Origin of the sequence: Sphingobacterium alkalisoli, from assembly GCF_005049105.1 — a bacterium.
Lineage (GTDB): Bacteria > Bacteroidota > Bacteroidia > Sphingobacteriales > Sphingobacteriaceae > Sphingobacterium > Sphingobacterium alkalisoli.
Genome location: NZ_SUKA01000004.1, coordinates 461,371 through 519,041, shown reverse-complemented (window position 1 = coordinate 519,041; position 57,671 = coordinate 461,371). Strand labels below are relative to the sequence as shown.

General features: G+C 41.3%; 53 protein-coding genes and 1 tRNA gene (1 of these 54 running past the window's edge). 20 read left to right on the top strand and 34 right to left on the bottom strand.

Annotated elements, in window-relative coordinates; translation table 11 throughout:
- The 5 genes from FAZ19_RS15305 to FAZ19_RS15285 form a co-directional block, all read right to left on the bottom strand.
- Positions 1-722: the 5' portion of a hypothetical protein gene (locus FAZ19_RS15305; RefSeq protein WP_136821617.1), read on the bottom strand. It extends 172 nt beyond the left edge of the window; only the first 722 of its 894 coding nucleotides appear in the window; the start codon lies at positions 720-722; the stop codon falls past the left edge of the window.
- 19 nt (positions 723-741) lie between these two features.
- Positions 742-1,464, bottom strand: coding sequence for a hypothetical protein (locus FAZ19_RS15300; RefSeq protein ID WP_136821616.1), 723 nt, complete (start codon positions 1,462-1,464; stop codon positions 742-744).
- A gap of 1 nt (position 1,465) precedes the next feature.
- Positions 1,466-1,936: a lipocalin-like domain-containing protein gene (locus FAZ19_RS15295; protein ID WP_136821615.1), complete on the bottom strand. Its 471-nt coding sequence runs from the start codon at positions 1,934-1,936 to the stop codon at positions 1,466-1,468.
- Between the two features lie 54 nt (positions 1,937-1,990).
- Complete coding sequence (locus tag FAZ19_RS15290) at positions 1,991-2,572, bottom strand: hypothetical protein (RefSeq protein ID WP_136821614.1); 582 nt, start codon at positions 2,570-2,572, stop codon at positions 1,991-1,993.
- Between the two features lie 113 nt (positions 2,573-2,685).
- The gene (locus tag FAZ19_RS15285; protein ID WP_136821613.1) at positions 2,686-4,080 is read right to left on the bottom strand and encodes an OmpA family protein; all 1,395 of its coding nucleotides are present in this window, start codon (positions 4,078-4,080) and stop codon (positions 2,686-2,688) included.
- 120 nt (positions 4,081-4,200) lie between these two features.
- Between FAZ19_RS15285 and FAZ19_RS15280 the strand changes: the two genes are divergently transcribed.
- Positions 4,201-7,356, top strand: a complete 3,156-nt coding sequence (locus tag FAZ19_RS15280) for a CHAT domain-containing protein (protein ID WP_136821612.1) — start codon at positions 4,201-4,203, stop codon at positions 7,354-7,356.
- Here FAZ19_RS15280 and FAZ19_RS15275 read toward each other — a convergent pair.
- The 7 genes from FAZ19_RS15275 to FAZ19_RS15245 all read right to left on the bottom strand — a co-directional run bounded on the left by FAZ19_RS15275 (position 7,353) and on the right by FAZ19_RS15245 (position 13,488).
- Positions 7,353-8,108 (bottom strand): CDC27 family protein, encoded by a 756-nt coding sequence (locus FAZ19_RS15275; protein ID WP_136821611.1) that lies wholly within the window; start codon positions 8,106-8,108, stop codon positions 7,353-7,355. The genes FAZ19_RS15280 and FAZ19_RS15275 overlap by 4 nt on opposite strands.
- Positions 8,098-8,676: an RNA polymerase sigma factor gene (locus FAZ19_RS15270; protein WP_136821610.1), complete on the bottom strand. Its 579-nt coding sequence runs from the start codon at positions 8,674-8,676 to the stop codon at positions 8,098-8,100. The genes FAZ19_RS15275 and FAZ19_RS15270 overlap by 11 nt, the downstream gene beginning before the upstream one ends.
- 232 nt (positions 8,677-8,908) lie before the next feature.
- Positions 8,909-9,505 (bottom strand): DinB family protein, encoded by a 597-nt coding sequence (locus FAZ19_RS15265; RefSeq protein ID WP_136821609.1) that lies wholly within the window; start codon positions 9,503-9,505, stop codon positions 8,909-8,911.
- A 57-nt stretch (positions 9,506-9,562) separates the two neighbouring features.
- A complete protein-coding gene (locus tag FAZ19_RS15260) occupies positions 9,563-10,099 on the bottom strand; it encodes a Crp/Fnr family transcriptional regulator (protein ID WP_136821608.1) in 537 nt (178 codons plus the stop codon).
- Positions 10,100-10,444: 345 nt separating this feature from the next.
- Positions 10,445-11,362: a phosphate/phosphite/phosphonate ABC transporter substrate-binding protein gene (locus FAZ19_RS15255; RefSeq protein WP_136821607.1), complete on the bottom strand. Its 918-nt coding sequence runs from the start codon at positions 11,360-11,362 to the stop codon at positions 10,445-10,447.
- Positions 11,349-11,981: a hypothetical protein gene (locus FAZ19_RS15250; protein WP_136821606.1), complete on the bottom strand. Its 633-nt coding sequence runs from the start codon at positions 11,979-11,981 to the stop codon at positions 11,349-11,351. The genes FAZ19_RS15255 and FAZ19_RS15250 overlap by 14 nt, the downstream gene beginning before the upstream one ends.
- A 181-nt stretch (positions 11,982-12,162) precedes the next feature.
- Positions 12,163-13,488: an OmpA family protein gene (locus FAZ19_RS15245; protein WP_136821605.1), complete on the bottom strand. Its 1,326-nt coding sequence runs from the start codon at positions 13,486-13,488 to the stop codon at positions 12,163-12,165.
- Positions 13,489-13,910: 422 nt separating this feature from the next.
- Between FAZ19_RS15245 and FAZ19_RS15240 the strand changes: the two genes are divergently transcribed.
- Complete coding sequence (locus tag FAZ19_RS15240; protein WP_136821604.1) at positions 13,911-15,029, top strand: hypothetical protein; 1,119 nt, start codon at positions 13,911-13,913, stop codon at positions 15,027-15,029.
- 67 nt (positions 15,030-15,096) lie between these two features.
- On the opposite strand, the gene FAZ19_RS15235 is transcribed toward FAZ19_RS15240, so the two are convergent.
- The gene (locus FAZ19_RS15235; protein ID WP_136821603.1) at positions 15,097-15,786 is read right to left on the bottom strand and encodes a LytR/AlgR family response regulator transcription factor; all 690 of its coding nucleotides are present in this window, start codon (positions 15,784-15,786) and stop codon (positions 15,097-15,099) included.
- 412 nt (positions 15,787-16,198) lie between these two features.
- Between FAZ19_RS15235 and FAZ19_RS15230 the strand changes: the two genes are divergently transcribed.
- The 3 genes from FAZ19_RS15230 to FAZ19_RS15220 all read left to right on the top strand — a co-directional run bounded on the left by FAZ19_RS15230 (position 16,199) and on the right by FAZ19_RS15220 (position 19,247).
- Positions 16,199-16,528 (top strand): hypothetical protein, encoded by a 330-nt coding sequence (locus tag FAZ19_RS15230; protein ID WP_169305666.1) that lies wholly within the window; start codon positions 16,199-16,201, stop codon positions 16,526-16,528.
- Between the two features lie 72 nt (positions 16,529-16,600).
- Entirely contained in the window at positions 16,601-18,541 is a 1,941-nt protein-coding gene (locus FAZ19_RS15225; protein ID WP_136821601.1) for a tetratricopeptide repeat-containing sensor histidine kinase, read from the top strand.
- A gap of 76 nt (positions 18,542-18,617) precedes the next feature.
- Positions 18,618-19,247: a response regulator gene (locus tag FAZ19_RS15220; protein ID WP_136821600.1), complete on the top strand. Its 630-nt coding sequence runs from the start codon at positions 18,618-18,620 to the stop codon at positions 19,245-19,247.
- A gap of 70 nt (positions 19,248-19,317) precedes the next feature.
- Here FAZ19_RS15220 and FAZ19_RS15215 read toward each other — a convergent pair whose 3' ends face one another.
- From FAZ19_RS15215 to FAZ19_RS15200, 3 genes are all read right to left on the bottom strand, one after another.
- Positions 19,318-19,716: a nuclear transport factor 2 family protein gene (locus FAZ19_RS15215; RefSeq protein ID WP_136821599.1), complete on the bottom strand. Its 399-nt coding sequence runs from the start codon at positions 19,714-19,716 to the stop codon at positions 19,318-19,320.
- Positions 19,717-19,735: 19 nt separating this feature from the next.
- Positions 19,736-20,866, bottom strand: coding sequence for a hypothetical protein (locus FAZ19_RS15210; RefSeq protein ID WP_136821598.1), 1,131 nt, complete (start codon positions 20,864-20,866; stop codon positions 19,736-19,738).
- 301 nt (positions 20,867-21,167) lie between these two features.
- The gene (locus tag FAZ19_RS15200) at positions 21,168-21,683 is read right to left on the bottom strand and encodes a hypothetical protein (RefSeq protein ID WP_136821597.1); all 516 of its coding nucleotides are present in this window, start codon (positions 21,681-21,683) and stop codon (positions 21,168-21,170) included.
- A 239-nt stretch (positions 21,684-21,922) separates the two neighbouring features.
- On the opposite strand from FAZ19_RS15200, the gene FAZ19_RS15195 reads away from it, so the two are divergent.
- Positions 21,923-22,624: a carboxypeptidase-like regulatory domain-containing protein gene (locus FAZ19_RS15195; RefSeq protein WP_136821596.1), complete on the top strand. Its 702-nt coding sequence runs from the start codon at positions 21,923-21,925 to the stop codon at positions 22,622-22,624.
- 207 nt (positions 22,625-22,831) lie between these two features.
- Complete coding sequence (locus tag FAZ19_RS15190; protein ID WP_169305665.1) at positions 22,832-25,261, top strand: TonB-dependent receptor; 2,430 nt, start codon at positions 22,832-22,834, stop codon at positions 25,259-25,261.
- A 284-nt stretch (positions 25,262-25,545) separates the two neighbouring features.
- On the opposite strand, the gene FAZ19_RS15185 is transcribed toward FAZ19_RS15190, so the two are convergent.
- From FAZ19_RS15185 to FAZ19_RS15160, 6 genes are all read right to left on the bottom strand, one after another.
- Positions 25,546-25,617: transfer RNA gene (locus FAZ19_RS15185), tRNA-Glu, on the bottom strand.
- Between the two features lie 63 nt (positions 25,618-25,680).
- The gene (gene ytxJ, locus FAZ19_RS15180) at positions 25,681-26,007 is read right to left on the bottom strand and encodes a bacillithiol system redox-active protein YtxJ (protein WP_136821594.1); all 327 of its coding nucleotides are present in this window, start codon (positions 26,005-26,007) and stop codon (positions 25,681-25,683) included.
- A gap of 12 nt (positions 26,008-26,019) precedes the next feature.
- Entirely contained in the window at positions 26,020-26,757 is a 738-nt protein-coding gene (locus FAZ19_RS15175) for a hypothetical protein (RefSeq protein WP_136821593.1), read from the bottom strand.
- Positions 26,758-26,964: 207 nt separating this feature from the next.
- On the bottom strand, positions 26,965-27,453 hold the full coding sequence (ribH, locus tag FAZ19_RS15170; protein ID WP_136821592.1) for a 6,7-dimethyl-8-ribityllumazine synthase: 489 nt from the start codon (positions 27,451-27,453) through the stop codon (positions 26,965-26,967).
- Between the two features lie 63 nt (positions 27,454-27,516).
- A complete protein-coding gene (locus tag FAZ19_RS15165; protein ID WP_136821591.1) occupies positions 27,517-28,173 on the bottom strand; it encodes a tetratricopeptide repeat protein in 657 nt (218 codons plus the stop codon).
- A 97-nt stretch (positions 28,174-28,270) separates the two neighbouring features.
- Positions 28,271-30,184, bottom strand: coding sequence for a polysaccharide biosynthesis protein (locus FAZ19_RS15160; protein WP_136821590.1), 1,914 nt, complete (start codon positions 30,182-30,184; stop codon positions 28,271-28,273).
- A 294-nt stretch (positions 30,185-30,478) separates the two neighbouring features.
- On the opposite strand from FAZ19_RS15160, the gene FAZ19_RS15155 reads away from it, so the two are divergent.
- Both FAZ19_RS15155 and FAZ19_RS15150 read left to right on the top strand, forming a co-directional pair.
- Complete coding sequence (locus FAZ19_RS15155; protein ID WP_136821589.1) at positions 30,479-31,690, top strand: alanine dehydrogenase; 1,212 nt, start codon at positions 30,479-30,481, stop codon at positions 31,688-31,690.
- Between the two features lie 80 nt (positions 31,691-31,770).
- On the top strand, positions 31,771-32,781 hold the full coding sequence (locus FAZ19_RS15150) for an alpha/beta hydrolase (RefSeq protein ID WP_229707563.1): 1,011 nt from the start codon (positions 31,771-31,773) through the stop codon (positions 32,779-32,781).
- Here FAZ19_RS15150 and FAZ19_RS15145 read toward each other — a convergent pair.
- The 6 genes from FAZ19_RS15145 to porX all read right to left on the bottom strand — a co-directional run bounded on the left by FAZ19_RS15145 (position 32,771) and on the right by porX (position 38,150).
- Positions 32,771-33,814: an ABC transporter ATP-binding protein gene (locus tag FAZ19_RS15145; RefSeq protein ID WP_136821588.1), complete on the bottom strand. Its 1,044-nt coding sequence runs from the start codon at positions 33,812-33,814 to the stop codon at positions 32,771-32,773. The genes FAZ19_RS15150 and FAZ19_RS15145 overlap by 11 nt on opposite strands.
- A gap of 135 nt (positions 33,815-33,949) precedes the next feature.
- On the bottom strand, positions 33,950-34,753 hold the full coding sequence (locus FAZ19_RS15140; protein ID WP_136821587.1) for an outer membrane beta-barrel protein: 804 nt from the start codon (positions 34,751-34,753) through the stop codon (positions 33,950-33,952).
- Position 34,754: 1 nt separating this feature from the next.
- The gene (locus tag FAZ19_RS15135; RefSeq protein ID WP_136821586.1) at positions 34,755-35,558 is read right to left on the bottom strand and encodes a hypothetical protein; all 804 of its coding nucleotides are present in this window, start codon (positions 35,556-35,558) and stop codon (positions 34,755-34,757) included.
- Between the two features lies 1 nt (position 35,559).
- Positions 35,560-36,057, bottom strand: coding sequence for an RNA polymerase sigma factor (locus FAZ19_RS15130; RefSeq protein WP_262709348.1), 498 nt, complete (start codon positions 36,055-36,057; stop codon positions 35,560-35,562).
- A 109-nt stretch (positions 36,058-36,166) separates the two neighbouring features.
- On the bottom strand, positions 36,167-36,583 hold the full coding sequence (tsaE, locus tag FAZ19_RS15125) for a tRNA (adenosine(37)-N6)-threonylcarbamoyltransferase complex ATPase subunit type 1 TsaE (protein WP_136821584.1): 417 nt from the start codon (positions 36,581-36,583) through the stop codon (positions 36,167-36,169).
- 13 nt (positions 36,584-36,596) lie between these two features.
- Positions 36,597-38,150: a T9SS response regulator signal transducer PorX gene (porX, locus tag FAZ19_RS15120; RefSeq protein ID WP_136821583.1), complete on the bottom strand. Its 1,554-nt coding sequence runs from the start codon at positions 38,148-38,150 to the stop codon at positions 36,597-36,599.
- Positions 38,151-38,393: 243 nt separating this feature from the next.
- Here porX and FAZ19_RS15115 point away from each other — a divergent pair, with 243 nt between their 5' ends.
- From FAZ19_RS15115 to FAZ19_RS15085, 7 genes are all read left to right on the top strand, one after another.
- On the top strand, positions 38,394-39,665 hold the full coding sequence (locus FAZ19_RS15115; protein ID WP_136821582.1) for an HD domain-containing protein: 1,272 nt from the start codon (positions 38,394-38,396) through the stop codon (positions 39,663-39,665).
- A 23-nt stretch (positions 39,666-39,688) separates the two neighbouring features.
- Positions 39,689-40,717, top strand: a complete 1,029-nt coding sequence (gene lpxD, locus FAZ19_RS15110) for a UDP-3-O-(3-hydroxymyristoyl)glucosamine N-acyltransferase (protein ID WP_136821581.1) — start codon at positions 39,689-39,691, stop codon at positions 40,715-40,717.
- Between the two features lie 30 nt (positions 40,718-40,747).
- Positions 40,748-42,139: a bifunctional UDP-3-O-[3-hydroxymyristoyl] N-acetylglucosamine deacetylase/3-hydroxyacyl-ACP dehydratase gene (locus FAZ19_RS15105; RefSeq protein WP_188876144.1), complete on the top strand. Its 1,392-nt coding sequence runs from the start codon at positions 40,748-40,750 to the stop codon at positions 42,137-42,139.
- Between the two features lie 9 nt (positions 42,140-42,148).
- On the top strand, positions 42,149-42,943 hold the full coding sequence (gene lpxA, locus FAZ19_RS15100) for an acyl-ACP--UDP-N-acetylglucosamine O-acyltransferase (protein ID WP_136821579.1): 795 nt from the start codon (positions 42,149-42,151) through the stop codon (positions 42,941-42,943).
- Between the two features lie 16 nt (positions 42,944-42,959).
- Positions 42,960-43,580: an ABC transporter ATP-binding protein gene (locus FAZ19_RS15095; RefSeq protein WP_136821578.1), complete on the top strand. Its 621-nt coding sequence runs from the start codon at positions 42,960-42,962 to the stop codon at positions 43,578-43,580.
- A 74-nt stretch (positions 43,581-43,654) separates the two neighbouring features.
- Positions 43,655-44,215: an elongation factor P gene (gene efp, locus FAZ19_RS15090; protein ID WP_136821577.1), complete on the top strand. Its 561-nt coding sequence runs from the start codon at positions 43,655-43,657 to the stop codon at positions 44,213-44,215.
- Between the two features lie 79 nt (positions 44,216-44,294).
- A complete protein-coding gene (locus FAZ19_RS15085) occupies positions 44,295-44,867 on the top strand; it encodes a 5-formyltetrahydrofolate cyclo-ligase (protein ID WP_136821576.1) in 573 nt (190 codons plus the stop codon).
- Between the two features lie 39 nt (positions 44,868-44,906).
- On the opposite strand, the gene FAZ19_RS15080 is transcribed toward FAZ19_RS15085, so the two are convergent.
- Positions 44,907-46,202 carry an HAD-IB family phosphatase gene (locus FAZ19_RS15080; protein ID WP_136821575.1) on the bottom strand — a complete coding sequence of 432 codons (1,296 nt, stop codon included), beginning with the start codon at positions 46,200-46,202 and terminating at the stop codon, positions 44,907-44,909.
- Positions 46,203-46,375: 173 nt separating this feature from the next.
- Positions 46,376-47,350, bottom strand: coding sequence for an NAD-dependent epimerase/dehydratase family protein (locus FAZ19_RS15075; protein ID WP_136821574.1), 975 nt, complete (start codon positions 47,348-47,350; stop codon positions 46,376-46,378).
- A 114-nt stretch (positions 47,351-47,464) separates the two neighbouring features.
- Between FAZ19_RS15075 and FAZ19_RS15070 the strand changes: the two genes are divergently transcribed.
- Both FAZ19_RS15070 and rmuC read left to right on the top strand, forming a co-directional pair.
- Entirely contained in the window at positions 47,465-48,652 is a 1,188-nt protein-coding gene (locus FAZ19_RS15070; protein WP_136821679.1) for a formimidoylglutamase, read from the top strand.
- A 113-nt stretch (positions 48,653-48,765) separates the two neighbouring features.
- Positions 48,766-50,085, top strand: coding sequence for a DNA recombination protein RmuC (gene rmuC / locus FAZ19_RS15065; RefSeq protein ID WP_136821573.1), 1,320 nt, complete (start codon positions 48,766-48,768; stop codon positions 50,083-50,085).
- A gap of 2 nt (positions 50,086-50,087) precedes the next feature.
- Here rmuC and ggt read toward each other — a convergent pair whose 3' ends face one another.
- On the bottom strand, positions 50,088-51,776 hold the full coding sequence (gene ggt, locus FAZ19_RS15060; RefSeq protein WP_136821572.1) for a gamma-glutamyltransferase: 1,689 nt from the start codon (positions 51,774-51,776) through the stop codon (positions 50,088-50,090).
- Between the two features lie 69 nt (positions 51,777-51,845).
- Here ggt and FAZ19_RS15055 point away from each other — a divergent pair, with 69 nt between their 5' ends.
- Entirely contained in the window at positions 51,846-52,604 is a 759-nt protein-coding gene (locus tag FAZ19_RS15055) for an endonuclease/exonuclease/phosphatase family protein (RefSeq protein ID WP_136821571.1), read from the top strand.
- Here FAZ19_RS15055 and FAZ19_RS15050 read toward each other — a convergent pair whose 3' ends face one another.
- The 3 genes from FAZ19_RS15050 to FAZ19_RS15040 form a co-directional block, all read right to left on the bottom strand.
- Entirely contained in the window at positions 52,605-52,931 is a 327-nt protein-coding gene (locus tag FAZ19_RS15050; protein ID WP_136821570.1) for a nucleotide pyrophosphohydrolase, read from the bottom strand. It abuts the gene before it with no gap.
- A gap of 92 nt (positions 52,932-53,023) precedes the next feature.
- A complete protein-coding gene (gene dtd, locus FAZ19_RS15045) occupies positions 53,024-53,482 on the bottom strand; it encodes a D-aminoacyl-tRNA deacylase (RefSeq protein ID WP_136821569.1) in 459 nt (152 codons plus the stop codon).
- Positions 53,483-53,574: 92 nt separating this feature from the next.
- Complete coding sequence (locus tag FAZ19_RS15040) at positions 53,575-56,028, bottom strand: TonB-dependent receptor (RefSeq protein WP_136821568.1); 2,454 nt, start codon at positions 56,026-56,028, stop codon at positions 53,575-53,577.
- Positions 56,029-56,351: 323 nt separating this feature from the next.
- Here FAZ19_RS15040 and FAZ19_RS15035 point away from each other — a divergent pair, with 323 nt between their 5' ends.
- On the top strand, positions 56,352-57,521 hold the full coding sequence (locus FAZ19_RS15035; RefSeq protein WP_136821567.1) for an amidohydrolase family protein: 1,170 nt from the start codon (positions 56,352-56,354) through the stop codon (positions 57,519-57,521).
- Positions 57,522-57,671: the final 150 nt, after the last annotated feature.

Sequence of the window (57,671 nt, the reverse complement as noted above, 5' to 3'; positions counted from 1 at the left end):
TCTTCATCTACGCTTCCTTCAAACAGTCTACCGCCTGTTCCCAAGCCATAACGTTCGCCAACTATGAAAGCAGTTACCTTGGATTTGCTTTTGTCAGCGGTGTTGGGAAAGTCCTTTATTTCCACATACAGATCGCGCGGTACACCCTTGATATCCATCAAGCCCTTGATACGGTAATAGCCTGCAATTTTTCGAGCTTCTTTTTTGATAAGTTGATCTCCGATGCTATTGGTCGACCGTTTCCCCATTGTTACGGTTTCTCTTTTTTCCGTTGGGCTGGATGAGGAGGATCCATTAGCTGGTAAAGCTTTTAGATTACTGTGTTCTTCCATGGTATGGATCAAATAGGCACTGTTGCTACCTGCTTTAAAGTACCTGAAAGCGAGATGTTGTATACGTTGATCTTTAATGATATTGAATTTCTCTTCTCCGGTTGTCCCTTGGATCCAGGTAATTGTTCCGCTAGCAATACCGTTGTTAACAGATCCTGCTAAGGTTCCTTTTTTGTTCGGATTTTCGCTGACAACCGTACCGGTGATCCTATTCTGTGTTTTACGGATATAGAATATCGTGGTTTCCGGGCTTGCAGATGACGAATTAGGTTGTGCTTTATATGTGCCGTCAAAAGCATTGAAGGTTCGATCTGTCTGCGCTGTTGATCCCGTTGTCCATCCCAAGGACAGGACCAGGATAAGGCTCGGTAATATTTTTTTTGTTTTCATGTTTTTATAATTTATATTTTTAATTAGTATCCTTCTTTTCTGTGTCAGGATACCCTGCTGTGTCAAAATGATATACCGTAGCGGTGTGTCCGTTAAATATTGCCGTTTGATATGGATTGTTTTTTACATCGGTAACCAGTTGCTTCTTTGTCAGGATGTTGATGTAGTCCAATGAAAAGGGTAGGTGCATATCGCCCTCCAAGCGATTGAAACCGTAGATTTGATAGGTATTAATATCAAAATCCTCGGTCACATAGACGGTTTCTTTCTCGCCCGATTTCAGATAATCGATGTCGATAGCTGATGAGCTAATCGGTTCATCATGTTGAAATTCCTGATGCCGAATGATGGTGTCTTGGGTGCGGGTATTCAATCGGTAAAAATCATGATGGGCACTTTTCTCGTTCTCGGCTACTTCGGGTATATGCTGACGGATGGTGTGCTTTTGGCCGTTTTCATCAATAAGATAACCGATGTAACTGCCATTTGGATAGGAAATCACTGCTTGCAACATATCGTCATTTGGAATGTAGAGAATCTCACGGGTATCGGGATTGTAGCAGAGCCACACGAATCGGATTTCGTCCTCCTGATCGGTGTATTGATAGATAAACGCCTCTGGAAAATAGTGATTGCGCTCGCCCCGAGACGGAAAGGCATTGGGGGCCTGCGCATACAGGCTACCCCAGTTGCCCAACAATCCGATGGATACAAACAACAAACGTATGAAAACAGTCTCCATCTTAGTTTATTCGCTGATAGATCGTACCTTTATGTGTCGGGGTGACGCGGATGATTAACCTTGTCTCGTTGACCTCAAAAGTCATATCGGTAAGATCACCTCCTCCGGTTCCCTCCTCTGGCTTGACCACCCAGTGAAAGGAGAGGTTTTTTCCTTCTATTTTGTAGGTGACGTCATTCCTCAGATGGTAAAAATATTCGGCACAATTTCCGGCATGATGCTGATACTGGAACCAGTGCATCTTTTTATCTGCGAAAAATTCCAGAATATTCTTTTTATCGCAGTCGTCAGCGACATCTTCTCCATTTAGATCATATCCTTGAACAAGTTTCCATTTGCCTACAATCAGCTCTTCTTGTGTTTTTTCCTTTTTTTCTTCTTCGTTTTCGGGTTCTTTATTGTTTTTTTTGCATGCTGATAAGCCGGAGCAAAGTATCAGCAGAAGAAGTAAGGGGTAGTATATTGTTTTCATGTTTTTTATTGTTAAATAGATTTATAAATAATCGTGTTTATACGGGTTCTTTGGTTAATCTTCCCAACCCAACAGCCCCTTGGCCTCCGTATAGCTCATTCCCTTCAATGCTTTCGTATCTATTTTATTCCCACTCAAGCCCTTGGCGACTTGTACTTGCCGTCCGGCAGGTATCAGCACATAACGGAATTCAAAAGTTGTTGGATCGTCATAGAAGGTGTTTGTCCTGGTGCGGTCGTTGGTATATACCTGCATAATAATATCGTTGGGAGAGTCTATAGGATAAGGAAACCATCTCACATTAGTTTTGTCAACAGCACCGCCCAAATGAGGTAAGGGATAAATGTAGTTTTCTGCTTTCATATACATTATCATCGTCCCCCCGCTTTCTAAAAATGCTGTAAATGAAGTTGCTCCGACCTCGCTCAACATTTCCTGTGGAACGGTATATGCAGTATGTTTGAAGTCTGATGCAACGGTAGTCCAGCGCTTTCCGGAAAACCAATTGGATGCGATGACATTTGCCGTTCCGGAAGGCCCTTGCTCTCCGTTTTGACCGTCCTGACCTGGAGATCCATCTTTTCCACAGCCGGCCACCAATGTCAAAATGGATAATAGTATGATTACTTTTTTCATCTTATTACTGTTTTAAAATATTTCTGCTTACTCTTCATGTTTTAGTTTAATATAGATTACTTCGTTGATTTTTGCGTCGTTCGGCCTCGCAAACCTGTAGTTTGGCGAGGCACTCACTTGAGTATAAATTCTACCCGTCTGTTCTGCGCCTTGCCTGATGGGGTAGCATTGTCTGCTACGGGAGTACTTTCTCCCTTTCCTTCAGTTTTGATGGTGTTGCTTACGTCAAATTCTTGCGTTAAGGCTTGGCGCACTGCATCGGCCCGTTTTTCGGACAATTGTTGGTTCAGCGCATCGCTGCCGTCACTATCGGTATGTCCGATGATGGTCACGGATTTGGCTGGTTCGGATTTGAGGGCATCGGCTATTTCTTTTAATATCCCGTAGGATTCGGATTTGAGCTGTGCCGAGCTACTATTGAACGTAATGGCCGAAGTTGTAAATGTACCGGAGGTTAACAGCTTGTTTCGGGTGTCGGGCTTCCCTACGGCATAGCGGATATTGCTGATGTAATAGTTGTCATTTTCGGTGTAATTATTGACAAAAAAGCGGGCACTCGTAAGCTTCACATCTTTTTCAAAGGCATTGGTCATGTCCAATACTTTTATTTCATTGGCAAAAACCTGCATCCGTCGTCCCATACGGGATATAGAAATGTGTATCGGCGTGTTGGCATTGCTAGCGCTGATAAGCTCTTTAGCCAAATAATCGGTGCTGAAATTCAAGGCGCTATTTGCCGACACGGCTTTTCGCCCCGTGATAAATGGCCCGCCATTTGACCCATTGCCGCTAAAGTTTATGCCAAAGTAGTTAGGGGATAGTTTTTGCAGGAAAAAGTAAGAGGGACCGCCATCCCAATCCAACTTTGCCTCAGGATTGGAAATATCCGAGAAAACCAACGATAGGAGGCGTGCGTGGCTATAGGTGCCAAATGCAAAATCAAACATCAGGTCAAATTCCAGTGTAAAGTTCTCCGGGAAATTACGCAGATATTCGGGTACAAAGTTTCCTTTGGTCTTGTTGAACCATACCCAATTCCCCTCTACGTGATCAAAGTTTACGATCTCGGACGTACCCGTACTTACCCATGATGCGGGCAGGTCGCCTACGGCATCTTGTGAGAAGTCGTCAAAAGCGATAATCTCTTCGCCCGGAACGAATGTAAATTTGCTGTAACGTTGCAGGCTGGGGGTAGAGCTTTCTTCATCGTTAAAGCCACCAAATTCGTCTACCGACCCCTCGTCATATCCGGTATCTTCCGTCTGCTCATCTGTATTTCTTTTGGATTTTTTCTTCTTTCCATTTTCCGATTTACCGATCTCGCCCGGAGTTTCTTCCATTTTGTCCAGCCCCTTATCGATGGTTTTGTCTATTTTCCGTTCGATACGTTCACTGGCTTTTTGCTCGATTTTTTTTTCTATTTTCTTGCCCATGTTTTTCCATATCTGGGCGTCTGCCGAGAATATGCTGAACAGGAAAACCGATAGTAATAACATTTTAGTTTTCATCTTTTTAAAATTTTGTTGTTATTCAGTTAGTGTCATATGATAGGACTGAGGTAAACAGAAAATTTGCTTTTCTGAAATAAACCTGTCCTATGTATGGTTATTCGGTGGTTCTTTTAAGCTATGTGGCAAAAAAATGGCGGTAAATTGTATATTTGGACCATGCTACTAACCACCAAACTACTTTATATCTTACTAGTATGCAGCGTACTTTACTTGCCGTCAGATTCGGAGCAGGAAGATCCCGCGTGGATGAAACAGGTTGAATTAGCGGATACGTTGCAAAAGCAAAAACATTATCATGAGGCCTCCGACCATTGGGAGAAAGCTTACAGTCTTGCCCAAAATGAGCCGGATTCGATCAAAAACTGGCTTCTGTTCAGATACCTTTATGCCAAGGGGGTAGGCTACAATTATGAAAAAGAGGGCATTACTTTCTTTGAAAAAGCATATCCTTTATTACCCTATTCAAGGCTTGATACCAGTGATCAATCTACCTTTCTGAATACCTATTACCATTTCTTGGGTTACAATAACCGATGGGAAGAAGCATTGCCTTTTGCAGAGGAGTGTGTGAAATTGCGTGAACCTCTAAATGAAGACCCTCCGTTGGCCTATTTGTCTGCTGTACACGACGTTGCTTATATCAACAACAAAATCGGGAATTATCCAGAAGCTATCGAATACTATCACCGATCCATCAACGGATATATCAAGTACAATGGTTATATGGACAATGAAGTTGCATTGGGTTACAATAATCTGGCATTCAATTATGGATTAGTAGGTATGGCCAATAAATCGTACGAATATTATATGAAAGCCGCCCAGATATGGAGAGGTATTGACCTGGCCGATAACAGTTATCTGATGACCGTCTATGGAAACCAAATGCGATGGCAAAAACAGTACGGGGATCACGCAGCTATGGAGGGAATTTTGGCTAGCATTCGTGAAATAGTTGACAGCAAAAGCAAGAACTGGGGAAATAAAAACAGACTAATAGCAAATAAAAATGACCATGAGCATCCTACTTTGCTCTTGTCCTACTGGAAGTCATGTCTTGATTACTATGCATTCAAAAGCGATATTTATAACATTCAAAACTACCTGGATTCAACAAGGCAATTTATCCGAAATCTTCCACAAAAGCCAAACGATAATGTACTGGAATACCTCCATCAAGCTTATTCAGTTCTCGGAGAGGCGCATGCAGAAACGGGTAACCACGAAGACGCTATCCGAATATTTCGTGCCGGATTTGACCAAATGGAACAATATCGGTATGGAACACCTTCACCACATCAGTATGCTAAGCTCGCCAAGTCACTGATAGCGATCGGTCAGCTTGATGAAGCGGGACAGCAATTGCAGGAAGCATTTAGAAAAAATAAGAACCCTGCCAACCTCCCACAATTTCATGCGCTTTCAGCCCAATTGTACGAAAAAAAGAATCAACCGGACAGTGTGCGCTTTCATATAGGCAGATCATTGGCTACATTGTGCCAAAATGATGATCTGAAAAAAGATTTCACAGAACTTACTTCGTCGTCTTTTCTTGGAAAAGTTAACCGACACTACGTAACAAGTCTCAGTGCCAACGGACATCACTTATTGAGACTTTACCGCAAGACAGCGCTTACAGATGACCTCCGAAATGCCAACCACCTCTTTACGCTTGCATTGGAAATGCTTAATATGTATTATCTCGGTGGACCTTATACGGATGCGCTAGCCGATATGCAGACTGCTATCCATTTCGGTTTGGTGGAATGCCAGACATTGCTACAACGGCAAAAAGCAGATCACGCTTCTTTGGCCACGCTATTTGAAAACTTAGAGAACAATAGAAGTCAGCACCGTTGGAAAAAATTTATCAAACACGCACCATCCAATAGTACGACCGTACCGGATTCACTCCGGGATGCGGAAGCAGAACAACGTCAGCTCCTCGTTTTCTATAAGCAACAGTTGGCAAAGGTGGATAAGGACACTTTGCAGGGTAAACAAGCTAACCAATGGCGAGCAAAAATCCATGCATGTGAAACAGCACTTAATGATATAGAGGAGCAAATGTTGGCGTTGAACTCGCAATATAAAATGTTGAGTCAAGGAATGGTGACGACTCGCACAATTCAGAAAAAACTTCCGAAGCAGGTCTCGATGTTACGTTATATGTTTACCGATTCAGGAGCGTATGTGATGCGAATTGATCGCTCATCGCTTGCCCTCTTTCCATTGGGTAGGACAGATTCTATTGAAATGCTCGTTGGGAAAGCAACCAAACAACTGCAGACACGCAGTCCCGATTACTACACGACAGCTACAAAGCTTTATGAACGCTTGATGGGCGCTGGTGTATCCGAAGGATTGAAACGCTATCTCATCATCGTACCGGATGGAATCCTCCACCAGTTTCCTTTTGAAGCATTGACCAAAACGGAGAATCCCTCTAGCTTCTTACTTCATAGCCACACGATTAGCTATGCAGCCAGTACGTCACTATGGCTGGCACAAAAGGGGCTTCGGCACGGGCAAAGACGATCTTTTGGAGCATTCGCCCCGGTATATGCAGGTGGAGTGGAAAAGGAACGATCCGTATCTCCACAAAGGTTAGCAGGAGCCAAGAAAGAAGCTGAGACCATCGCCAAGATGCTCGATGGCAACGTTTATCAGCACAATCATTTTGGAAAAAAAAGCTTCTTAAAAGAAGCTCCTAACTATTCTTTGTTACACTTGGCCATGCACGCCGATGTGCGGGAAGAAGATAGCGAAAACTCAAGTTTTCATTTCGGTGATGGCAGTAGATTGTATGCGTACGAATTGTATGGAATGCAATTGCAGGCCAATATGGCGGTACTGAGCGCCTGTAATACGGGCTACGGGCCATTGCAAAAAGGAGAGGGCGTACAAAGCTTGGCCACGGCATTTACGTATGCTGGTGTTCCAAGTTTGGTGATGGGCTTGTGGTCATTGCCGGACGCCAGCACAAGTGGTATCATGGTGGACTATTACCGGCAACTGATCAATAAAAAATATAAGCATTCCGCATTGGCAACCGCAAAAGCCAATTATCTCAAACGTGTCGAAAACGAAAGTCAACTACAGCATCCGTTCTATTGGGCAGGACTGATAGTTTCTGGGGATATCGACCCGATTCACCCACACTATAATTATTGGTACTGGGCAATAGCTGTGGGAGCTGTTCTCGTATTTATATTCATATTAAGAATAAGACGACGAAGGCAGGTAAATATTAGTGAAACGGCGATGAATTAATACTGCTCTAATAAGCGTATTGCTTCTGCTTGTTTGTAACCTGGATTGTCCGCCAAATATTGCAACAGCTTTCGGGTTTCTACTTTGTCCCCCTGTTTAAGGCGGGTCAGTGCTTCGTACCATTTTGCTTGGCGGTCAAGCTTTGCACTGGCCTCGCCTTGATATTTATTGAATAAGGTTATTGCTTCGTCGTTCCGGTTGAGTTGCATAGCTGATATGGCCTTATAGAAGGGAATCTCGGGATCATTTGTACTGCTATCCTGTGACAGACTTTCAAATAGTTCATAAGCTTTGGCATATTCTTCCTGCTCATAATAAGAATAGGCCAACGCATGTTTGGTCAATTGGGCTTCATCACGTGTGACAGGTAGCACCACATTTGGATAAGGCTCAAAGTAGGCTATGTACAGATCCCTAGGTTTTGCTTCACTTTGTCGCAATAACCACAGATAAAGGCCGATACTGCATATCAGTAACGCTGATGCGGCCACCAACCAAAATGACTTTCCAAATCTATTTGTGTACTGTTTAGGATTTAACGTTTTTGGTGTTTCATCCGCTAATGATTGAAGACGTTTTTTCAAGTGTCCGTGTTTTTGCTTAGCAAAAGCGGATCTAGTCTGCGTATGGAATTCAAGTTCAGTACGGAAATCTTCGTCCGTATCTGCCAACCGTTCTAACTCCCTGCGCTGTTCTTCGTCAAGCCTTCCTCTTAGATAATTGTCTATCAAGTTTTGATATTTATCTGCCATTTCTGTCTATTTTTTTCATTATCGCCTTCAATGTCTGCATACATCGATATTTTTGGCTCTTAATCACATCAGCATTTGCATACCCTAATAATGTTGCTATTTCTACATTTTCTTTTTCTTCATAGTAAAACAATCGCAACAATGACATACAAGGGTCTCCCAATTTTTCGATAGCCCTGTAAAGTATGATGCTAGTTTCTTTGTCTTCTATTTGCTCAATATAACTGTTTAAAACGACACCTATATTTAGTTCGTCTACGTCATCCAAATTGCTTGTGCTTTTTTTGTTTTTCAAATGACGATAAAGCATATATTTGCCAATACCGATGATATAGGTGGTTATACTACTTTTTAGAGATGTTATTTTCCCGGTTCGTACATTTTCATAAAATGCAATGACTGCATCCTGATAGATGTCTTCTAAGCTGTTTTCATCCTTCAACAGTTTTCGTGCAACAGCCAAAAACTTAACTTTGGTGGCAATATAAATTTCATCTATAGCCTCCTCGTCACCATTTCTGATTCGTGATAGAAGCTGAACCTCTTTATCTATTAGTGTCGGCATCATAACAAAAGTAAACAAATTGTATTAACGATTTTAAGATTTATTAGGGTTGGGTATTAATAGGACATTAAAAGACAAGGGGTAAAAGATGTAATGCCGAAATAGAGTGATATGCCGAAGATTTCATTTACTATTGAGAAAGCTGCTAACAAAGTTGTCCTTTTGTAAATCTACTTTGAGGTAGCCCATACCCAAAGTGTATGCGATAGGTAAATGAAATAAGTCTTGAGCCCTTTCAAGGATAATAGTCCGTCTTACGGAACGTAAACAAGCCTTTTGCACCAAAATCATTGGAAGGGATCATCTTTAGCGCTTGCGCGATGTGCCTCTGGTTGTGGTAGATCACCACCCTAAGTGTGTCACCTAAGCGCAGTTTTATCCACTTCGATATAGATATCGAAGTCTTAACTTGGGTTAGGTCGACCTTTCTGGAGGCTTCCAGAAGTTGGAGTAACTGTTCCTGCTGATGGATAGATCTATCCAACACTGAGCAATCTAATGAGGTCTCTACCGGATCCATCGATTTAAAAGTCTTCATTTTGTTGAGACGTTCTTTAGGTAGTATACTTTTTGCAAAATAATTACCTAAAACGCCTGGTTTGAAAACAGCCGAAGGCCGACTATTTGCATTATAGAGCCGAAACTCAATTTCTGGGATATAAAAATCTCCGTACCGGTTCAAGTGTTCCACACATTCCAATATATTCCAACCACCGGCATCCGGCTTACGGTTTAGCACGTCTTGCGGCAACTGTTTGAATGATCGTATCTCCTCGATATGTTGCTGTGTAAGGTCTGTTAATTCGGACAAAAGTTTGTCAACGTATAGCATGTCTGTTTTGTTTTTGACAAAGCTCAGATATTCCCTGCATATAATGATTGATTGAAGTCAAGATTTTTTCAGGCGAGACAATGTCTCAGGTGCCATTTTCAAGTACGAGGCAATGTGTTTATGTGGAATCCGATGAAACAGTTCCGGACTTCGCTGCAATATCCGTTGGTAACGATCCTTCGGCGAACTGGTGAGCAAATCCATTTCGCGTTCCAATTGTTGGAGCACCAGCTGTTCGAGGATATCCTGCCACAATTGTCTGTTCGTAGGGTCTCGCTTGATGAACGATAGGCAAGCAGACCTGGAAATCAACTTCACTTCGGTCTTTTTGATTGCTTGTATAAAAAAAGCGGACCGTCTCCCACTGATAAAACTATCCAACGCGGTAATAAAATCACCTGTATAGCCAAATCTAACGATATGCTCCTCCCTCGCATCCTGCATACAGACCTTCAAGCTGCCCGATACGACGTAGTACAGGCTTCTCTCCATCGAATCGTATTCAGTGAGATACCCATTTCTTTCCACAACGATAGTCTTTTCCCATACGTTGAGGTCTTCCATCCGGTGGTAAAGTTCACTTGCGAAACTCATTTTGTTATTTTTTCAAAATGCTCGAAGATAACGAATAGTTTGGGCATACAATGAAATGCCATTGTTTTTTTTTTATATTAAGTATACTAGAAGCATCTCTCATACCGATAGTGGATTTTATCGATATATATGCCATATATCGATTTAAAACGCATCTGGTCGATTTAAATATTTGTTCCCAAAATAGATGGTGTATCCTTCGAATTGAACATCACGGCTTTTTAGGACTTTCATACTGATGGCAAACCCTGGTTACAGTGTCGCTTTGAAAAGGAGCATATCCTTCAATCACCTCCTGTTTTCATGGCTAGATGATAGGTTCTTGTCATTTTTTTAGAAATGATATTAGTTCTTATTCAAAAATGTCCTAACGATACGATTGAGTTCAGTGGCATCGCCAAACTGCTGAATCAACCGATAAAGATAATCACTTTTCACACGTCTATAACTTTTTGCATGCTGGGCTTCTGACCACCCATTTTTAGCGGCTTCGAAGGCTTCGGGATGATTGCTGTGCAATCGAATAAGTACGTCCGCAATTTGCTCTCGTTCCACATAGGGAAGCCTATTGCTCACCAACACCGGACCCAACGGAATTTCAGGTGACCTCCAGACTAATCTAATTGGTCGATTGGTGCTTTCGCGAATAAAATCTTCGTAAGCGATACTGCCAATAGCACCTAAATCAGCTTCGCCCAGCGCTATTTTTTCAGCTGTTTGCTGATGAGTTCCAGCGTATGCGATTGACTTAAATTGTTGTTCGGGATGCGTAATGCCGAGTGCTGATAATGCGATCCGTGGGACAAGGTTGCCCGATGTCGACCCTTCGCTGACCAAAAGTAGCGAGCGTTCAGCGGTATTGAGAGCCACGTCATCCGAATTCGTAACAACCCCTCCTTCAGGTGCGATGAATATGCATCGATAGTTGTCATCGGTGGCATCATCCAAAGTCTGCCACACGACTAGTGGAACCATGCTTGGCTGTGCCAGTGAATCTGCTGCTAACAATAAATATCCGAATGTGTTGATGAAAGCCACATCGACATTGCCTTGTTGGATAGCGTCCACAAGTTCACCGACAGAGGGATAGCTTACAACTGTTGCTACCTGTCCGGTAGCTGCCGCCAATAAATCAGCGATCGGACGGATGTTGTCCACGCGACTGTTCTCCGCATACCGATAGGTCGCCACGCGCAATTGTGCAACGAGTGGTGTAGCAACTAAACAGTACCCGATGAGTAGTAAATAATTAATCCGTACCATATTGTTGTAAAGCCTTCACCAATTCCCGATATTCCTTCCGTGTCAACCCAGGTCCATCGGTGATTTCCCACAGGGCATGTTGTATCATGTCATAAATCACCTGCCAATCCGGCATCTCATAATCGGGCTCAAATATATCCCAGGGATTGTAATGTTGCGTAAGTCGTAGGCCCGGGCACTCTTTCATCAGCTCCAATAGCTTGCGGATGTTCGGGTCGTCGGTAACTACACTGGGTACATACATGTCTTTGCCGATGGGATAGTCCTGTGTGTCCCACTGCTGGTTTTCCTCCCAAGGAAACGCCATGGAAGAATTGAGACAGCCCAATCCGATGTACACCGTAGTCGTGTCTGCGGGCGTACCGACCTCTACATACGAGGGCGGCACCTGAACGCGTACCGTTGACGTCAGGATTCCGTTCTGCGTGCGCCCTTCGTGCTTAAACAGGCAAATCAAGCCACCCGGCACTTCAACAGTAACGCTCACATTCAAATTGTTGACAAAATTCACATCGGCATAAAACGTATTCATGCTACCATAAAGCAATCCCAGATCCGGGTCGAATGGCTTGTTTGGTCTCGCCACCATTTCTATCCCTTCGGGCAGTTGCCACGGCACGCCCCCCGGGATGCCGTCGGTATTCCCAATACCCGGGTTATTTTTCGAGGATGGGATAACAATATCCCAATCGTTTCCTTCTTCCAGCGGATCGGGTACTGCCGGCCCTTCCCCCTTACTGCAACCGACGGTGAGCCAAAGGGCTACCGTATAAAATATCCATTTTTTCATTGTTGAATTGCTATTGTATTTTGATAAATTCTACCCGTCTGTTTTGCGCCCTGCCCACCGCTGTTTGGTTGTCGGCTACCGGATCTGTCTCGCCCTTTCCATCGGTTTCCAGCCGGCCGTCATCAATCTGGTATTCGGCTTGCAGCACCTCGCTCACCGCCACTGCTCTGCGTCCGCTGAGGTCGATGTTGACGTTATCATTACCTACGGCATCGGTATGACCGACAATACGGACACGGATATCCGGATGCTGCGCCAGTACCGCGGCAATGGCTTTCAGCACACCGGCGGATTCTGATTTGATCGTCGCCGATCCCGTATCAAACAAAATACCTGTCGTGCTGAACTTGCCTTCTTCCACCAACTTATGCCGGGTGTCGGGCAGTCCCTTGGCAATCTTGATGTTGCTGAAATATACACCAATCTGTTCGTCTGTGTAAGGGCTGCTATCCAACCTGAAAAACAGTTGGTTGAATACGCCCGCTTTGGGGATGCCTTTCGGTACATCGTATAATTTCTCGCCATCCACCCAGATGCGCAGACGTTCTTTTTGCCCTTGTATGGCGACGTGTGATACACGCCCGTACCATTGGCGTACCAATTTATTCTTAGTGGGCGGACTGTTGAAGTAACGGGTATACTTTTCGTAGCTCTCAAGCGCGAGGTTTCCGGCATCCGTAAGGGGAGAAACGGCTACATAAAATGATTTTTCGCCTTTGGGGTCGGACAACAACTTGTTGGAGGTTGTGGATTCAGTACCAGATGCCAGCAGACCAAATTGAAATGATGGCGGAAGCCAGCCTTTGAAATCAATTTGTACCAACATATCGAACTCGACGGTGAAATCAGGCCCAAATGGCTTTTCATTATCCGTTAGAACGACCGTGCGCTGTGCCATGCGCAACCATTGGCCCGGGACATCGCCTAGGCTAACGATTACGGAGCTGCCATTGCTATTCCATCCGCTAGGCAGCTCACCGATGGCCTCACCGGAAAAATCGTTGGCATACAACACCGAGTCGCCGGGAATAAAATCATACTTGCTGAACGCCTGGATGGATGTGTTTTGATGTCCGTTGTTGTCATTTCCCGATGTGGTATGCTGTTGGTCTGTTTTAGCTGGCGAAGCATTCCCTTCCGCCGTCGCGGATTCGATAGCTTTGTCGATGCTTTTGGAGACGGCCTTGTCGGTTTCATTCAGTACTTTCTGGGTAGCGGTCTGCTCTACGCGCCCCTTGATCCTCTTGAGAATGGACTGCGCAGCTAGTGGCTCAGTACCGAAAAATGCTGCAAAAGATACCATGAACATTAAACCCCTTATCGATATATGTTTCATATAATATTGAAATTAACGTTACAAAATTAGCAGATCGAACGGGGTAGCGCCTTTCGTTTCGATAAGCGGCACATTATCAGCATGAACAGACCGTAGCTTCGACGAAAGTTGAGATTCCGCTTATCGTCTGTTTCTGGCACTTTATCGCCGCTATCGATTATTTGGCGAAATTGATGAAAGTCACTGTGGGTAATCGCCGATACTTGCATAAAAAAACTATGAGTTCCATCATGCTAACAGTATATCGATTTGTATTCATGTTTCCGCTCTTGCTGGCGGTCTCCTGCAATAAGGATGCGCTACCACCTGAAGAACCTCACCCCGTTTTCGGCGAACCGGTAGTTAAACCCAAGGGACAGCCTATGGGCGATGCCGTTTCGGCAGAGATCGGGCCCAATGGCGGCGCCCTTTTGTATGGGGATATGGTGCGACTGGAAATCCCGCCCGGTGCCGTGGACGAACTTACGACGTTCGGCATCCAACCCATCGGCAATACATTCGACGAGACATCGGACAACCCATCATTCCGGTTGACGCCGGAGGGCACCTACTTCAAGAAACCCGTTGAAATCTCGTTTTTGTATGATCCCGACGCGGAGGGCAATTCTGCAACACGCATGGTGGCCTTCCAGCGGAACGACGGGGTATGGTGCGGTAGCTCTACGGAACTGGATGCTTCTCAACGTCTACTAACGGTTGAAACGAGACATTTCAGCGATTGGGTGTGGTTTGACCTCTTGTCGCTACGGAAAGATAAAGAATCGGTAGGTGCAGGTGAAACGGTCAACCTGAAGTTGCTGGAGCAGATACTTGGCGAACTCATGCCGGCAAACCACATCGATAGTGTTCCGTTAGCGGCAATGGACGATATCGGCTTTTCTAAGGATTTGACAGTGAGCGGGTGGAAGATTATCTCCGGCCCTGGATCACTATCGCCGAAAATCAACACCAAACTAGTGCTCGGTGATGCGGTTTACACAGCCCCGACAACCATCGAGAGCGCTACGGATGTAGAAATACAGGTCGAAGTGGAGAGCAAGAACGGTTACATCAGCGACCCTAGCGCTCCCGGCGGTCGGCGTAAGCTCGGGAAGCTTATTTTATTGACTACCATCCGGCTCGCACCCAAAAATTTCGTTCAGCTCATACTGAATGGCGTAGAGCAGGATCTATCCCAAACTGGAAACGATGCTAAACTTGTTCATGGTAATACATATATACGGTTAGGTGGAGATGAGTCTCCGATAAGCCTGACCCTCCAGTGCTTTGGTACCGGCCCCGGCACTTACCCTGGCGGCACTGACGGAGGAGAGGCCGTGCTGTACTTTGTAGAAAGTATCGGTGAAGACAGACGCTTTTTGAATAATTTTTATCGCACCTGTGAAAACGGTTATATCTATAATGGAACGGCAACGCTAACCACTGTCGGTGAATACGTAGAGGGTTCGTTTTCGGGCCAAATCTTTCCGGCTAATGTACAAAACTGCGAGGTTCCGGAACCGACAACCGTGGAGTTTCATTTCAAAATGAAACAAAGCTGACGTATATAATAGTACTTCACGAACCACCAGCACCAACGCGCGCCGTTCATATAGAAATATCCAATAGCTACAGAATTAAAGATTTGATCTGATGCAGATAATGTTTTCCTACCCGGATTTCCTGTCCATTTTCCATAATAAGGTAAAGCCTGCCGATATCTCGATGACAGGCATCGATGTGCTCCAGATTGACGATAAACGATCGATGCACACGCATAAACCGGGATGGATCGAGTTTTCGTTCTATAGATCCGATACCGGATGAACTTACAAACTCACCTTTGTCTGAGTAAACCACGGTATAGTCACCAGCAGCTTTCAGGTATCGGATATCGTGCAGGGCGATACGTCGCATCCGTTCACCATCTTCCACGAAAAGATGCGTCCCGTGGAATGGCGGAGTGACAGTTCGGTCAACCACTTTTTGCAGAGCGGCATCGAGCCTTTCCGCCGCAAAGGGTTTTAACAGGTAATCTAGCGCCTGGTGATTAAATGCTTGCAAGGCATACGATTCGTTCTGAGCGGTATAAATAACCTTTGGTAGATGATCGGCCTGTTGGAAAAGCTCAAATGTGCGCCCCCCCGCCAATTGGACATCTAGAAAAAGTACATCGGGTTCCAGCGCGTTGACATATTGGACAGTCTCACGGCAGCTTCCACATTCGCCAATCACGCGAAATTCAGAATGGCTATCAATATGCCGCCTGATCTGCTGGCGGTGTGCCGATTCACGGTCGGCAATTAAAATGGTATTCATTGGATTTTATCAAGTTTTTCGGCCTATCTCTACGTGATGATGGGCATAATACAAAAGTAACCGAACAGCCTGCCCAAATTCATCGAATTATTGCGGGGAAACATTTTTACGTAGTACTACGTAAATAGCTTCGGGTATTCGACTATTCTAAGTACTACTACGGTATTTATCTCTTCCGTAGTCGACTCGGTAGCCAGCACACCTCCACTACCTACCTTTACGCTGAAAATTTAAATGTACCAATGACATGAAGAAATCTACACTATACCTTGTATTCGCCGCGCTGGGCAGTAATCTGGTTATTGCCGCAGTTTGGCATGAAAGCCCAATCAGGGAAATCCCTAATTCTCCGTTCGGAAACCACTACTGGGCGGTCTCTTCTGCAACCATCGAACCGGCCTTAGACCTGGACATGGATGGAAAGCCCGACTCGGATCTCCGCGCATTGGTGCCGGACTGCGAAGGTGACGACGCCGACAGGTACCTTGAGGATGGCACTATCGTGACTGACCGGGGATCGAAAAGTTGTGACATAGATGAAGAACGGCAGGAAGAGACGGGAACGTGGTCTTATGATCCAAGCACGCGGGTCCTAGTGATGGAAAAATATGATGGTAGCCGGCCGGTACACTCGCATCTGGAATCGGTATCGTCAACACAAATTATATTTATCAGTCGGCATTCATCAGCGAAAGGCATCCACACAGTACGCACAATACTGAAAGTCAAGGGAAAAACTTAATGCAGTGTAACATTTCAATTGTTCTTTTCGTCTTTATGTGTATATTTATCTATAATACCATAGACACGAAAAATGACCATAAAACCACTTCGCTTCCTCGGTTTTACGTTATTGTTGCTTACATATTTTACCGGTCAAGCTCTCCAACGTGATACCACAGATGTTTATCGGCTTATCGATACCGCGCGAGAAAAACACCGCCAAGGATTCGTGGACGCCGCTGAATACAACTTCAAACGAGCTGGGGAATTAGCTGATCGGCTCAATTTCGATCGGGGAATGCTTATGTATGCGGGACATTATTGTGTATTCCTGTATGATCAGGTCCGTTTTGAGGAAGCCGTCACCATGGCGCGTGTGCAACTGGAGGTCAGTACTCGGTTGGGCGACCGGCAACGCATGGGATATGCCTATAACAATTTGTCATTGCAGTACCAAGCACAAGGGAAATTGCAGCGAGCTGCGGAAGCCCTGATGAAAGCGCTGGACATCTCGTCGCAAACGGTTCGTCCGACACAACAGGATCTTTCGGATCGTCGGAAGTACTACAACAACCTGAGTTCTTTATTGCTCGATATGAACGATATCGAAAAGGGACGACAATATGCCCTGAAAGCTTATGAAGTTGCCGAAACACTAAAGGATACTCTTGCCATGGGCAGAAGCTTGGTCAACGTGGTCGTGGCCGAAGCTATGGCAAAGCGATTGGATGAAGCAGAGCAGCACGGATTACAGTTACTGGACTTCAGCCAATCGCAGAACGATGTTCAAATGGAATTGAAAGCTTACAACAACCTTGGAGACATATACCGCATGCAACGGCGGTTCAACCTTGCGCAGAAAGCTTTCAAAAAGGCGGAGCAACTCCTCCACCGGGTCCCACCTGGCAATGAAGTCTACGTCATGATGGGTTTTTCCTCAACGTATAAAGATCAAGGGGACTACGACGCTGCGAATAAGTATTATCAACGAGCCTTTCGTTTGGCCGAAAATGAACTCGCCAAGCCGCAGCTCATCGAGCTATACCTTTCGGGGGCGGAGATCAAGGAACGAATGGGGTCTTACAAAGAGGCTCTGCGATTACGGAAAGAATATGAGCAAATCAATGACTCGCTACGCAATCAGGAAGCCCACAGCACCATACAGGAACTTGAGGTGAAATACCAGACTTCTGAAAAAGAAAAAGCATTGGCAGAGCGTGATCTGAAAATAAGTGAACAGCGTAGCAAACTGGAGCGGATGACCAAGTGGATTATAGTTGCTGCGGCTTTGGTTATCACCTTGGCCATCCTCCTAGTATCCGGCCGAATGATCAGTCAGCAGAAACGAAAAACAGCAGCGTCCGAACAGGCAAACCGTTTACTTGAAGCCCAGCTAAAAGGTGAAGAAACCGAACGGGCGCGTACCGCACGGGAATTACATGACGGGGTGGCTAGTATTCTGTCGGCAGCTAAACTGCATATACACGCCGCCGACGACAACCGTACAGCCCTCAATACACTGATTGGCGAACTGATTGAAACCGCTGTCCAGGAAATCCGAAACATCTCACATAACCTCGCTCCGGAGACCATACTTAACGATGGCCTCTCCCACGCGGTCCAAGAGTTTTGCCGACGTGTAAATTACCCAGGACTACAGCTGGAATGCTATGTGTTGGGTGAATTGCCGGCACTGGAAAAAAAATCAGAACTTATGCTATATCGGGTGATTCAGGAAGCGGTGACGAATACCATAAATCATGCAGACGCCACTGAATGTATGGTACAGCTAGTGGGGAACGGAACCAACCTATCCATTACCATAGAAGATAATGGAAAGGGATTTGACCTCCAGCAATTGAAACAAACCGGTATCGGCTTACAAAACCTATCTTCACGGATGTCGCTGCTGAGGGCTAACCATGAAATCCATTCCACTCCAGAAGAAGGGACATCCATTTATATTGAAATTGACACGACACGTATAAAACAACAGCTCGACACTGACCGCTTTGCGCACTTTTTCGTATAATGCGATATACGTGATGATACGGATAACATATATGCGTGTTTTCTCTTTATTTGCAAAAACTTAGAAAAATACTATCATGATTACGATTGGAATTGTAGACGACCATTCACTCATTATTAACGGTTTGACGCATATGTTAAGCGGTATATCGGACTACCAAATACTGTTCACAGCCAATAATGGTGAACAGTTGACAGCGGCGCTGGAAGTCGAACTGCCGGATGTTCTAATATTGGATATCGAATTACCAGATAGCAATGGTATTGAATTGTGTTCCGCAATCTTGAAAAAGTATCCAGGATTGCCAATAGTCGCGCTCACCAATCACGATGAGCTGGTGTACGTAAAAAAAATGATACGCAATGGGGCGAAGGGATATTTGCTAAAAGGAACCGATAAACAAAATTTACTCAATGCCATCAACGCGGTGTATAAAGGTGACCAGTTCCTAGACCGTCAAGTCGAACAAGCTATTCTACAGCAAACCATTTTGGGCAAGCGTACCTCTGTCGAGGTGAAGTTGACCAAGCGGGAAAATGAAGTGTTGTCATTGATTGCCAACGAATACTCCAATCAGGAAATCGCAGATAAATTGTTTCTTAGTGTGCGCACAGTGGAATCACACCGGCACAGCCTCAACCAGAAACTGAATATCAAGAATCCAGCTGGTTTGGTAAAAGAGGCCATAATGCGTGGGCTCATCTAAGTTCGTTAGCTTACTTCACTCCTTCAATTTACTCTTATATTGGCGATAGCATATATTGCCTGTATCTACTTTAGTCCTCGACGGTAGCCTGTACGATAAGGTAGGTATCGGTAAACTGATTGAATTCGGTTATCATTCCTCCTTCTATTTTATATTCGCCGATGAACGGTACTTTGAATGTCTTTTGGGATATCTTATGGATCCCTGAATAGTATCCTTTTACAAAAACCGTATTGTCGCAAGCGACAAAGGCGACGGTGTCGGACTGCCAATCGGCCCATTGAGAATGCAGTCCCGCGAAAACACGCTGGAATACATCAGTGATTCCGACATATCTGCCTCCCCCCGGAAAACCAACCATCTGGTTCCAGCGTACATCGTGGGACAGCAGCTGGGCAATATTGTGGTCATTCCCCTCTTTAAAGGATCTATACAGTTCCTTTACGATTTCGATATTTTTTTCTTCCATAATATATTTTAGTTTAGTTTCAATGAGCGAGGAACTGTATCGGATAGGATCGGATGATACTTGGTTCGCTTTGTAGCCTTATCAACTTGCGATCCTTCCAATAGCAGCCTCTCCCGAACTGTACCCCGCCGACATAGATATCTCCATTCAGTCGTTGCAGGAACAGGGCCTGGGTGATGCGCAACTGTGGGTCAGTCTCAAGTTCTGTTCTGGTCACCGACAGCTCGGGCAAATCAGTCTGTGTATCGATCCGGAGATAAAAGGTACGGTTAGTGCTTCTTTCCCAGCCAGGAACGAAAAGCACATTGCCTTCCATTATGCCCCTTCCGAACTGGTAGTTTTCTTTGGGAAGCATCAGCGCATGTCGGATTACTTTCCCGGTCTCGGGATCAATGCTGACCAGCAAATACGCTGGCTTTTTATCTTCCTTCCAAATCACACTGACTACCAACACTAACCTGCCCATGTGGTTGCGATATGCCGAATGTACATACTGTTCGGAATATCCGGTCAGATCGACCCTTATCTTCTCGATCCCCCGAAACTGGTGACCAAGACTCACCTCTATGGAACTGGGCAAATAGGTAGCCTTTACCGATATCAGACCATTGGGGGTGCTAAAGAGTGCAAAAGGGGTATCCACGGGCATATCCAGTTTTTCAATACCCAACAGATTATCAATCTTATATACGTAACTGATGCTTCGATATCCCGTTGTCTGGCAGATGGAGTGAAGATACAGGTTCCCCTGACCATCCGTATGATGGGCATAGAGGTGTTCCTGCCGGTCCGTCATGAGCGTAAGGCCCACCTCCTCGGAGAGCACTTTTTTACCCTCATAGGTAAACAGAACGATCCGTGCCGTTCCCGTTATGAGCTCCGTGCCAAAATAGACCATATTGCGGCCGCCGCCCGTCTGGAGTTCATGGGCGCCGCTTAGCGCGATCTTATCGTGGTTCAGAGGGATAAAAGTAGTATTGCTCCCGCCGTCTGCCGTCCAGATGGTAGGGATACCGTTGGAGGTTGTTCTAGTACTCGCAAACCCTAACACATCGACCTTTAACCCTTCTTCCTGTTGTGGCACAGGTTCCTTCCTGCCACATCCGATCAGTATGATCGCTGAAAAAATAACTATCGTCTTCTGTAACATATCATCTCTTAATAAACTCTACCCTGCGATTCTTATGACTTATGGCGACTTTCGAAGCTCTTTCCTGTCGGCTTGCAACAAGCTTACTTAAAAGCGCAAATCTTGAATTTATCACTTCCCCGCCATAAGTTATATACGCTGTTAGCGGTTCGGGCTTTCTTTCGGATTTTGTCGTTTCAAACTATCTCTTTCGTTTGTAGTGCAGTTGTGTTAGTCCCGTGTCAAATGTTTTTGACTTCATAAGTTCAATATTTTGTTCAGGTCTACCGGCTTTAAAAAGTCTTGTTCCCGACCAGAATGTTTAGAGCCTAAAGGCAACGCCCACATTCAATACCGTGGCGCCATAGCCGATCTCTGCAAATGCGCCTACCTTTTCCGAAGCCCAGTATCTGGTTCCGATATGTAAGCCCCACATCAATCCCCCTGCTGATGCCGAAACAGGCTCAGATCCTTCCCCTGACCACTTAACGGACGCCACGTTGTAACCGAGCATGGCGCCTCCATACGGATCGAACCTATCTGAATTTACCTTGAGGTGGTAGGATCCCCTTGCCGCTGCCAGGATATAGCTATATTTCCATTCACCGTATTCATTCCAACGTTCTTTTTTTCTGGAGTAGGCAAGATACCCGCCCACGCTGATACGGTCAGAAACAGCCTGTTCATAACTTACCCCAAAAGGAATGCCCAGACCGCCACCAATGCCGATACCGGCATTTAAAAATTTGTCCTCGCGCTTGAAAGACTGTGCAAAAGAACTGTTACTGCCCATCAGCAGTATGAGGGCTACCGGCCCTATTGTTTTTAAAGTATTCATATATAAAATTATTTATCATTTACAATTTCCCGTTGCCATTTACAGAGTACCGTATTGAGCTTGGCAAAGGTATCCCGATTCGATGTCCTCGAAATACGTATTACTACCCAACCTACAAATTACGTACCTCCTGAAGCCGATCCTTTTCCTGCTGTCTGACCGGTAGGTAATAGTACTGAGATGCCTCTTTGGGAAATACTACCCTAAAGAGCAGTTATCAGTAACCTTATTTTTGCTACATGAGAATTTTTTATCTTTTATTTTGGGCTTTGGCGCTAGGGTGCAGCAAAAAGGACACAACTCCAGAAGACATCGGAAAAGTAAGCGGAACCGTCAAGGATCAGTCAGGAATACCGATTCAACAGGTGCAGATAGTCGTGGACAACAGCGTATTCTTTAACAGCAACATATCCACTAAAACCGGTTCCAACGGAACCTACAGTTTGGCTCTGCCAAAAACCGGGGCTTGGTATGCTTTTGCAATCCATCGAATACCTTTCAATGGAAAGACCTATCAATGCTACCTCCATCCGGATGATCCAACGGGTTTCGGTTCAGAGGGTGCTATCCGTAATTTCACATGGAAGCTTACCGGGCAGAAGGCTCAGCCTTTAACTGGGCACTATGGCGGGACAATAACGGTCGATCACTTTCCGGGAGTCTATCTGGACACAGAAGATATACAGTTCACGCTCATCCCTGAAGGTAATCTCATCGATGGTTCCCCGGGACAGACGTTAATACGATATGCTACCGACGGAATCCAGGTTTTGGATGTCCCGATCGGACGTTATAAAATGAGCGCACGGTATGGCGAGGAATCCCTTAAACTAAGGAGGTGGAACAGCGAGGATGTGTTTGTGAAAGAACTGATCTTAGACTTCGAGCCACAGATCGATGCGCAGTGTGATAATTGTTTTAAGCTGGAATTTAATCGGTGATCTTGAAAAAAATTAGCATTGTCATAACCCCAGCGGTCACAATGGGACTTCCCTCCAGGCTGATCGGTGAAAAAGAGATCGGCCCATTGGATCATTCATTGTTCCGAGGATGGATTTATCGGTAATAACTGACGTTCGTCGAACACCCTGTCAACAAACGTGATAATCTTCTTACATTTAGGATTGATGTTAACAAATCAATATTTCGTGAAAAGAGCATATATATTATTTTTTTTACTGTTCCTCCGGTGCGTAATGTGCCTAGGACAGCAGGTCTGTGGGAGGATAACTGATATTCAGGGCAAACCACTGCAAGCGGCTACTATAAATATACACTGGCAGGATGATAAGAGCCACGTCGTATCGGTCAGTTCAGATTCTTCTGGGCTGTTTATATTTAAGGACCTGGCCATTGATCGGTTCTATCGGATTCGGGTGTCCCTGATCGGTTTTGAAACCTGGTCCAAAGACTCAATTGGGATAGGAGCCAACTCAACTGTCGAACTGCATGTACTAATGGTTCCGAAATCGAGCAATTTAGATGAGGTTTCCGTGACCGCAGAACGTCCCTATATCGAGAAACGGTCCGACAGAACAGTAGTCACCCCAGATGTTATGCTTACTGGTATCGGTGGAACCGCATTTGAAGCACTCGAAAAGTCTCCGGGAGTACAGCTCGACCGGAGCGGTAACATCCGTCTTTCGGGAAAGACAGGGGTATCGGTATATGTTGACGATCGACCAACCTACCTGACGGGGGAGGAGCTAAAGGAATATCTCCGCAGCATCCCCCTAGCACAAATTGACCGGATCGAATTGATGACCAACCCACCATCAAATTATGACGCTGCAGGAAACGGAGGCATCATCGTGCTCCATACAAAACGTTATCGTTCCAGGGGAGTAAACGGAGGTGCGAGCCTAGCCTATCAGCAGGGCAAATATAGTCGGACGATCAATAGCGCCGATATAGCCATCAATAGAGAAAGATGGGCTATGGCAGCAAGTTCCTCTCTTTCAACGACAAATACTTATACAGATCTTGATATCCTCAGGAAATTCGGTGATGGACAGGCGGTAATGTCACCGATATTTTCCCAAGATACCTGGATAAGGAGAAAAGGGATATCGATCGGAGGAAGGCTTGGAACTGACTATTTTTTGGACGAAAGCAACACCTTTGGCATCAACCTGAACCTACGATCATCCCCCATAGTACTTGAATCCTATGGCGAAAGCTGGTTTATGACATCGTCTGAAATTCTGGATTCTATCCTGCGGGCAAACAATAGGGAAGATCGCACTTTTTCGAACTTGGGTACAAACCTCAATTACCGCTATAAAAAGCCTGGTTCCGAGCAGAAGCTTACCGTAGACCTCGATTACCTTGTCTACAACGGGAACAATGAACAGCATTTCGATAATACCACCTATCTATCGAGTGGCGAACCCATAGCCCTAGAGTCACAGTTCGGCAAGGTACCGAACGATATCCGTATCTATTCTGTGAAGGCTGATCTTATCCATCCCGTTGGAAACGCTCTGAGGGTATCCACGGGTCTCAAGAGCAGTAGGACCATGACCGATAACGATGCGGACTTCTATAGGATAGTTGATGAAAAGTTGATCGTCGACCTTGAAAAGACGAACCATTTCCGGTTTCGGGAATCGATTCATGCAGCCTATGTGAGCATGGACGGAAAGTATAGCAACTGGAACTACCAGACAGGGCTCCGTTTTGAAGGAACGATTTCCGGGGGACACCAATTGGGAAACGGATCTCAACCCGATTCTTCTTTCAACAGACGGAACATGGATTTTTTTCCGACCCTTTATCTGCAGTACAGACCATCCGGTGAAAGTAAACACGCTGTAAGCATGAATTATGGAAGACGAGTCGATCGGCCCCATTATGCATGGCTGAACCCTTTTGTAACACCATTCGACAAGTACACTTACTATATAGGAACCCCTTATCTCAAGGCCTCATACATACAGCAGGCAGAGCTAGCCTACAATTTCCAGCCGTTGCTGGATCTTACTCTGGCCTATGGAAAGGTAAGCGATCTGATGAGCGAGACCATAAGGATCCAGGACGGAGTATATTACAGTCAGCAGGACAATCTGGGCTTATTGACGACAATGAGCGCCACGCTCAACCTCTCCTACGTTCCGCTAAAGGGACTGACCCTGAATTGCCATGCTGCCATCCATTCAATAAATACCAAAAGTGAGATCTTTGGACAGAATATGGACACAAGGGGAACGTTTCTCCTTGTCCGACCAACGGTCACTTATAAACTTTCCGAAAGTTGGAGTTTTCAGGTGGACGGAGAGTATCAGGGGAGCCAGAAGTTCGCTCAATTTACCATGAAGGAGCGGGTTAGAGCAAATACTGCCATAAATTTTAAAATGAACAGCATCTGCTCCTTCAACTTGGCCATAAGTGACCTCCTGCACAGTGATATAAATGCCGGTGATATCGGCTATCTAGCAGGTGCTTATGCAACGTTTTCTACCGTGCGTGATACCAGGTTCGTCAACTTGTCCTTTCGTTATAGGTTTACCAAAGGCACTAAGAACGATCGTAACTATCAAGGCGGAGGTGCACAGAGCGAACAGCAACGAACAGGATAAATTGCAACATTGTAACAGTCATGAAATGAACGCTCAAGGCACATAAACGCTTGCACGTTTAAGAAAATGTTTTTTTTAGAAAATAGTATCCTTATTATAGATACATTTTTTTTAAATTTTATAATGACCTTTACGTGGAAAGTGTATACCTAAAAAGGATGAATGTCGAACCCCAAGGATAAATCTGATATTCTCATATATCGCTTATTTAAAGCAGGTTATAGAAAAAAAAGAAAGAGGCATACCCGAATTGAATCTGGAATATGCCTCTTTTGCGCTTTCAGTAGCCCGTAGGGGAATCGAACCCCTGTTTCTAGAATGAAAATCTAACGTCCTAACCCCTAGACGAACGGGCCATTATTGTTTCGGTGTGCAAATATAGAATTTAAATAATAATATTCAAAAAATAATTTAACTTTTTATAGAAATTTAATCAGCTCGCTCATTTCAATATCCTGATGGGAGGCATGATATAAGCAGACACTACCCCTGGTAACCAATATTTGGGGAGATTCGTGCTGTACGTTCCATAATTCTGCTATTTTATTGGACAAAGAACGGTAGGCTATCAGGTCCAGATAATAGAATTTCGCACCTGCAGGAACTAGTCCCTTTTCAAATTCTAGGCTTCTTTTTGCCATGCTGCTCACAGGACAGCGCGTACTATGTTTAAACAATACTACGATTTCATTTTCCGTATAAATTGTATTCAATTGGTCTAATGTAGAAAGTGTAATCCAATTCATGATTAGCGATAATTATAAAGTTGTGAATTTACCTTCCTCCATATCTGTGAATGCGGCCACTGTAGTGAATGTGCAATCTTTTGAAGGTCTGGTAGCGTGTTTAAAAATGGTTGGAAGGTGCAGTCCTCCACCTACGTCCTTATATCCACTTATGGAGTAGGTGTTTTGGTTGGTCTCCGATCGAGTGATTTGTCCCGAAATATTTAATGTTATTTTTCCATTAAATGTTGATCCGTCAAAAAGTTGAGCACTTGAAATCGGGACTACGGTTGTCTTTTCTGCATTTATTATCTTTTGAGAAGGAGTTCCAGCTATTGTACTACCTTGGTCAAAAGAGGATGGTAGAAATAGTAATTTTACATCTTCAAAAAATTGTTCAATTATTTGAGGTAGATGAGATGAAGTAAGCGTTTTCGAATCTTTAGCTTTTACTCCATTTATATATAGCTTGTCTAATTGTTTGGTTTTATAATTGAACAACAAAACTATATGATGGTTTGACGCGGTTTTTCCTTCAAATCTGCAACGAGCATTTGATTTATCGATCAAGAATGTTCTTTCGGAAGTTAAGCGCTCTGTGACCTCATTGCCATGGGAAGTGAAAAGAATAAATTTTGTGGATTCCCATGTCGATTTACCTCCAATACCTTCCCATACCGATGCCAGACCGATATTTTCCTGCGCCATTAAGCTTGTAGAATGTTCAGTCAGTACTACGAACAGTACCAACGTGATTTTAAGATAATTCATATTCTGGAATTTATTCCCCTGAAGGAGAGTGACCTACTATGATATCGCTTTTATCGCGTCCTTGATTTCTTTTTTGGGTAAGTGCTGTATGCAGCACAGGTGGCGTGTGAGCCACATGAAGAGAGTATCGTTGTGCCAACGATAAGCAATCCTAACAAAATGAGTGGAAAATATTTCATGTCTAATCAAGTTCAAAAATAATACCAACTAGAAAGTTTTATGAATATGTGCCATTTGGATGGCTGTAACAGCGGCTTCTTCACCCTTGTTTCCATGTATACCGCCTGCACGATCAATAGCTTGCTGTTGGTTATCTGTAGTTAATACGCCAAATATAACCGGTTTATTGTATTTAATACTAACATTACTGATCCCATTGGCCACAGCATCACAAATAAAATCGAAATGTCTTGTTTCGCCTTGGATAACACAACCTAAGCAGATGATAGCGTCAAACTTATTGTCACGTAAAATAATATCTGCTCCGGTAATTAGTTCATAACTACCAGGAACTTCAACTACTGTAATATATTCTTCGGAGGCTCCGTGTTTGATCAGGCCGTCAATTGCGCCATTTAGCAGTGCTCCAGTGATCGTGGCATTCCATTGGGCTACCACGATTCCAAATTGAAAGCCAGTAGCACTCTTTACATCAATATGCGAAAAATCAGATAAATTTTTTAATCTACTTGCCATAGGTATGCTAATTAAAAAGGCTGCCTATTGTAAAGCAGCCTTGATTTATAATACTTTTTTTAATTATTGTTTAGCCTGAACGCGACCTATTAAGCCATCAATAGTTGACGCTTCCTGGCTTTCAGGAAAATCATTGCGAATACGAGTATACGCTTCTTCGGCACTTTTGTAATCATTCAACTGCTCATGTACTAATCCTAGTTTCTTCAAAAACAGAGGTGTTGTGTAAGAGTTGGTCGCCTTAGTGACTGCTTTTTTGTAAAATTCTGCCGCTTTTTTATAATCGTGGCTTTCTGAATATGCATCACCCACCATACCTGTAACTAACGGATCTAATATCTCGCTTCCCGTATCAGAATATTTTTGAAGGTATTTAATTGCTTCTTGGAAATTACCTTGACGCAAATAGAGGCCACCTAAGTAAGCGTTCGCTATGTTCGCAGATTTGGTGTTCGAATATTCATCTGCGATTTCTTTGAACCCTAAGAACGACCCGTCCCCGTCAATAGCTCTCTTCTGTAGAGAATCGATTAAGGCATATTCTTCTGCTTTATACATCGCATCTGCAGCAGTTTCAGCTCTTGGTGCGAGATATAATTTTTGATAACCAATATATAATAATATAAGTACCAGTATACCCCCAATAATAAAAGTGATGCTTTTTTGGTTATCCTGAAAAAATGAACCTTTTTTCTCTGTTGTATTGTTGTTCGTTGACATTAGTTTTATTTAAATAATAATACGGAATGCAAAATTACACTTTTCTCAACCACTTACAAGTGTAATTTGCATAAAATGCTAATAATATGATTTTTACTTATTGAATGATCTGCTCTCGATCTAATTGCTCATAAATTGAGTTTTGGCTTCTAAATTCAGGTACTATCGCTTTCATTTGACGTACAATATTCAGATTGTTTTGTGTTTTAATTACCTCAAATAAAATAGAAAGTTGCTGATTGATAGCGTCAAAGTTGTTTTCTCTAACTTTAGCAATCATTATTTTTTGATGATGGGTGGGGAGTGTGTTTTCAAGGTCATTTAATAACTCCTCATACAATTTCTCACCGGGACGGAGTCCTGTGAATTTTATATCGATATCCTGATAGGGGATGTAGCCGGATAGTTTTATCATCTTCACGGCTAAATCGACGATTTTGACAGACTTTCCCATGTCAAAAACAAAAATTTCTCCACCGTTTCCCATACTGCCCGCTTCGATAACCAACTGGCACGCTTCGGGTATGGTCATAAAATAACGAGTTATCTCAGGGTGGGTGACGGTTAAGGGGCCGCCTTTTTCAATCTGTTCCCTAAAACGAGGTATCACCGAACCGTTTGATCCTAATACATTTCCAAAACGCGTGGTGATAAACTTTGTATTATCTTTTCCTTTCTTTTGTAAGGTGTTGTTCAAGGACTGCACATAAATTTCGGCAATCCTTTTGGTGGCTCCCATAATGTTCGTTGGGTTGACAGCCTTATCGGTTGATACAAATACAAATTTTTGTACCTCAAACTCGACGGATAGATTTGCCAAATTGTAAGTTCCAATAACATTTGTACGTACCCCTTCTATGGGGTGATTTTCCATCATCGGAACATGTTTATAAGCGGCAGCATGATACACGTACTGTGGTTTGAACGTCTCGAAGAGCACCCGCATGCGGTCTAAATTTTTTACATCTGCGATGAAGGAGTGGTAGACTTGATTCTTAAAGTTTTCTTGTAGATCCAACTGTAGATTATGTAATGGTGATTCCGCCTGATCGCACAATATGATTAATTGAGGCTCATATTTGCCCAATTGTTTCGCAATTTCGCTTCCGATAGAACCCGCAGCGCCGGTTACCAATACTCTTTTCCCCCTGAGTTTCTCTAGGATAGAGTCGTTATTTATTTTGATGGTAGATCGTTCAAGTAAATCTTCAATCTTCACTTTCTTAATCTGGTTGGGGGTTAAGTCTCCATTCATGATGTTCTTGATAGGAGGAAGAGTCAATACGTGTACATCGTTTTCTAAACAAACATCAATGATTTCAGATTTTTTTTCTGGACTAACTGCGTGTGTGGCAAAAATTAATTCATCGACCGTCAATTTTTTAAGCAATTTGGAAAGATCATTGGTGCCATAAATTTTTACGCCATCAATAGATTTACCTATTTTGGATGTGTTGTCATCTAGATATCCAACGATTATTTTATTTGTTGAAAGATCATGGTCAAAAGTTCGTTTAACAGCTATTCCTAGATCGCCCGCCCCAAAAACAAGTACATTTTTCTTTATTCTTCTGGAAGTCTTTGTGTATTGAAAGAAAATTTTTATGGAGGTTCTATAGGTAATTAACGCGGCAAATAGAAATAAAGCATAAATAATTATTAGTTTTGAATCTAGAATATTAGGCAGGTGCAAAGCTAAGGCGATCAGCTTTAGTGTGAATAGAATAATAACCGTAAAAAGAATGGTGGACAAAATACGAATTGAATCTACAGCGCTAGTATATCTGATAATGCCTGCATGCAATCGGAAAACCCAAAATGAAATGCTCGTGATAAGCATACCATACAAAAATTGGGTTGCAAAGGCGCTAGCAGACAGATTGGAAAAGTTGAAATTATTAAATAAGGTGTATGCTATCGTAAAGGCAATAGCTGCAACCATTAAATCTAATGAAAATATAATCCACCGTGGAACAATTTTAATATGATTGATTAGCTTTAGTAATTTCATTTTATAAGAAGTAGATAATTACAAAAGTAAAACAAATAGCGATTCGTTCTAACTTATATGCAAGATAATTTAAATTAGTCGTTTTTAAAGCTAATTTTTTTTATATTTCATCCGCAAACAATTTTTATTTATAGGCCAGATGGAATTGCCACATTTAAAATTCACATTTGCCTATGTGATGAAAATGAAATTATAACGCGGACGGTTTATCTATAAAAAATATGCTATGGCAGAGGAAAGGTCGGTAATTTGTAAAAGCAACTTATCTAAGTTTAATAATTGTCACGTAAAGTAATGAGTAATCTATCAAAGATAGCCCAGCAAGCTTTTTCGCAAACCCAAGAAGCGTTCATGCCTATTGGAAATAAAAAAAATAGTTTAGTAATTGGTATCCCGAGGGAAATCGTTTTTCAAGAAAAGCGAGTTGCATTGACGCCATTATCCGTTGCACTTTTAATAGAAAATGGACATAAAGTTATTTTAGAATCGAAAGCAGGAGAAGCTTCTAATTTTCTGGATCATCACTACAGTGAGCAAGGTGCTGAAATTGTATCGGATAAAGAATCTGTCTTTAAAGCTGATATTATTATTAAAATAGCTAGTCCTACGTTAGAAGAGGTGGCTTTGATGAAAAATAAGCAAATCTTGTTTTCTAGCCAACAACCTTCTTTACTACAGCAGCAGGTGCTAAATGCTTTAATGAAGAAACAGGTAACCGCATTGTCGTACGAATATCTTCAGGATGAAGGCGGACATCTCACGGTTGTGAGGGCGATGAGTGAGATTGTAGGTGCTACTTCCACCTTGATCGCTGCAGAATATCTTTCTAATGTGTTTGGCGGTAAAGGATTGATGTTAGGCGGGGTGACAGGGGTGCCTCCTACAGAGATGGTCATTATTGGCGCGGGAACGGTTGGTGAGTTTGCAGCTCGCACGGCTATTGCTTTAGGTGCTCAGGTAAAAGTCTTTGATAGTTCAGTTTATCGGTTGAGAAGATTGCAAAATAATGTGGGATCCCGGGTGTTCACATCTGTGATGCAACCTATTATTTTAAACAAGGCTGTCGTTGCTAGTGACGTGGTGATTGGTGCACTTCGCGCAAAAAATGGCCGATCTTCCTGTGTAATTTCAGAAGACACCGTGTCGAAGATGAAACCAAACTCGGTGCTGATCGACGTCAGCATTGATCAAGGAGGCTGTTTTGAAACTTCTGAAATAACTACCCATGATCATCCTATATTTAGAAAATACGATGTCATCCATTATTGTGTTCCTAATATTGCGTCGAGAGTAGCGCGGACTGCCACTTACGCTTTGACTAATATTTTTACACCAATATTATTGCAAATCGCCGAATGTGGCGGGCTGGGTAGTTTAATATGGTCACATCATGGTGTGCGCAATGCAGTATATCTGTATCAAGGTAGTTTAACGAATAAAGATATGGCGGATAAATTTAAACTACCCTTCAAGAATCTGGACCTAATGATCGTCGCAAATCAATAACAGCTGTTATAATCAACGAGCGCTTCACGTACGAATGAACTATGCTAAGTGTTTATGGACGCCTTTGAAATAGACTATCAATGAATGGTGTAGCTGAAATTAAAAAATATCCTCAATACATACTAAATTACAGATTATTTACATATGAAACTATCATGATTTATTCAATCACACAGGGGATGAATAAATCTGATAGCTTCATCACCATTAAAACAAATTATACACAGATGAAAATCACAGTTTTATTTTTAATGATCACATTTACTGCCTTTGTCAGAGGACAAGAAAAACTGGAGATGTATCCCGATGGTATTCCAAATACGAAAGAAGGGGTAGATCTTGGTGAAAACACACCTGAATTGTATTTTTATAAACCGCTGGAAGCGAAGCATAAAACTTCCTTCTTGATTATTCCAGGTGGTGGTTATTCGCATGTTGCAATGAAACATGAAGGACATGATGTTGCAAAGGCGCTTTCAGATCTGGGTTATCCAGCATTTGTCTTACGTTATCGATTGCCAAAGGCTGATCAGATGTTAGACAAGCGGGTTGGGCCCATTCAAGACGCTCAACAGGCACTTGCTTACATTCGTAGTAATACTAAAATGCTGGGTATAAAACGAGGAAAAGTTGGCGTTTTAGGGTTTTCGGCTGGAGGACACCTTGCGTCAACGTTATCGACTCATTTCGAGACGGATTATTTGAATAAAGGCTTGTCTGCAGCTATATTACGACCTGATTTTTCTGTGTTGGTGTATCCGGTTATATCCATGGATGATGGCATCACTCATAAAGGATCAAAGAATAATTTAATCGGGCCAGATCTCTTTGAGACAGATTCAACTCGTTTTTCCAACGAGCTAAATGTGACTAAAAATACACCTCCTACCTATTTAGTGCATGCCATAGACGATAAAGGCGTGCCTATAGAAAATTCAAAAAGATATTTGAAAGCACTTAAAGAAAATGGGGTAGAGGGTAAACTTTTTATATATGATACAGGAGGCCACGGTTTTGGCATGATAAATAGGACGGATGCACGCTCTTGGCTTGATGATATGATAGGTTGGCTAAATAAAACTAAAACGTAATGTAGTTGCTAAGACTCACATTTACTTTGGTGTCTTTCGATAACGGAATAGATTGCTTGGCTAAAGCTCTGATCGATATGTTGTCATTTCCGATCAGATACTCACTATAAAAGCCACGGAACCTTATCTCTTTTATCCAAAATTTGCCAGACGGATCTGCTGTAATATCGATCCACTCCTGATGGACCGCTACTGTTATATCGGTTTCTAGACCAAATATAGGAGCTTGTGATGGGGGCAAGATATTGCTTTTAGCTAGTAAAAGGGCTGTGTACGGGTCATTCGGTGAGTAATACAAATCTTTAGGTATCCCCTGATCAACTATTTTTCCATTACGCATGACGATTAGTGCGTCGGCCATCCCTAATACTTCCGCAGGATCGTGTGATACTAAGACTACAGTTAGCCCTGTTTCTTCTACAATGTGGCGTATGTCGTGCTGTAGTGAATCACGAAAAGCAGCATCTACTTGATTGAAGGGCTCATCCATTAAAAGGACCTCCGGTTCGTTGATTAGTGCCCTCGAGATAGCCACACGTTGCTTTTCCCCCCCACTTAGATCAACAACGCGGTGTTGTGCTAAGTGGTCGATTCTAAGTTTTTCCAGAATGGCTTGGGTTTTATTCTTTTTATTCTCCAAATCTGTATTGGAAAGCTGGGATGCGATATTATCCCATACTTTGGCGTAAAGATTTAAATCGTCAAATCCTTGCGAAACTAATTTCATGGCGTCGTGCCCAGGAATCAATTTGTCTTTACGTGTCGGTACAAGCCAGCCCCTATACCTTACCTCGCCGGTATTAGGTTCAAGAACCCCATAGATTAATTTTAATAAGGTGCTTTTACCGGATCCCGACTCGCCAATAATAGCTGTAATTTTGTTCTCTTCAATCGAAAAATCAACATGGTTTACTGCTACAACATTCTCTTTACCCTCAAAAATGCAAGAAATATTCTCTCCATAAATGAGAGATAAACCCTCTTTTTGAATATCGGTAGGAATGTATTTACAGGAAGCAGAATTGTTGTTCATAAAAAACGTCGTGTTTAACAGTGAAATACAGCAACCATATAAGTTCCATAAAGGTTCTTGATAGCTAATGTACTTTCACAAAAAATGCCGAACTTTTTGTTCGGCATAAAATTACATTAAAATCTGGTATTTATTTTAAAAGCCTAAGGTAAAACCGAATGTAAAATTGTTTAGACCTTCTTGTGTAGGGCTATTTTCAAATAAATCATTTACATAATATTTAGCAAATAAGCCGAAATCGTCGTATCCGATCCTTACAAAGGGGCCATATTGAAAACTGCTTAAATTGTAGTTGTCTCTGAATTTTTGCTTCCCGTTTTTGTCGCTTTTTAATCGCTGGGTACCTTTCAGTAAAATGCCAGTCATCGCTCCAAAAGCTACTTTTACACGTTCACCGTTATGGAACTTATTACTACGCCATTCGAAAGAGAGCGGAAGGCGCAAATAAGTAGAGGTCAGCACATTTTTTTTGTATTTAACATCGTTTTCATCTATCACTTGGTAAGATAAAGTAGAACTGTTTTCTGTTAATAGAATGTTCTTCTCCAATCTGAAATAATTCCACTCAAAACCACCGGAAAAATAGGTCTTGAAGTTGTCGTTAAATCGTAATCCGACCTGTAATATGTCAAATCCGAAGTTAGATGCTTTTTTGTAACTTAAGAACTGATTTTCATCTGATAGCGTAAATTTGCCGTCATCCATTATTCTAGAAAACCCCCAATCGATTCGCGTAAATGTTATCCCTCCGAAGAATCGTGGATATTCTATAGCCTCTTTTTTGTCTTTGTCGCCCACTCCGAAATTGAGACTTGGCCTTGTTTTATGCTCTATAGTATCTACTTCAAGGATACTATCCGTTTCTTGTGCAAACGATGCTATTGTACCTGAGAGCAAGATCGTTCCAAAAATTCCAAATTTAATAATCGACTGTATCATGTTATTTTCTCTTTTTTAAACGGTTTTTTACGAATGAATTTATAAAATCTATCCGAATGGAACCTTCGTCGTCCGAACGGAATTTGATGTCTTTTTTTGTACTTATTTCTATGTTTTCAGAGATTATGTTTAATATGTTGGTCACTACTGTATTGTTGTCGGTCGTAGCAGGCTGGGAAACATACATATTGTCCATTTCTTCTTCTGGCTCGATCAGCGGTTTTAGCTGTTCTACTTCCGTTACTTGTCGGACCGGTATTTGATTTGAAATATCCTTATTTGGAATCTCGACGTTATGAGCCGTTATTTGAGAGGGATTTTCCTCTACCTCTTCAGGAATATATATATCTTCATGTGTGTTCCGTTTTACTGTATTCTGTAAACTGACTTGTTTCGGTGTTACGTCTTTTTTGTTTGGAGTTGCTTGAGCTAACACTTTTTTTGGTGGTTTGGCCGTTTGCTCTTCCGACGTAGTTGTCTGTGCTACTCTTATTTCCTTTTCGTGTTCTATAATTCGATGTGTCGGTCTAATTTCGGTTTTCTCTGCTCGCTTTGGATGGGAATTGTCTGTTAACCTCGAATTTTCCTTCTCTTGATTTAAATAAACCGCAATACCCGCACCTATTAAAAAAACAACTGCCGCAGCATACTTTAAGAAGCTAAATTTGTTTTTTCTTGATGAGAGAACGATATTATCCTCTTTCTCCAGTTCTGCTTCGATTCTTTTCCACATATCAGCAGGGGGATTAGATTCTGCTTCCTTGAAAGCGTTTCTAAATAATTTATCTATATCTCTGTCTTCCATGTTATCTCCGTTCCAATTTTATTAATTTTTGCTGTAGCCACTGCCGAGCTCTTGAGAGCTGTGATTTTGAATTACCCTCGCTGATTTCCAGTAATTCTGCTATTTCTTTATGCGTATAACCTTCAATCGCGTAAAGATTGAAGATTGTTCTATAACCTGTGGGAAGTGTCTGAATGATGGCGAGTAAATCTTTATAAGCAGTTTGATCAGCCCCTAGTTGACTGACTAATGTTATATGTTGACTTTCATTCAAAACCTCTGCATGGTTTAATTTATTTTTGCGATGTATTTCAATTGCCGTATTAATCATTATTCTTTTGATCCATCCTTCTAAAGAACCAGTTCCATCAAACAGATGATGTTTAGTAAACACCTTTACGAAGCCGTTTTGCAAGATGTCGTCGGCTTCCAACGTGGTATGTGCGTACCGCATACACACCAGATGCATCTTTTTTGAAAAATAATGATAAAGTTGAGATTGTGCTTTCCTATTTTGCAACTTGCAATCTTCCCAGACTTTATTCAGATTAATATTTTCCAATTTTTAAGTTATTTATAGGGAAGACGTGCGTGAAGGAAAAAGGGTTGCATGGGGATGCAATAAAAAATTATTTCTTTTCGATATATAATATACGGTTTTGATTGTCAGTAACTTTTATTTCTACTGTAACGTAGGATTCAGGCAATAAATTGGGGATTTTTTCAGACCACTCTACAAAACAATAATTTCCGGAGTAGAAATATTCTTCATAGCCGAGATCAAAAGCTTCCGACTCATTTTTTAACCGATAGAAATCGAAATGGTAAAGCGTTCCATTGTCGGAATGGTACTCGTTGACGATAGAAAAAGTTGGACTTGAAGTGTGATCGTGAACGCCAAGGATCAGGCAAAGTTCGTTTATAAAAGTTGTTTTACCGGCACCCATATGACCATAAAAAAGAAAGATCCTTTCGTCCGCAAATGTTGAAATTACTTTTTGAGCCGCTGAGCCTAATTCGGATAATGAATGTACCGGTATGATCATGTTACAAAATTATCTATTTTGTTGTATATGTAGCATATGGAATGATCATTTCTTCTAGAGATATGCCACCATGTTGAAATGTCCCATTAAAATAATTGACAAACTGATTATAGTTGTTGGGATAAACAAAATAGTAGTCATCCTTTGCAAAGACAAACGTAGAGCTCATATGCAGCTTTGGAAGCTGAGCTTCATGCGGATTTTTTATCATAAATACGTCTTTTCCTACATAGTTAAGGTTTTTCCCTTGTTTGTATCTCAAATTCGTATTTGTATTGCGATCACCGATTATTTTGCTTGGTTTTTTAACACGGATTGTGCCGTGGTCGGTGGTTACGATAACGCGGACCTCACGTTGTGCAAGCCACTTTAGCACGTCTAATAATGGGGCATGTTCAAACCATGACAGCGTTAAGGATCTATATGCCGCTTCGTCGTTAGCTAATTCTCTAATCATTGCCACGTCGGTTCGGGCATGGGAGAGCATGTCGACAAAGTTATACACTAATACATTCAGGTCATTTTGCATGAGGTTGTTGACGTTGTCAAAAACATCCTTGCCTTGCTCCAATGTCAATACTTTTGTATAGCTATGTTTAATATCCCGCCTGTATAATCTCTTTATTTGGTCTGCCAGGAATTTGTCTTCATGAAGATTTTTGCCGCCTTCATCTTCATCATTTTGCCAAAGATTTGGAAATCTTTTTTCCATTTCCAGTGGTGTCAACCCACTAAATATTGCATTTCGTGCATACTGTGTGGCTGTAGGTAAGATGCTATAATAACTAGTTTCTTCCTCCAGTCGGAAATAGTCTGTAATGACATCGTTGATTATTTTCCATTGATCATAGCGTAAGTTGTCTATCAGGAAAAAGAAAGTAGGTTTATTTTCTTGAAGCGAAGGGAATACTTTCTTTTTGAATAGTTGATGAGAAAGAATAGGAGCATTATCCGGGGCTCCAAGCCAAGCGATATAATTTTTTTCAATATACTTAGAAAAGAGTGTGTTGGCTTCTGATTTTTGCATGGTAAGAATTTCATGCATATTTTCATCTTCTAATTTTTCCAAAGACAATTCCCAGTAAATAAGTTTTTTATATGCATCTACCCATTCCTTATAATCCAAATCATTATTCATGATCATACCCAGATTGCGGAATTCTTGTTGGTATGCCATGGACGTTTTCTCATTGATCAGCCTTTTGTTTTCCGTAAATTTTTTTATCGTTAATAAGATTTGTTTGGGGTTAACTGGCTTGATAAGGTAATCGTCTATTTTGGCGCCGATAGCATCTTCCATTAGGTGCTCTTCTTCGTTTTTAGTAACCAAAACTGTTGGAATAGAAGGGTTAATGCTTTTTAGGATGCTTAACGTTTCTAAACCTGTGAGTCCGGGCATGTTTTCATCTAAAAATACAAGATCAAAGGGTTCATTTTTAAAGTTTTCTACAGCATCATTACCATTATTTACAGTTTTTACTTTGTAACCCCTTTCCTCTAGTAAAAGAATATGAGGTCTTAAGAACTCTATTTCATCATCTGCCCAAAGTATATGTGTTTTTGCCATAATCCCAATGTTTTTCGTTCTAGTTGTATGTATAGAAAGTAAGCCGTTTGTAAAAATAAAAAATGAAAAGTATTGAAAATCTTCGTAGTGACGCTAACATAGCCATAATAGGTGCGTGGAGTGTTATTTTTAACATTAATTAACTCCATTCTGTGTATCTTTGCCCTATCTTAGATTAGTTATACACTATCAATTTAATAGACGATTCTAAATCTAGATAAGATTTACTAAAATTTATACTTTTTGAATAAGAAAAAAATAATTAATGACCCTGTTTACGGCTTTGTATCAATTCCGTCGGGTTTTATTTTTGATCTTATACAACATCCTTTTTTACAACGTCTAAGATACATAAAACAAGTGAGTATGACTCATTTGGTATACCCCGGTGCTTTACATACACGATTTCAACATGTTGTAGGTGCCATGCACTTAATGCAACTAGCAGTGGATACGTTGAAAAGTAAAGAAGTGTCGATTACTGAGGAAGAAGAGGCTGCCGTACTGATCGCTATTCTACTCCATGACATTGGCCATGGCCCTTTTTCGCATTCATTAGAACATACCATTATAGAAGGTGTTTCGCATGAAGTTATCTCTGCTTTGTTGATGAAAAAATTGAATATACAATTTGATGGCAGGTTAGATTTGGCAATTACAATCTTTAATAACCAATATCACCGAAAATTTTTACATCAGCTGGTGTCCGGTCAACTAGATATTGATAGGATGGATTATCTTAACCGAGACAGTTTTTTTACCGGTGTGTCTGAAGGAGTGATTTCTTTTGACCGTATTATAAAAATGTTGACGGTAAAAGATGATGAATTGGTAGTGGAGATAAAGGGCATTTATTCCGTGGAAAAATTTCTTATTGCACGTAGATTGATGTATTGGCAGGTGTATTTGCACAAGACAGTGATTGCGGCAGAACAAATGCTTGTAAAGGCATTAGCGCGGGCGAAGGAGTTGAGTAATGCGGGAGAGGAGCTATTTGCCACTCCTGCTTTAAGCCATTTTTTGAGAAATAAGATAACAGCAGACAATTTTGAAGAAGATCCCATTCATTTAACTTGGTTTACAAAACTGGATGATACGGATATTATGTCGGCCTTAAAAACCTGGTGTGATCATGATGACTTTATTCTTCGCACACTGTGTAGTAAATTGATGAAACGTGATCTATTCCGTACAGAAATGCGTAATACAGATTTTACGGATATCGAATTGAATGAAATTAAGGAACAGGTGAAAAATTATTTTGGATTGAAGGAAAGCGAGATTGATTATTTCTTTTACCATCAGGTCGTTCAAAATAGTGCTTACAGTGCAGGAAGTAGCCCTATTAAAATCGCAAATAATAAAGGAGATCTTAAGGATATTGCGGAGGCCTCTGACCTCTCGAATTTGGAAGCACTTTCGAAGCGGGTTGTAAAATATACAATATCGTACCCGAAGGAGATTTCGTTGTTAGATCAGTATGGTGTTGAAAATAAAAAAGTTAAAGTTAATTAAGAAAAAGATACATTTGTAATTAGATGCAGATTACAGCACAACAGATTGCCACATTTTTAGAAGGGAAGGTAGAAGGAAATCCAGATGAAGTTGTTTCTCAATTATCAAAGATTGAAGAGGGGGCTCACGGTAGTCTATCGTTTCTGTCGAATCCTAAGTACGAGCACTACATTTACGATACAGACGCAAGCGTTGTAATTGTAAATGAAAACTTAATGCTTCATAAACCGGTTAAACCGACATTGATCCGTGTTAAAAATTCCTATACTGCCTTTACAGAGGTTCTTAAGCTTTATAATAGTTTGCGATTAGAACGTAGTGGACGGGATGAAGGTATTTTTGTACACGATACAGCGGTTATCGGCGAAGGTGGATATATTGGTGGCTTTTCGTATATCGATAAATTAGCAAAAATTGGTGATAATGTTAAGATATATCCACGGGTATATATCGGTGAAAACGTGACTATTGGGGATAATACGACATTATTTCCCGGAGTAACCGTATATTATGATTGCGTCATTGGAAAAAACGTAACAATTCACTCAGGAACTGTTGTTGGTAGCGACGGTTTTGGATTTGCACCAAAAGAGGATGGGACATACGATAAAATTCCCCAAATTGGGAATGTGGTCATTGGCGATAATGTGGAGGTTGGTGCTAATACGGTCATTGATAGGGCTACATTGGGGTCGACAGTGATCCATGAAGGAGCTAAGCTGGACAATTTAATACAGATTGCACATAATGTAGAGATTGGTAAAAATACCGTTGTCGCTGCTCAAACAGGAATTTCGGGAAGTACTAAAGTGGGTGAGCATGTCGTATTAGGCGGTCAAGTTGGCGTTGTGGGCCATATTACCATCGCGGACGGTTCTCAGGTGCAGGCACAGTCAGGAATTAATAAAAGCATTAAAGACGCTAATAAGAAATGGGGAGGGTCACCTTCCACACCTTATTCTAGTCAGCTGCGCTCGCAAGTATTGTATTCCAAGTTGCCCGAATTAGAAAAACGCATTGCAGAACTAGAAAAACAATTAAAAAACAAATAAAAACCAAATATTGCAATAAAAATGATGGATATGAACGTGAAGCAGCGAACGATTAAATCTAATATCACAATATCAGGTGTCGGTCTACACACTGGAAAATATGTTACGATGACGCTGACCCCTGCTTCTGAAAATCATTGGTTTAAATTTCGAAGAGTAGATTTAGAAGGGCAACCCGTTGTTGCTGTCGACGCTGATAATGTTTCAGATACCTCCCGGGGGACTACTATTTCTCAGAATGGAGCTTCTGTAAGTACTATTGAACATTTAATGGCGGCGCTGATCGGTCTTCAATTGGACAATATTCTGATTGATATTGACGGGCCGGAAGTTCCCATATTAGACGGTAGTTCCGCAGTTTTTGTTCAAAAGCTAAATGAGACGGGGTTTATAGAACAGGATGCCGACCGTGATTTTTACGAAATAAAGGAAAATATCCATTATGGCGAACCGGATCGAAAAGTGGAAATTGTAGCGATGCCTTTGGATGGATATCGTCTTACCTGCATGATAGACTTTAATTCTTCCGTATTGGGAAGTCAACACGCCTCTGTGAGTACGATCAATGAATTTACCAAAGAGATATCTTCTTCACGTACTTTTTGTTTTTTACATGAACTAGAGACCCTAGTTAATAAAAATTTAATTAAAGGTGGCGATTTGTCGAATGCTATCGTTATAGTAGACAAAGAAGTAAGTGATGAAGAGTTATCGAAGTTAAAGTCGCTTTTTAATAAAGAGGTAACTGTAGCGGATGAGGGGATTCTGGATAATATACAATTGCGATATCAAAACGAACCTGCGAGACATAAACTGCTCGATATGATAGGTGATTTGGCGTTAGTGGGACGCCCTCTGAAAGGTCATATCATGGCTGCAAGACCAGGCCATGCTGCAAACGTGGCTTTTGCAAAGCGTATTAAAGTCCAAATAAAAAAGGACAAAGGCCGCAAATACATAAAAGCCTATGACCCCAATGTTGCGCCAGTATATGATACCGTTCAGATCATGAATATTTTACCTCATCGTCAACCGTTTTTGATGGTGGATAAGATTTTAGAATTATCTGAAACGCATGTAGTAGGCTTGAAAAATGTGACGATGAACGAAGATTTGTTTATGGGGCATTTTCCTGGGGCTCCTGTTTTTCCAGGTGTTCTTCAAATCGAGGCGATGGCACAGACCGGAGGGATACTAGTTCTTAATACAGTTCCAGATCCAGAAAATTGGTTGACTTTATTCTTGAAAATCGAAAATGCACGTTTTAAGAATCAAGTTCATCCTGGGGACACCATTATCTTTAGCTGTGAACTACTGGAGCCTATTCGTAGAGGTATTGCACGCATGAAAGGTGTAGGGATGGTTGGAGATAAAATAGTAAGTGAAGCCGAATTGATGGCCCAAATAGTTAAAGTTAAATAAATTAAAATAATGATACAACCGTTGTCATATATACATCCGGAGGCTAAAATAGCTGCAAATGTAGTCATTGAGCCTTTTAGCACCATTCATAAGGATGTGGTTATCGGCGAAGGAACTTGGATAGGTTCTAACGTGACGATTATGGATGGTGCACGAATTGGGAAGAACTGTAAGGTTTTTCCGGGTGCTGTAATTTCCGGTGAACCTCAAGATCTGAAGTTTGAAGGAGAAATTACCACTGCGGAGATAGGCGACAATACGACTATCCGTGAATGTGTTACCATCAATAGAGGTACAAAAGATCGCTATAAAACAGTTATTGGGAAGAATTGCTTGATACAAGCATATAGCCATATCGCACATGATTGTATCATTGGCGATAATTGTATTTTCTCCAACTCGAGTACGCTGGCAGGACACATTACTGTAGGTGACTACGTGGTCTTGGCTGGATTGGTGGCTGTACATCAATTTTGTAAAATAGGTTCTCATGCTTTTGTGACCGGTGGTACATTGGTTCGAAAAGATGTGCCTCCCTACATCAAGGCCGCTAGAGAACCGATCGCTTATGCAGGAATCAATTCAGTAGGATTGCGTCGCAGGGGATATACTCCAGAGCAGATTACGGAGATACAAAGTATTTATCGCGTTCTCTTTGTTCAAAATAGAAATCTTTCTAAGGCGCTAGATTTAGTGGAAGCGGAGTTTAAAGCAACGGAGATACGGGATGAAATTTTGACTTTTGTGCGTAATTCGAACCGCGGCGTAGTAAAGGGTTTTAACCAAGGTAAGACAGGTGTTTAATTTAATTTATTGATTATTGAATATAACTTTACTTGATATTGGCAGAAGGTATAACCAAGAATGGATTTTTAGACATATTGACTATACGTTCTCTTCCTCCAAAAAATATGCAATTCTAGGTCCAAATGGAGCTGGAAAGTCTACACTAATCAAAGTCTTATCGGGCAATCTTACACCCAGTGAGGGGGGGGTTATTTTCGAAAAAGACGGACGGGAAATTGATGTAGAAAACATATATGCTCGTTTAACTATTGCCGCTCCTTACGTTGAATTAATAGAAGAGTTTACCTTAAGCGAGTTGCTGGACTTCCATTTTAAATTCAAATCTTACTACGGTGGATTTAATAAAGAATCCATTATTTCACTTCTAATGATGGAGAAATCGAACCACAAAGAAATTCGGCATTTTTCTTCCGGTATGAAACAACGTGTCAAATTAGCGCTAGCCTGTTGTTCGGATTCCGATATTGTATTATTGGATGAGCCTACGAGTAATATGGATGTGCAGGGCGAAAATTGGTACATCGAACTCCTCGAAAAAACAATTTCTGCCGATCGACTGCTTATTATCGGATCCAATCAACCAAAGGAATATCATTTTTGCACTGACTTTATTTCGATGGTAGATTACAAGTAATTAATAATACTATTATTTGTGAAAAAAAGCAATTTTGTCTAAGTTTGTCACTTAATACAAAAAACTAAATTAAAATGGCAAAAGCTTCAGACGTTAAATCCGGAAATATTCTTCGTTTTAATGGCGAATTAGTATCTGTAGAGGAGTTTATACACCGTACTCCAGGCAATTTACGTGCTTTTTATCAAGCGAGAATGCGTAATGTAAAAACAGGTAAATTAGTAGAATATCGTTTCCGAACAGACGAAGAGGTGGAGATTGCGCGTGTCGAGACTAATGATTACCAGTATCTATACGATGACGCTGATTTTTTTGTTATTATGGATAATGATTCATATGAGCAATTTAATGTACCGAAGGTATTATTTGGAAGTTCGGCACGATTCTTGAAAGAAGGTATGAATGTGATTGTGGCTTTTGAAAGCGATGAGCCCATCATGGCGCAAGCTCCCGCAAGTGTAGAATTAGAAATTACCTATACGGAGCCAGCGGTGAAAGGAGATACCTCTACTAATGCATTGAAAAATGCTACCGTAGAAACGGGTGTAGATATTAAAGTTCCTCTTTTCATTAATCAAGGTGATAAAGTGAAAATAGACACACGGACAGGCGATTATATTGAACGTGTGAAATAATAAGAATTTAGGTTTAGGTTGATTATTCGGTCTTGAAAGCGCTCTGCTTCAAGGCCGTTTTTTTTTAATTTAGCATGTTATGACCAACAAAGCAGAACTCCGTAAAGTATATAGAGAAAAACGTCTTTTATTAGATAAAACGGAGCGCGAGCAGTTAGACAGCAAAATGTTCGACCAACTTGTTGACCTAGAATGGAATAGGTGTAATTATCTGCATGTCTTTTTGTCGCTGTCTAAATATAATGAACCCGATACTTCGAGGTTTATTGGTTGGATTCAAGAGCACTATCCTAATATTCACCTTGTTTTATCGAAAACTGATATGGACAACGGAACAATGATTAATTATCTGTGGAATGAAGAGACCATCATGGTACAAAATCAATGGGGTCTTTTAGAGCCTGTCGGTGGGGATATGATTAATGAGGAGTTGATAGATAGCGTATTGGTTCCCTTACTCGTGGCAGATAAAAGGGGTAACCGAATAGGTTATGGAAAGGGATTTTACGATCGCTTTTTGGCGCGTTGCAGAGGTGATGTCCGTTCTATCGGGCTCAGCTATTTCGACCTAGTGGAGCAAATTGTAGACACTGGTGAATTTGACTTTCCTTTAAAATACTGCGTAACACCGGATAGAATCTACCGTTTTTAATAATGGAGGGCAGTCATTTAACGCCCTCCATTGCTATTTTTATTTATATAATATTCTGAATTTTATGGTTTGGTCAATTTGCTTCAGTTCTTTCAATAAACCTTTGTCATAGTCTGCTTCAATGTCTGTGACAGCATAACCAATGTCACCCCGTGTCATCAAAAATTGAGAAATAATATTGATATTATTTTCTGCGTAGATGTTATTTAACTGTGCCATTATACCAGGTACATTTTTGTGAATATGCAACAATCGATGTCCTTTTATTTTTTTAGGCAAGATCAAATTTGGGAAATTGCGACTTTGATCTGTATCTCCATTGTTGATAAATTCAGCCATACGTCTGGGGATATATTCCGCATTGCGAATCTTATTCTTCTTATCATCAAAGACTACAATACCTTTTTCGTTACAGATGTTTTTATTGATATGCCCCTTAATATCTCCCAAAAAGCCAATAGTTTTTAGTTTATCCGCGCGAGATAATTGGTCATCAGAGATTACAACGTCAGGACCTAACAGCAATAATCCGACATCTTTGACATATTTTTCCTCTAGCGTATCCTTCACACGAATAGACAATCCGTCGCGTTTAAGAATATGAGCAGATATTTCAGGTACTTGGCCCACGATAAGGCATAATATCCTATTCTTTGGATAGGATATCGCTCTAGGAAGATCATTAACATATAGAAACTCATCGAAGCTTGGTGTGACATGATCCGCTTTGTCAGTCACGCTTTGGCGAGAAATATTCTCCGTATAAGCGAAGAATTTTTCTATTAAGCCCGATTCTTTAAGTTGAAAATCAGAGTAACCATCTCCAATTCCATATATCGTACCCTCTATTTTTAATTCTTTCAACAGCTTAACTTTCCCACCTTCATCAGATAAAGGATTTGTTTCGTCGTAGCCGATAATATTTCCATCATCATCAAATTTGAATGTATTTGCATAGATATTTTCTTTTTTTATACCATATGGAGAAACCACCGGAGTGATAAATTCCTTAAATCCACCCGAAACAATCCACGCTGTATCCGCATTCTGTCTGAAAAATTCACGGTTTCTATCAAAAGACTTGGAAACCCGTTTCTTCAAATGGGTAATGAGTTTATTTAAGTGCGTTTTATTGGCCTGTAAAAGCGAAACGCGACCTGCAAGACTTTCACGAAATGAAATCTTACCTTCCATTGCTAAATTGGTGTAACGTTCAATTTCATTATATATTTTCTCTTGGTCAGCATGGCCTTCGAGAGAAATACGTGCTAATTCATCCAATGCTTCTACTTGCGTAAAAGTACTGTCAAAATCGATAATATAATAGTTTTTCATCAATATAGTTATTTATTCATTATTTACTTGCCGTTAAAGTGATTCATGCTGTCTTCGGTCACTTTAATGGCGATTGCGTGAGCCCGTTTTAGTTATTAATCGTTGTATGCTTTCTATGTTATTTAACAGGATAGGAGAATTTGATTGCTGGCTCATGCGGGTATCATGATTATTTAGGTAGTTCTATAGTATGTTTCCGCTATTTCTTCAAGTATTTGATTGAGAGGTTTAAACGTATATCCAATTGAATCCCGTATTTTTTTATTTGAATAAGCTAATTTTGCGGCCGATGCGCGAGTAGACTCCTGCGTCAATGCGGGTTTACTATTTTTTATAATAGCGATCAATTTTGCGACACGCCACGCAATGTCGAGCATAAAAGGTTTAGCCTCAATGGACGGCTCTTTCTTCCCCAAAAGAACAGCTATACGTTGTAAGAGGTGGCGATTTGAAATATTCTCACTATTTAAAATAAATCTTTCGCCCGTGATTTCGGGCGTATTCATCAATAGTATCATAATTTTCGCGACGTCTTGTACATCTACAATGCCTACTGAACCGGGAGGATAGATTTTGATTCCGTTATTGACTAGGTTGAAGATGATATTGGAGCTGATTTTTCCAGATCCTATTCCCATTATGACAGACGGATTAACAATCACGGCGTCAAGCCCTTCCGTAATTCCTCTCCATACTTCTAACTCGCTTTCATATTTTGAGGTCGCATAATTCGAAATATGTGGATCCCTTTCCCATTTATCGTTCTCATCGACAGGGAGTCCTTTTTTATTCGTTCCCAATGCTGCAATCGAACTTACGTGGACTAGCCGCGCATGATGCTGTATGCATAGATTAACGATGTGGCGGGTGCCCTCAATATTGACATGGAGCATTTCTGCAGCATCAGGCTTTTGGTATGAAATCTTTGCCGCACAATGGTATACCTGTTTAACATTCGGGAATAGATCTTCTAACGCAAAATAATCTGTCAAATCCGCATCAATCCATTGGATTAGTGAAGAAGCCCGAAAATCTTCCGGAATGATTGAATCCGCTCGTTTTATGGCTACGACAGCCCTTCCGTCATCAATTAATAGTTTAATTAATGTAGATCCTAAAAAACCTGTACCCCCAGTTACTAATATCACTTGCTAACTTAATGTTGAAAACTTATTCTTTTCAAAAGTAAGGTAATAAATGCATATTTGCGAAATACTTACTTATAATGTTCAGCTTTTTGAACAAAAACGTATTCATACATGGTGTCATTAGCAGATTTCTTTTCCCCGATATCCCTTTCGAATTCTTTATCCGATAGGGCTTACTATAACTCGCAGTTTGGAAAAATTATACAAAAATATGAATCTTCTTTTCCGAATTTAGAATCGATGGAAGAACGCCCTCAGTTGGCTATTCTAGGGGTAGAAGAAGACCGGTCTGCTATTGACAATAAAGGTACGGGCAAAGCTCCAGATGCTATTCGGAAACATCTTTATAGTCTTTACCAAGGTGATTATAAAGTGAAAATTGTTGATCTTGGAAATATTAAAGCGGGGTCGACGATTCATGATACATATGCAGCGTTGAAGTTGGTTGTCGAAGAGTTGATAAAGTTAGATATTTTACCCATAATCATTGGTGGGGGGCAAGATCTGACTTATGCCCAATACAGAGGTTATGAGGAGTTGGAGCAGCGTGTTGAGGTAGTTGTAATTGACGCTAAATTTGATTTAGATCAGGAGCAAGCTGAAAAGACACCTTTAAATTCACAAACGTATTTAAACCATATTATTTTACACCAGCCGGATTATTTGTTCAATCTCAACAATGTAGCTTATCAAACGTATTTGGTTAGTAAGGAATCGATTAATATGTATGATAAGTTATATTTTAATGCCCAGCGTGTCGGTATGATCTCTGGCAAGCTGGATCAAGCTGAACCCGTCATTCGGGCGGCTGACTTGGTTAGTTTTGATATCGGTGCGATTCGTGCTTCAGAAGCCCCGGGAAACGCGAATGCCAATCCGAATGGGTTATTTGGTGATGAGGCATGTCAGCTCGCTCGCTATGCGGGGATGTCAGATAAATGTAGTTCCATTGGATTCTATGAATTCAATCCAATGTTTGATCCTTTGGAACATACGGCTATGCTCGTGTCACAGATGATCTGGTGTTTTATAGATGGTTTTTATAATAGAAAAAATGACGCTCCTTTAGTTCCTAAATCGGCATACATTATATACCGTACGACATTAGAAAATGAAGAGCATGAGCTGGTTTTTGTGAAGAGCAAGAAGTCCGATCGCTGGTGGATGCAGGTGCCCTATTTTGGGTCGAAATCCGTAAACGAACGATTTTACCTTGTCCCATGCCGATATGAAGACTATCAGATAGCTGTATCAGGTGAGATGCCAGACTTGTGGTGGAGAACACATCAAAAGCTACAGTAGTTTTCATGGTCTGAAAAGACTAAATTGTAGGGACGTGTCTGCCTCCAATGCCTAGCACGAAATTTCATGACTGTTGGTGTTACTGCTGAATGCGAAGGTTTTGTTTTGAAACTATGGATATTTTATATTTTGTTATCATTCTGGTGTTAGGAAGTGTTTGCGCATTCCTCCTTTGGCGAAGTGGAAAATATGTTTCACAGGAACAGCACGTAAAGTTGATCGAGGAGAAGCAGGCTGTTGAAATTGCTTTAGCCAAAATACAGGAAAGAGGAGAGTTACTTGCTCGTGAAAATACGGCAATGCTCCAGTCTCTGGAGAAAGAAAGGCAAGAGAGACAGTCTTTGGAACGTACATTGGAAGGCACGAATGCCTATTTGCAAGCACAACAAGAGAAGTTCCAGGAGCAAAAGGAAGAGATGACTCATATTAAACAACAATTTAATGTAGAATTTCAAGTATTAGCCAATAAAATTCTGGAAGAAAAATCCTTAAAGTTTACCGAACTTAATCAGCAGAATTTGATTTTACTGTTGAATCCCCTAAAGGAAAAAATTAAAACTTTTGAAGAGCGAGTAGAGAAAACGTATAATCATGAGGCTGCGGAACGAAATGTTTTAAAAGGCGTGGTTGAACAGTTAATGCTGCAGAGCAATGAAATAAAAAATGAGGCTAATAACCTAACCAGAGCATTGCGTGGTGACAATAAAAAGCAAGGGAATTGGGGAGAAGTTATTTTAGAGCGTGTGCTCGAAAGATCAGGATTGACAAAGGACCAGGAATATAGATTGCAGGCTTCTTTTACCGATGAGCAGGGTAAACGATTGCAGCCTGATGCGATCATCGACTTGCCGGATAACAAGCATTTAGTGGTAGATGCTAAAATTTCGCTGGTTGCTTATGAGCGGTGGGTAAATGCAGAAACCGATGAGGACAAATTGAACTATTTAAAGCAACATATTTATTCGATTGAAAATCATGTTAAGGATCTTTCTGTGAAGAACTATCAGGAGCTTTATCGAATTCATTCGCCAGATTTTGTTTTGCTTTTTATGCCGATTGAATCAGCGCTGAGTACGGCCGTGACCAGTAAGCCTGAGTTGTTTTCTGACGCGTGGGACAGGAGGGTAGTGATCGTAAGTCCTTCTACTTTACTGGCCACCCTTCGCACGATTGCGAGTATGTGGAAGCAAGAACGACAGACGCGTAATGTGTTAGAAATTGCGCGTGAAGCTGGAGCACTATATGATAAGTTTGTTGGATTTTTGAGCGATATGCAACAACTTGAAACCTATTTGCATAAGGCATCCGAAAAGCATGCCGATGCCATGAAAAAGCTTTCGACGGGTCCAGGCAATGTGATCCGTAAGATCGAAAATCTAAAAACCCTGGGTGCAAAGACGACAAAGAAAATAGATGATACCTTTTTAAGTTAAAATTAATATCCCACTGCCGTATCGTCACCACGATGATCCGCTCCTACTTGTAGTTTTCCGTTCGGCAGTTTTATGATATTTTCCACTCGCCCGATAGGACCTCGCTTGTTGATCCTATAACCATCTTTTTCTAAACTGGTACGTACGTGGGTAGAAATGGCTCTTTCTTCTACGTCAATATGATCCGGCATCCATTGATGATGGAAGCGGGCCGCACTTACCGACTCCTGGGCAGACATGCCAAATTCCAAAACATTTAAAATAGCCTGAAATACGGATGTGATAATCGTTGATCCACCGGGCGTTCCTACAACCATGAGCAATTCCCCGTCACGTTCTACGATTGCCGGAGACATCGCGCTTAACATGCGTTTCCCAGGTTCTATGGAGTTGGCTTTACCTCCCAATAAACCATACATGTTCGGAGTTCCGGGTTTAACAGAGAAGTCATCCATTTCATTGTTTAATAAAAAACCGGCACCTTCTACAAATACACCGGAACCGTAGGAGCCGTTGATCGTTGTCGTGAGAGAAACGGCATTACCTTCTTTATCTACGATGCTGTAATGGGTGGTTTCTTCAGATTCATAACCAGGAAATTTTGCAGCTTTTACGCTATTACTCGGGGTAGCTTTGCGTAAACTAACTTCCGACATACGACCTTGATTAAGTGCTTTGTTGGTTAGGTAATCAATCGGAACATTATAAAAATCGGGATCACCGAGGTGTGTAGCCCGGTCGGCATAGATACGTCTTTCGGCTTCTACCATCACACGTACCGTACTGTCTGACTGAAATCCCCATTTGGATAGCGGATATTTTTCAACAGATTGCAATAAAGCGATCAAAGCAACCCCACCGCTAGATGGAGGTCCCATGGAAATAACTTTATTGTTTTTGTAATAGCCTACGATTGGGTTACGCCAAACGGCGTTGTAACTCTCCAAATCATGATGCGAAATGATTCCATTACCACGGTTCATTTCGGCTACTATCAAGTCTGCTGTTTCACCTTTATAAAATCCGTCACGTCCTCTTTCCGCAATTCTTTCAAGTGTTTTAGCAAGTTCGGGTTGTACAAATATGTCCTCTTCTTGCCAGTTGCCTACTTTTATAATAGCTGCACCATTAGGATTGAATCGCTGAAATCGTTGTTTATGACTATTGAATTCCTTCGCCTGTCTCGCTGTGATACGAAATCCTTCTTTAGCGAGATCGATAGCAGGACGTACAAGATCTTTCCACGGGAGTGTCCCATATTTTTGATGGGCTTCATCCATTCCTGCGACTGCCCCGGGTACTCCTGCAGCCAGATGACCGTCAAGGCTCAACGTCGTAATAGGATTTTGATCCTCGTCTAGGTACATGTCCCGCGAGGCTTTTTCTGGAGCCTTTTCTCTAAAATCTAGGGAAGCTATTGCGCCATCCTTATTGCGGTAAACTAAAAAGCCGCCACCGCCAAGATTTCCTGCGTTAGGGTATACTACAGCTAAAGCAAATTTTACGGCAATCGCTGCGTCAATAGCATTTCCTCCCTTTTTCAGAATGTCAACACCAACTTGTGAAGCCAAAGGATGTGCAGTTACGACAGCTCCGCTTTTATATTCTACCGATTTTACATTATTGTTTTGTTGTGAAGCACAACCTGCGCTTAAGAAAGCTATAAATAGGATATACCAACTGTATTTCATGTCCTAAACTTAGAGAAATTTAGTCTTATTTTATAACCGAGATGTAAGAAATTTGCGTATTTTTATTTCATGCGTTTATTCCTATTAATTCTATTTTTAAGTTTAAATTATTCTTTGTCTGCACAGGCATTAAGAATTCTTACCTATAATATACACCACGCTAATCCGCCAAGTAAACCTACGGAAATAGATTTGGAAGCAATAGCGAAGGTTATTAATGAAGCCGATGCTGATCTTATCGGTATTCAGGAAGTAGATGTTAACGTCTCACGATCGAAGATGGTGGATCAAGCTGCAAAGCTGGCAGAGATGACGAAGTCTAATTATTACTTTTCTAAAGGAATAGATCTGGAAAGTGGAGAATATGGAACATTGATACTGACGAAACATCGAATCATTAGCAAGCGGAGATATGATTTACCCATGCCAGTAAAGAGCGAAAATCGTTCCCTAGCCATTGTTGACGTCGAGCTTCCCGACGGAAAGGTAGTATCGTTTGCCAATACACATCTTGACCTGAAAGAGGAGAATAGAATAGCGCAAGTGAAATTTATCAATGAACTGGGCGATTGGTATACGCGGCCTCTCATTTTGGTAGGAGATATGAATGCGAAGCCCGACGAAGAGCCTATTCAATTACTCGATCAGTATTTTGTTCGTAACTCGACGACAAACAGCCCGACGTCACCAAATATTCGGCCGAGAAACGAGATTGACTATATACTTGTCGGAAAGAGCAGCAAATTTAAGTGGATAAAATATCAGGTAATACAGGAAGATTACGCCTCAGATCATCTTCCGTTATCTGCAGAAATTGAAATAGAGTAACTATTTCAATTTCTCATTGTCTTTATGCCTTTCCGCATCGCGAATAGATTTTTTATCCAGATTTTTTTCTAAAGCATCAGTTAGGTCTACTCCTGTCTGATTTGCGAGACAGATTAATACAAATAAGACGTCTGCCATCTCATCCCCAAGATTGACTTCTCTGTCAGATTTTTTGAAGGACTGCTCCCCATATTGCCTGGCCATAATGCGTGCCACTTCGCCTACTTCTTCCATCAACATTGCGGTGTTTGTTAATTCGTTAAAGTACCGGACCCCTGTAGAGTTAATCCATTTATCGACAACTTCTTGTGCTTCTTTTATCGTCATTTTTATAGTATTGAGATGTGTGTATTGTGATATGTACCCCTAGCCCCAAAGGAGATGTGCCTTACACTACTCTTCCTTTGAGGGATGGGGGGTTAATAGTTCTCTTTATCCTTTGTGTTCATAATAATTGTTACGGGGCCATCGTTAATTAGATCAATCTTCATGTCGCCGCCGAATAGCCCGAGTTGAACGTCTTTTCCTAACAACGTACTTAAATACTGCGCCATTTCTATATATAGCGGCTTCGCTCTTTCAGGCTTAGCCGCTCGGATAAACGAGGGGCGATTACCTTTTTTCGTTTGTGCGAATAAGGTGAATTGTGAGATTAGTAATATACCGCCGTCTACATCTTGGACAGATTTGTTCATTAATCCGTTCTCATCCGAGAAAATACGGAGGTTGACTAATTTTTGTCCTAACCATTTGATATCCGCTGAAGTATCATCATCTTCAATGCCTAATAAAACCAATAGACCTTGTTGAATCTCCCCAGTAATGACTTGATCAACTGCACATGAGGCTTGAGTAACTCTTTGAATAACTGCACGCATGAGCGTAAAAGTAAAAAGCAGAAGGCATATCTGCAAATTTGCAAATATGCGAATCCGCAGATTCGCTTTTAAAAAAATCTAATTCCTAACTCCTAAAATCTGATATTTAATCCCAGCATAAAATTTGTTTCGGCTTGTGGGTAGTAAAAGTTATAATAGTATCGGTTGCCTTCCATATCCATCGATCCCCATGTATATCCGTTGGTTTGATATTTGGCGTTGAAAATGTTATTTACGCTTAGGTTTAAATCGATACGTTCTATTCCACCTATTGCAAAACTGTACACTGCTCTTGCATTGTTTACAAAAGATGGATCAATACTACGCTCTTCGGCCGAGGTATTATCGAGATACATCCGTGAAACGTATTTACTGATAAAGCTAAAGGATAGTGGTTTAATAGGGCTATATGTCAAATCATTGCTCAATACCGTGGAGGGCGACATGCTGATATTCGTTTTGTCGTAAGTAATGGCTTTTTGCTCTACCAAATTCCAGTCGTCATCATATACCGAATTGTACTCAACAAAGTTTTTAATTTTATTATCACTCAAGGCTGCAGTCGCTCTCCATACAAATTGAGGAGTAATTGACCAAGCGCCATCAAACTCAACGCCAATGCGGTAACTATCGTCTACATTTTGTCTAATAGTTCCTCCGACATCGTTTAGCGCTCCAGTATTAATGAGTTGGTCTTTATAAAACATACCATATACATTAGCACCAATATTGAAGCTTTCGTTTTTAAATCGGTAGCCTGCTTCGATATCTTGCATTTTTTCGGGTTTTGGAAATTCATTTAATGGATTTTCAACATAGTCTTTTCGAACAGGTTCCTTACTAGCATAGGCATAAGACGCATAAAAATTTGAATGTGGATTCACAAAATAGGTGAAACCCATTTTAGGATTTATAAAATTCAGCTTATCTTCAAAATCCAGATTTTTGATTTTGTCATCATCTCCATCAATGTGGTAGTATAGATTGCGGTATTGTACATCAAGGTTTACAAGCAAATCGCCAAACCTATAGTCTGTCTTTGCATAAATGTTAAAATCATTTTTTTGTGCATCATTAAGATAGTATTTGTCACTGATTTCACTGCTCGAGGCAAATCTCGCCCATATCACTTCACCATAATGATCGCCTCGATACTGATTGTACGCCCCTCCCAGTGTAAATTTTAGATTGTTGGAAGGATTGTAATTCAATCCATAAGTCAATCCATAAAAATGATTATCTAACCATCTTCTGCGGATAAGATCCGTTTCTTCGATCGTTTCTGATCCTACTGTTACCGGATCGATATTGTAGTTTGCCAGTTTATCTTCAGCTCTGTACTCCTCGTAATAGCCTGCGCCTCTAGTATAGTGTAACGCCGAATTGAAGCTTATTTTCTCACTTATGATATTGGTGTAATGTAGATGAGCGTGTGTTTGCGTGTAGTTATCTGTCTGATTATCGTACGTGTAATAGTTGTATGTGCGGTCCGCATTCATCAAACGATCTAATTCGGGGCCTCCGTATATTTCCATAGCTCCAGCATAATCGCTTAATAGAGTTCTATCTCCTTTTATTAATGGCTCAGGCGTACCGTACCAGGCTTGGTACGTTTTTTCTTTTCCCGAAAAAAGAGTCGCTTTCAGGATATGCTTGTCGGTATAAAGGCCACCGTCTACGTAAAAGGATTTTAAATCTGAGGAGGCACGTTCGACATAACCATCCGACGCGATTCGCGATAGACGGGCATTAAACGCATATTTGTTGTTTAGTAACCCTGATCCTACCTTCAATGTGTTTTTCCATGAATTATAGGATCCGAAGGAATTGTTGAGCTCGGCATAAGGTTCTGCGTCTAAGATGTCAGTTTGTATATTCAGCGACGCACCAAATGCACCAGCTCCATTTGTAGAAGTACCGATTCCCCGTTGTACTTGAATACTTTGTGTACTGGAGGCGAAATCGGGTAAATTGACGAAAAACGAGCCCATGCTTTCGGCGTCATTTAAGGGTATACCGTTTAAAGTAACGTTTATCCGCTCGTTGTCGGAACCGCGGATGGTCATCTTTGTGTAGCCGATACCCGCTCCCGCATCTGATCCGATCACCACGCCCGGTGTTTGGTCCAATAAATAGGGTATATCTTGTCCCAGATTGTTTTTTTGAATTTCTGCTTTACTAATATTAGTATAAGTTGTGGCAGCGTTTTCTTTGGCACGGGTGCCATATACAAAGATTTCTCCCGTTTGGATGCGTGCTGTTTTGAGCTGAATAGTGATTTGTAATGCAGTATTCGGACGAATAACCTGTGTTGCCGTAACGTAACCGACATGGGATACTTTTAATATTGAACTCTTTTGAACAGGTACTTCGAACTCCGTGGTTCCCATCTCATTCGTAAGCGAATTAACTTTATCCAGAGACACGGTAGACCCAAGTAATGGGTTGTTATTCTCATCAACGACTTTGACGACTAATCGGCCTTGTGAAAAGCCCAACAATACCACAAGACATAATGCCAAAGTGGCAATAAGTTGCTTAAACATAATAAAATTATTTTTTTTGAGTTAAACATACTATTGCAAGGGGTTACAATAGCTTTCATTTAACCGCCCTTCCCTACGCTGGCATTATCCAGATCAGGTACGTCTCATTTTAATGAGACCGGGTATAATCTCAGCCTTACTTCATGTTCGTTGAACGAGGCACCCCTAATCGATTCGGCAAAGGTATTGTTTTTTATTCCTAAAATAAAATTTAATTTTGGAATCATTTTTGTAAGTTTACTATAAAATTCAATTTCTCATTCTATTCCACTTGTATAGAATGAGGACATTAACACATCACACAAGACTATTAAGTAAAATAAATGGTTAATTATTATTCAGCTGATATTGTAATGACAGTTAGTTCCGCCCCAATAAGACAGGGCGTAGTAGCTGTTAATGGCGAGGGCGTTATTGAGGGAGTGTATGATAGTCATTCTATTCCTGACGGAGTGACAGTTAAGAAGTTAGCTGGTGTCCTGATTCCGGGATTTGTAAATACCCATTGTCATCTTGAATTGTCGCATATGCTTGGAAAAATTCCACAGCATACAGGTCTCCCGATTTTTCTTTCTAACGTCATCAAAGATCGCAACTCTACAGAAAAAAATATTTTGTCGGCCATGAAGAAAGCGGATGAAATGATGTTTAAAAACGGTATTCAGGCCGTAGGCGATCATGTTAATTCTGCAATTTCTGCTTCGATAAAAGAAAAAAGTAAAATTATTTACCACACCTTTGTCGAAGTTATTGGTATTAATAATGCAGAATTACAGGCAAAGATAGATCATGCAAGGGATATCGAATTCCATTTTGATGCAGATCATTCCTCAATTACGCCCCACGCTCCTTATTCGAGTACAAAGATGATGTTCAAAGCTTTCAAAAAAGCTATTGCGGAAGATAATATCATCAGCATACATAATCAGGAAAGCGACGAAGAAAATAAATTGTTTAGATATAGAATGGGCGACTTTTTGACATTTTATGCTGATCAGGGAATTGATATGTCGGGCTTCAAAGCGCAAGCAAGAAATTCACTCCAATCTTATCTTCCATATTTACCCGCAAGCAACAAAATTATACTAGTTCACAATACCTATATGTCTTTAAAAGACCTCGATTTTATCAATCGAATGAATAAAAAAGTGATACTATGTCTTTGTCCAAAAGCGAATCTATATATTGAGAATACGCTTCCAAAAATTCCGATTATAGAACAAGATAACCTTGATATAACCATTGGTACGGATTCCCTAGCGTCTAATGATACGTTGGATATGCTAGAAGAACTTAAGACAATACATGCGCATTATCCTGATGTCGATCTTAATAAAAGTATCCGTTGGGCTACGCTTAATGGAGCTAAAGCGCTCGGACTGGACGCTGATTTGGGATCCATAGAGGTAGGAAAAACGCCGGGACTCGTCCTATTGAAAAATATGAATCAACTCCGATTTACAAAAAATGTACAAGTCGAGCGTATCGTGTAAATCATTTATTTGATTACTTTTGTTTCAATGAAATATCCAGGTTGTACGGGTCATACAGCACTGATGACCACGAAGTAGTAGGAGTGCCCTTGAAAAACAAAATGAAGCACGAATAATATAGTTTGGATATTCCATATGACCATTGAAAGA

Bases quoted from the DNA above. Each gene is read 5' to 3' on its own strand.
- FAZ19_RS15300 (WP_136821616.1), bottom strand. From the start codon at position 1,464: ATGGAGACTGTTTTCATACGTTTGTTGTTTGTATCCATCGGATTGTTG.
- FAZ19_RS15295 (WP_136821615.1), bottom strand. From the start codon at position 1,936: ATGAAAACAATATACTACCCCTTACTTCTTCTGCTGATACTTTGCTCC.
- FAZ19_RS15290 (WP_136821614.1), bottom strand. From the start codon at position 2,572: ATGAAAAAAGTAATCATACTATTATCCATTTTGACATTGGTGGCCGGC.
- FAZ19_RS15285 (WP_136821613.1), bottom strand. From the start codon at position 4,080: ATGAAAACTAAAATGTTATTACTATCGGTTTTCCTGTTCAGCATATTC.
- FAZ19_RS15280 (WP_136821612.1), top strand. From the start codon at position 4,201: ATGTGGCAAAAAAATGGCGGTAAATTGTATATTTGGACCATGCTACTA.
- FAZ19_RS15275 (WP_136821611.1), bottom strand. From the start codon at position 8,108: ATGGCAGATAAATATCAAAACTTGATAGACAATTATCTAAGAGGAAGG.
- FAZ19_RS15270 (WP_136821610.1), bottom strand. From the start codon at position 8,676: ATGATGCCGACACTAATAGATAAAGAGGTTCAGCTTCTATCACGAATC.
- FAZ19_RS15265 (WP_136821609.1), bottom strand. From the start codon at position 9,505: ATGCTATACGTTGACAAACTTTTGTCCGAATTAACAGACCTTACACAG.
- FAZ19_RS15260 (WP_136821608.1), bottom strand. From the start codon at position 10,099: ATGAGTTTCGCAAGTGAACTTTACCACCGGATGGAAGACCTCAACGTA.
- FAZ19_RS15255 (WP_136821607.1), bottom strand. From the start codon at position 11,362: ATGGTACGGATTAATTATTTACTACTCATCGGGTACTGTTTAGTTGCT.
- FAZ19_RS15245 (WP_136821605.1), bottom strand. From the start codon at position 13,488: ATGAAACATATATCGATAAGGGGTTTAATGTTCATGGTATCTTTTGCA.
- FAZ19_RS15240 (WP_136821604.1), top strand. From the start codon at position 13,911: ATGGTGCGACTGGAAATCCCGCCCGGTGCCGTGGACGAACTTACGACG.
- FAZ19_RS15235 (WP_136821603.1), bottom strand. From the start codon at position 15,786: ATGAATACCATTTTAATTGCCGACCGTGAATCGGCACACCGCCAGCAG.
- FAZ19_RS15230 (WP_169305666.1), top strand. From the start codon at position 16,199: ATGGATGGAAAGCCCGACTCGGATCTCCGCGCATTGGTGCCGGACTGC.
- FAZ19_RS15225 (WP_136821601.1), top strand. From the start codon at position 16,601: ATGACCATAAAACCACTTCGCTTCCTCGGTTTTACGTTATTGTTGCTT.
- FAZ19_RS15220 (WP_136821600.1), top strand. From the start codon at position 18,618: ATGATTACGATTGGAATTGTAGACGACCATTCACTCATTATTAACGGT.
- FAZ19_RS15215 (WP_136821599.1), bottom strand. From the start codon at position 19,716: ATGGAAGAAAAAAATATCGAAATCGTAAAGGAACTGTATAGATCCTTT.
- FAZ19_RS15210 (WP_136821598.1), bottom strand. From the start codon at position 20,866: ATGTTACAGAAGACGATAGTTATTTTTTCAGCGATCATACTGATCGGA.
- FAZ19_RS15200 (WP_136821597.1), bottom strand. From the start codon at position 21,683: ATGAATACTTTAAAAACAATAGGGCCGGTAGCCCTCATACTGCTGATG.
- FAZ19_RS15195 (WP_136821596.1), top strand. From the start codon at position 21,923: ATGAGAATTTTTTATCTTTTATTTTGGGCTTTGGCGCTAGGGTGCAGC.
- ytxJ (WP_136821594.1), bottom strand. From the start codon at position 26,007: ATGAATTGGATTACACTTTCTACATTAGACCAATTGAATACAATTTAT.
- FAZ19_RS15175 (WP_136821593.1), bottom strand. From the start codon at position 26,757: ATGAATTATCTTAAAATCACGTTGGTACTGTTCGTAGTACTGACTGAA.
- ribH (WP_136821592.1), bottom strand. From the start codon at position 27,453: ATGGCAAGTAGATTAAAAAATTTATCTGATTTTTCGCATATTGATGTA.
- FAZ19_RS15165 (WP_136821591.1), bottom strand. From the start codon at position 28,173: ATGTCAACGAACAACAATACAACAGAGAAAAAAGGTTCATTTTTTCAG.
- FAZ19_RS15160 (WP_136821590.1), bottom strand. From the start codon at position 30,184: ATGAAATTACTAAAGCTAATCAATCATATTAAAATTGTTCCACGGTGG.
- FAZ19_RS15155 (WP_136821589.1), top strand. From the start codon at position 30,479: ATGAGTAATCTATCAAAGATAGCCCAGCAAGCTTTTTCGCAAACCCAA.
- FAZ19_RS15150 (WP_229707563.1), top strand. From the start codon at position 31,771: ATGAATGGTGTAGCTGAAATTAAAAAATATCCTCAATACATACTAAAT.
- FAZ19_RS15145 (WP_136821588.1), bottom strand. From the start codon at position 33,814: ATGAACAACAATTCTGCTTCCTGTAAATACATTCCTACCGATATTCAA.
- FAZ19_RS15140 (WP_136821587.1), bottom strand. From the start codon at position 34,753: ATGATACAGTCGATTATTAAATTTGGAATTTTTGGAACGATCTTGCTC.
- FAZ19_RS15135 (WP_136821586.1), bottom strand. From the start codon at position 35,558: ATGGAAGACAGAGATATAGATAAATTATTTAGAAACGCTTTCAAGGAA.
- tsaE (WP_136821584.1), bottom strand. From the start codon at position 36,583: ATGATCATACCGGTACATTCATTATCCGAATTAGGCTCAGCGGCTCAA.
- porX (WP_136821583.1), bottom strand. From the start codon at position 38,150: ATGGCAAAAACACATATACTTTGGGCAGATGATGAAATAGAGTTCTTA.
- lpxD (WP_136821581.1), top strand. From the start codon at position 39,689: ATGCAGATTACAGCACAACAGATTGCCACATTTTTAGAAGGGAAGGTA.
- FAZ19_RS15105 (WP_188876144.1), top strand. From the start codon at position 40,748: ATGAACGTGAAGCAGCGAACGATTAAATCTAATATCACAATATCAGGT.
- lpxA (WP_136821579.1), top strand. From the start codon at position 42,149: ATGATACAACCGTTGTCATATATACATCCGGAGGCTAAAATAGCTGCA.
- efp (WP_136821577.1), top strand. From the start codon at position 43,655: ATGGCAAAAGCTTCAGACGTTAAATCCGGAAATATTCTTCGTTTTAAT.
- FAZ19_RS15085 (WP_136821576.1), top strand. From the start codon at position 44,295: ATGACCAACAAAGCAGAACTCCGTAAAGTATATAGAGAAAAACGTCTT.
- FAZ19_RS15080 (WP_136821575.1), bottom strand. From the start codon at position 46,202: ATGAAAAACTATTATATTATCGATTTTGACAGTACTTTTACGCAAGTA.
- rmuC (WP_136821573.1), top strand. From the start codon at position 48,766: ATGGATATTTTATATTTTGTTATCATTCTGGTGTTAGGAAGTGTTTGC.
- ggt (WP_136821572.1), bottom strand. From the start codon at position 51,776: ATGAAATACAGTTGGTATATCCTATTTATAGCTTTCTTAAGCGCAGGT.
- FAZ19_RS15055 (WP_136821571.1), top strand. From the start codon at position 51,846: ATGCGTTTATTCCTATTAATTCTATTTTTAAGTTTAAATTATTCTTTG.
- FAZ19_RS15050 (WP_136821570.1), bottom strand. From the start codon at position 52,931: ATGACGATAAAAGAAGCACAAGAAGTTGTCGATAAATGGATTAACTCT.
- dtd (WP_136821569.1), bottom strand. From the start codon at position 53,482: ATGCGTGCAGTTATTCAAAGAGTTACTCAAGCCTCATGTGCAGTTGAT.
- FAZ19_RS15040 (WP_136821568.1), bottom strand. From the start codon at position 56,028: ATGTTTAAGCAACTTATTGCCACTTTGGCATTATGTCTTGTGGTATTG.
- FAZ19_RS15035 (WP_136821567.1), top strand. From the start codon at position 56,352: ATGGTTAATTATTATTCAGCTGATATTGTAATGACAGTTAGTTCCGCC.